The sequence below is a fragment of the Lentibacter sp. genome (assembly GCF_965657785.1).
GTDB lineage: Bacteria > Pseudomonadota > Alphaproteobacteria > Rhodobacterales > Rhodobacteraceae > Lentibacter.
Window position 1 is genome coordinate 1 of the sequence record NZ_CBFHPP010000015.1, and the last position, 53,824, is coordinate 53,824.

The 53,824-nt window shown below is 60.3% G+C and carries 53 protein-coding genes, 1 tRNA gene and 1 riboswitch; of the genes, 35 read left to right on the top strand and 19 right to left on the bottom strand.

What is annotated here, in order from left to right; all coding sequences use genetic code 11:
• From ACTF58_RS09710 to flgB, 4 genes are all read right to left on the bottom strand, one after another.
• Positions 1 to 336 (bottom strand): flagellar hook-basal body complex protein (locus tag ACTF58_RS09710; protein WP_438991778.1); only part of this gene is annotated, 336 nt, incomplete at its 3' end.
• A gap of 57 nt (positions 337 to 393) precedes the next feature.
• Positions 394 to 1,095, bottom strand: a complete 702-nt coding sequence (locus ACTF58_RS09715; RefSeq protein WP_438991779.1) for a flagellar hook assembly protein FlgD — start codon at positions 1,093 to 1,095, stop codon at positions 394 to 396.
• Between the two features lie 14 nt (positions 1,096 to 1,109).
• Positions 1,110 to 1,526 (bottom strand): flagellar basal body rod protein FlgC, encoded by a 417-nt coding sequence (gene flgC, locus ACTF58_RS09720; protein WP_282057605.1) that lies wholly within the window; start codon positions 1,524 to 1,526, stop codon positions 1,110 to 1,112.
• Positions 1,527 to 1,913 carry a flagellar basal body rod protein FlgB gene (flgB, locus tag ACTF58_RS09725; RefSeq protein WP_438991780.1) on the bottom strand — a complete coding sequence of 129 codons (387 nt, stop codon included), beginning with the start codon at positions 1,911 to 1,913 and terminating at the stop codon, positions 1,527 to 1,529. It abuts the gene before it with no gap.
• A 96-nt stretch (positions 1,914 to 2,009) separates the two neighbouring features.
• On the opposite strand from flgB, the gene ACTF58_RS09730 reads away from it, so the two are divergent.
• Both ACTF58_RS09730 and ACTF58_RS09735 read left to right on the top strand, forming a co-directional pair.
• The gene (locus ACTF58_RS09730; protein WP_438991781.1) at positions 2,010 to 2,660 is read left to right on the top strand and encodes a hypothetical protein; all 651 of its coding nucleotides are present in this window, start codon (positions 2,010 to 2,012) and stop codon (positions 2,658 to 2,660) included.
• Entirely contained in the window at positions 2,657 to 3,007 is a 351-nt protein-coding gene (locus ACTF58_RS09735; RefSeq protein WP_438991782.1) for a hypothetical protein, read from the top strand. The genes ACTF58_RS09730 and ACTF58_RS09735 overlap by 4 nt, the downstream gene beginning before the upstream one ends.
• A gap of 340 nt (positions 3,008 to 3,347) precedes the next feature.
• On the opposite strand, the gene ACTF58_RS09740 is transcribed toward ACTF58_RS09735, so the two are convergent.
• Entirely contained in the window at positions 3,348 to 3,767 is a 420-nt protein-coding gene (locus tag ACTF58_RS09740; protein ID WP_438991783.1) for a thioredoxin family protein, read from the bottom strand.
• 354 nt (positions 3,768 to 4,121) lie between these two features.
• Between ACTF58_RS09740 and ACTF58_RS09745 the strand changes: the two genes are divergently transcribed.
• On the top strand, positions 4,122 to 4,328 hold the full coding sequence (locus ACTF58_RS09745; RefSeq protein WP_089889551.1) for a cold-shock protein: 207 nt from the start codon (positions 4,122 to 4,124) through the stop codon (positions 4,326 to 4,328).
• 66 nt (positions 4,329 to 4,394) lie between these two features.
• Here the strand turns inward: ACTF58_RS09745 and ACTF58_RS09750 are convergent, their stop codons facing one another.
• Complete coding sequence (locus tag ACTF58_RS09750) at positions 4,395 to 4,640, bottom strand: hypothetical protein (RefSeq protein WP_438991784.1); 246 nt, start codon at positions 4,638 to 4,640, stop codon at positions 4,395 to 4,397.
• Positions 4,641 to 4,778: 138 nt separating this feature from the next.
• On the opposite strand from ACTF58_RS09750, the gene ACTF58_RS09755 reads away from it, so the two are divergent.
• Positions 4,779 to 5,126, top strand: a complete 348-nt coding sequence (locus tag ACTF58_RS09755) for a RidA family protein (RefSeq protein ID WP_438991785.1) — start codon at positions 4,779 to 4,781, stop codon at positions 5,124 to 5,126.
• A gap of 5 nt (positions 5,127 to 5,131) precedes the next feature.
• Here the strand turns inward: ACTF58_RS09755 and ACTF58_RS09760 are convergent, their stop codons facing one another.
• Positions 5,132 to 5,530, bottom strand: coding sequence for an acyl-CoA thioesterase (locus tag ACTF58_RS09760; RefSeq protein ID WP_438991786.1), 399 nt, complete (start codon positions 5,528 to 5,530; stop codon positions 5,132 to 5,134).
• 177 nt (positions 5,531 to 5,707) lie between these two features.
• Here ACTF58_RS09760 and ACTF58_RS09765 point away from each other — a divergent pair, with 177 nt between their 5' ends.
• Positions 5,708 to 5,911 carry a hypothetical protein gene (locus tag ACTF58_RS09765; RefSeq protein WP_438991787.1) on the top strand — a complete coding sequence of 68 codons (204 nt, stop codon included), beginning with the start codon at positions 5,708 to 5,710 and terminating at the stop codon, positions 5,909 to 5,911.
• Positions 5,912 to 5,917: 6 nt separating this feature from the next.
• Here ACTF58_RS09765 and ACTF58_RS09770 read toward each other — a convergent pair whose 3' ends face one another.
• A complete protein-coding gene (locus ACTF58_RS09770) occupies positions 5,918 to 6,610 on the bottom strand; it encodes an arylesterase (RefSeq protein WP_438991788.1) in 693 nt (230 codons plus the stop codon).
• Between ACTF58_RS09770 and ACTF58_RS09775 the strand changes: the two genes are divergently transcribed.
• On the top strand, positions 6,609 to 7,295 hold the full coding sequence (locus ACTF58_RS09775) for an ABC transporter ATP-binding protein (RefSeq protein ID WP_438991789.1): 687 nt from the start codon (positions 6,609 to 6,611) through the stop codon (positions 7,293 to 7,295). The genes ACTF58_RS09770 and ACTF58_RS09775 overlap by 2 nt on opposite strands.
• Positions 7,292 to 9,805: an ABC transporter permease gene (locus tag ACTF58_RS09780; RefSeq protein ID WP_438991790.1), complete on the top strand. Its 2,514-nt coding sequence runs from the start codon at positions 7,292 to 7,294 to the stop codon at positions 9,803 to 9,805. Before ACTF58_RS09775 ends, ACTF58_RS09780 begins: the two co-directional genes overlap by 4 nt.
• A 124-nt stretch (positions 9,806 to 9,929) precedes the next feature.
• On the opposite strand, the gene gcvP is transcribed toward ACTF58_RS09780, so the two are convergent.
• From gcvP to ACTF58_RS09800, 4 genes are all read right to left on the bottom strand, one after another.
• Positions 9,930 to 12,779, bottom strand: a complete 2,850-nt coding sequence (gcvP, locus tag ACTF58_RS09785; protein WP_438991791.1) for an aminomethyl-transferring glycine dehydrogenase — start codon at positions 12,777 to 12,779, stop codon at positions 9,930 to 9,932.
• Between the two features lie 78 nt (positions 12,780 to 12,857).
• Positions 12,858 to 13,217 (bottom strand): glycine cleavage system protein GcvH, encoded by a 360-nt coding sequence (gene gcvH / locus ACTF58_RS09790; RefSeq protein ID WP_438991792.1) that lies wholly within the window; start codon positions 13,215 to 13,217, stop codon positions 12,858 to 12,860.
• Positions 13,218 to 13,253: 36 nt separating this feature from the next.
• Positions 13,254 to 14,369, bottom strand: a complete 1,116-nt coding sequence (gcvT, locus tag ACTF58_RS09795; RefSeq protein WP_438991793.1) for a glycine cleavage system aminomethyltransferase GcvT — start codon at positions 14,367 to 14,369, stop codon at positions 13,254 to 13,256.
• A 150-nt stretch (positions 14,370 to 14,519) separates the two neighbouring features.
• A riboswitch (glycine riboswitch) is annotated at positions 14,520 to 14,606 on the bottom strand.
• Between the two features lie 51 nt (positions 14,607 to 14,657).
• Entirely contained in the window at positions 14,658 to 15,110 is a 453-nt protein-coding gene (locus ACTF58_RS09800) for an RrF2 family transcriptional regulator (protein WP_438991794.1), read from the bottom strand.
• 92 nt (positions 15,111 to 15,202) lie between these two features.
• Between ACTF58_RS09800 and ACTF58_RS09805 the strand changes: the two genes are divergently transcribed.
• On the top strand, positions 15,203 to 15,775 hold the full coding sequence (locus tag ACTF58_RS09805) for a gamma-glutamylcyclotransferase family protein (protein ID WP_438991795.1): 573 nt from the start codon (positions 15,203 to 15,205) through the stop codon (positions 15,773 to 15,775).
• 6 nt (positions 15,776 to 15,781) lie between these two features.
• Here ACTF58_RS09805 and gltX read toward each other — a convergent pair whose 3' ends face one another.
• A complete protein-coding gene (gltX, locus tag ACTF58_RS09810; protein ID WP_438991796.1) occupies positions 15,782 to 17,104 on the bottom strand; it encodes a glutamate--tRNA ligase in 1,323 nt (440 codons plus the stop codon).
• A 270-nt stretch (positions 17,105 to 17,374) separates the two neighbouring features.
• Here gltX and ACTF58_RS09815 point away from each other — a divergent pair, with 270 nt between their 5' ends.
• Positions 17,375 to 17,758, top strand: coding sequence for a thiol-disulfide oxidoreductase DCC family protein (locus ACTF58_RS09815; RefSeq protein WP_438991797.1), 384 nt, complete (start codon positions 17,375 to 17,377; stop codon positions 17,756 to 17,758).
• On the opposite strand, the gene ACTF58_RS09820 is transcribed toward ACTF58_RS09815, so the two are convergent.
• The gene (locus ACTF58_RS09820; RefSeq protein ID WP_438991798.1) at positions 17,755 to 19,413 is read right to left on the bottom strand and encodes an NAD+ synthase; all 1,659 of its coding nucleotides are present in this window, start codon (positions 19,411 to 19,413) and stop codon (positions 17,755 to 17,757) included. The two genes, ACTF58_RS09815 and ACTF58_RS09820, sit on opposite strands and share 4 nt — an antisense overlap.
• Positions 19,414 to 19,567: 154 nt before the next feature.
• Between ACTF58_RS09820 and ACTF58_RS09825 the strand changes: the two genes are divergently transcribed.
• Positions 19,568 to 20,968, top strand: a complete 1,401-nt coding sequence (locus ACTF58_RS09825; RefSeq protein WP_438991799.1) for an MORN repeat-containing protein — start codon at positions 19,568 to 19,570, stop codon at positions 20,966 to 20,968.
• 7 nt (positions 20,969 to 20,975) lie between these two features.
• Here the strand turns inward: ACTF58_RS09825 and ACTF58_RS09830 are convergent, their stop codons facing one another.
• A complete protein-coding gene (locus ACTF58_RS09830; protein WP_438991800.1) occupies positions 20,976 to 23,372 on the bottom strand; it encodes a heavy metal translocating P-type ATPase in 2,397 nt (798 codons plus the stop codon).
• Between the two features lie 306 nt (positions 23,373 to 23,678).
• On the opposite strand from ACTF58_RS09830, the gene ACTF58_RS09835 reads away from it, so the two are divergent.
• Complete coding sequence (locus tag ACTF58_RS09835) at positions 23,679 to 25,247, top strand: 2-isopropylmalate synthase (RefSeq protein WP_438991801.1); 1,569 nt, start codon at positions 23,679 to 23,681, stop codon at positions 25,245 to 25,247.
• A 156-nt stretch (positions 25,248 to 25,403) separates the two neighbouring features.
• Positions 25,404 to 26,072 (top strand): L,D-transpeptidase, encoded by a 669-nt coding sequence (locus ACTF58_RS09840; RefSeq protein WP_438991802.1) that lies wholly within the window; start codon positions 25,404 to 25,406, stop codon positions 26,070 to 26,072.
• Between the two features lie 7 nt (positions 26,073 to 26,079).
• Here ACTF58_RS09840 and ACTF58_RS09845 read toward each other — a convergent pair whose 3' ends face one another.
• The gene (locus tag ACTF58_RS09845) at positions 26,080 to 26,346 is read right to left on the bottom strand and encodes a hypothetical protein (RefSeq protein ID WP_438991803.1); all 267 of its coding nucleotides are present in this window, start codon (positions 26,344 to 26,346) and stop codon (positions 26,080 to 26,082) included.
• A 304-nt stretch (positions 26,347 to 26,650) separates the two neighbouring features.
• Between ACTF58_RS09845 and ACTF58_RS09850 the strand changes: the two genes are divergently transcribed.
• Genes ACTF58_RS09850 through ACTF58_RS09875 form a run of 6 tightly spaced genes read left to right on the top strand, consistent with a single transcriptional unit; the run spans position 26,651 to position 33,219 of the window.
• Entirely contained in the window at positions 26,651 to 27,697 is a 1,047-nt protein-coding gene (locus tag ACTF58_RS09850; protein ID WP_298806556.1) for a rod shape-determining protein, read from the top strand.
• A 35-nt stretch (positions 27,698 to 27,732) separates the two neighbouring features.
• Entirely contained in the window at positions 27,733 to 28,647 is a 915-nt protein-coding gene (gene mreC / locus ACTF58_RS09855; protein ID WP_438991804.1) for a rod shape-determining protein MreC, read from the top strand.
• Positions 28,640 to 29,179 (top strand): rod shape-determining protein MreD, encoded by a 540-nt coding sequence (locus ACTF58_RS09860; RefSeq protein ID WP_438991805.1) that lies wholly within the window; start codon positions 28,640 to 28,642, stop codon positions 29,177 to 29,179. The genes mreC and ACTF58_RS09860 overlap by 8 nt, the downstream gene beginning before the upstream one ends.
• Before the next feature lie 34 nt (positions 29,180 to 29,213).
• Positions 29,214 to 31,133 carry a penicillin-binding protein 2 gene (mrdA, locus tag ACTF58_RS09865; RefSeq protein ID WP_438991806.1) on the top strand — a complete coding sequence of 640 codons (1,920 nt, stop codon included), beginning with the start codon at positions 29,214 to 29,216 and terminating at the stop codon, positions 31,131 to 31,133.
• A complete protein-coding gene (rodA, locus tag ACTF58_RS09870; protein WP_438991807.1) occupies positions 31,130 to 32,269 on the top strand; it encodes a rod shape-determining protein RodA in 1,140 nt (379 codons plus the stop codon). The genes mrdA and rodA overlap by 4 nt, the downstream gene beginning before the upstream one ends.
• A gap of 17 nt (positions 32,270 to 32,286) precedes the next feature.
• The gene (locus ACTF58_RS09875; protein WP_438991808.1) at positions 32,287 to 33,219 is read left to right on the top strand and encodes a 2-hydroxyacid dehydrogenase; all 933 of its coding nucleotides are present in this window, start codon (positions 32,287 to 32,289) and stop codon (positions 33,217 to 33,219) included.
• 630 nt (positions 33,220 to 33,849) lie between these two features.
• Here ACTF58_RS09875 and ACTF58_RS09880 read toward each other — a convergent pair.
• Positions 33,850 to 34,440, bottom strand: a complete 591-nt coding sequence (locus tag ACTF58_RS09880; protein WP_438991809.1) for a TetR/AcrR family transcriptional regulator — start codon at positions 34,438 to 34,440, stop codon at positions 33,850 to 33,852.
• Between the two features lie 101 nt (positions 34,441 to 34,541).
• On the opposite strand from ACTF58_RS09880, the gene ACTF58_RS09885 reads away from it, so the two are divergent.
• The 14 genes from ACTF58_RS09885 (at position 34,542) to ptsP (ending at position 48,229) form a co-directional block, all read left to right on the top strand.
• On the top strand, positions 34,542 to 34,835 hold the full coding sequence (locus ACTF58_RS09885) for a hypothetical protein (RefSeq protein WP_438991810.1): 294 nt from the start codon (positions 34,542 to 34,544) through the stop codon (positions 34,833 to 34,835).
• A 95-nt stretch (positions 34,836 to 34,930) separates the two neighbouring features.
• Positions 34,931 to 36,325 carry a cytochrome ubiquinol oxidase subunit I gene (locus ACTF58_RS09890; RefSeq protein WP_438991811.1) on the top strand — a complete coding sequence of 465 codons (1,395 nt, stop codon included), beginning with the start codon at positions 34,931 to 34,933 and terminating at the stop codon, positions 36,323 to 36,325.
• Positions 36,322 to 37,332, top strand: a complete 1,011-nt coding sequence (locus ACTF58_RS09895; RefSeq protein WP_438991812.1) for a cytochrome d ubiquinol oxidase subunit II — start codon at positions 36,322 to 36,324, stop codon at positions 37,330 to 37,332. Before ACTF58_RS09890 ends, ACTF58_RS09895 begins: the two co-directional genes overlap by 4 nt.
• A gap of 99 nt (positions 37,333 to 37,431) precedes the next feature.
• Entirely contained in the window at positions 37,432 to 38,718 is a 1,287-nt protein-coding gene (locus ACTF58_RS09900) for a homoserine dehydrogenase (protein WP_438991813.1), read from the top strand.
• A 58-nt stretch (positions 38,719 to 38,776) separates the two neighbouring features.
• Positions 38,777 to 40,519, top strand: coding sequence for a single-stranded-DNA-specific exonuclease RecJ (recJ, locus tag ACTF58_RS09905; protein WP_438991814.1), 1,743 nt, complete (start codon positions 38,777 to 38,779; stop codon positions 40,517 to 40,519).
• A 101-nt stretch (positions 40,520 to 40,620) separates the two neighbouring features.
• Positions 40,621 to 40,695, top strand: a tRNA-Glu gene (locus ACTF58_RS09910).
• A gap of 181 nt (positions 40,696 to 40,876) precedes the next feature.
• Positions 40,877 to 41,323: a peptide-methionine (R)-S-oxide reductase MsrB gene (msrB, locus tag ACTF58_RS09915; RefSeq protein ID WP_438991815.1), complete on the top strand. Its 447-nt coding sequence runs from the start codon at positions 40,877 to 40,879 to the stop codon at positions 41,321 to 41,323.
• The gene (gene msrA, locus ACTF58_RS09920; protein ID WP_438991816.1) at positions 41,320 to 41,829 is read left to right on the top strand and encodes a peptide-methionine (S)-S-oxide reductase MsrA; all 510 of its coding nucleotides are present in this window, start codon (positions 41,320 to 41,322) and stop codon (positions 41,827 to 41,829) included. Before msrB ends, msrA begins: the two co-directional genes overlap by 4 nt.
• 164 nt (positions 41,830 to 41,993) lie before the next feature.
• Positions 41,994 to 42,791 (top strand): phytanoyl-CoA dioxygenase family protein, encoded by a 798-nt coding sequence (locus ACTF58_RS09925; RefSeq protein WP_438991817.1) that lies wholly within the window; start codon positions 41,994 to 41,996, stop codon positions 42,789 to 42,791.
• Between the two features lie 112 nt (positions 42,792 to 42,903).
• Complete coding sequence (locus ACTF58_RS09930) at positions 42,904 to 43,413, top strand: NUDIX hydrolase (RefSeq protein WP_438991818.1); 510 nt, start codon at positions 42,904 to 42,906, stop codon at positions 43,411 to 43,413.
• A gap of 56 nt (positions 43,414 to 43,469) precedes the next feature.
• Positions 43,470 to 43,922, top strand: coding sequence for a DUF1178 family protein (locus tag ACTF58_RS09935; protein WP_438991819.1), 453 nt, complete (start codon positions 43,470 to 43,472; stop codon positions 43,920 to 43,922).
• Complete coding sequence (locus ACTF58_RS09940) at positions 43,919 to 44,566, top strand: SDR family oxidoreductase (protein ID WP_438991820.1); 648 nt, start codon at positions 43,919 to 43,921, stop codon at positions 44,564 to 44,566. Before ACTF58_RS09935 ends, ACTF58_RS09940 begins: the two co-directional genes overlap by 4 nt.
• Before the next feature lie 131 nt (positions 44,567 to 44,697).
• Complete coding sequence (locus ACTF58_RS09945) at positions 44,698 to 45,936, top strand: aspartate kinase (protein ID WP_438991821.1); 1,239 nt, start codon at positions 44,698 to 44,700, stop codon at positions 45,934 to 45,936.
• Between the two features lie 40 nt (positions 45,937 to 45,976).
• Positions 45,977 to 48,229 (top strand): phosphoenolpyruvate--protein phosphotransferase, encoded by a 2,253-nt coding sequence (ptsP, locus tag ACTF58_RS09950; RefSeq protein WP_438991822.1) that lies wholly within the window; start codon positions 45,977 to 45,979, stop codon positions 48,227 to 48,229.
• A gap of 108 nt (positions 48,230 to 48,337) precedes the next feature.
• Here the strand turns inward: ptsP and ACTF58_RS09955 are convergent, their stop codons facing one another.
• Together ACTF58_RS09955 and ACTF58_RS09960 are read right to left on the bottom strand one after the other, a co-directional pair.
• Complete coding sequence (locus tag ACTF58_RS09955; protein ID WP_438991827.1) at positions 48,338 to 49,105, bottom strand: EcsC family protein; 768 nt, start codon at positions 49,103 to 49,105, stop codon at positions 48,338 to 48,340.
• Positions 49,106 to 49,136: 31 nt separating this feature from the next.
• Positions 49,137 to 49,637, bottom strand: a complete 501-nt coding sequence (locus tag ACTF58_RS09960) for a GNAT family N-acetyltransferase (RefSeq protein ID WP_438991823.1) — start codon at positions 49,635 to 49,637, stop codon at positions 49,137 to 49,139.
• 80 nt (positions 49,638 to 49,717) lie between these two features.
• On the opposite strand from ACTF58_RS09960, the gene ACTF58_RS09965 reads away from it, so the two are divergent.
• The 3 genes from ACTF58_RS09965 to metG all read left to right on the top strand — a co-directional run bounded on the left by ACTF58_RS09965 (position 49,718) and on the right by metG (position 53,634).
• The gene (locus tag ACTF58_RS09965; protein ID WP_438991824.1) at positions 49,718 to 50,323 is read left to right on the top strand and encodes a flavin reductase family protein; all 606 of its coding nucleotides are present in this window, start codon (positions 49,718 to 49,720) and stop codon (positions 50,321 to 50,323) included.
• A gap of 140 nt (positions 50,324 to 50,463) precedes the next feature.
• A complete protein-coding gene (locus ACTF58_RS09970) occupies positions 50,464 to 51,687 on the top strand; it encodes an MFS transporter (RefSeq protein WP_438991825.1) in 1,224 nt (407 codons plus the stop codon).
• 234 nt (positions 51,688 to 51,921) lie between these two features.
• Entirely contained in the window at positions 51,922 to 53,634 is a 1,713-nt protein-coding gene (metG, locus tag ACTF58_RS09975; RefSeq protein WP_438991826.1) for a methionine--tRNA ligase, read from the top strand.
• The last annotated feature ends 190 nt before the right edge of the window (positions 53,635 to 53,824 follow it).

Below are 53,824 nucleotides of genomic sequence, written 5' to 3' on the forward strand. Positions count from 1 at the left end.
ATCCACGTTAAACGAGCCGTTGCGGGTGTAGACCGTTTGAGTAGAGGTCAGAGACGGCTTCAAAGCAAAAAAGCCCTGCCCCGAAATGGCAAGGTCAAGCGCGTTGAGCGAGGAGGCAATATTGCCCTGCGTGAACTGTTGCTTGATCCCTTTGAGGATCGTGCCCGAACCGATTGAAGAGGAGGCATTCTGCAAAGGCGAGGTTGCGAAGATATCGCCAAATTCAGCGCGACTTCGCTTAAAGCCCGTTGTCCCAACGTTGGCAATGTTGTTGGATGTTGCCGAAATATCGGCCTGCGCGCCGTTAAGGCCAGTCAATGCTGTGTAAAATGACATATGTTACCCTCTCCTATCGTGTTTTGGGCATAACTCAGCCCTCAAGTATTTTGCGCCTTAGCGGATGCGGCTCACCGAACCTGCATCAATCGTGCCATAATCTTCGACATCCAGCATCGGGCTGTCAGAAACATCGCCATAGGACGAAGCTGAAAGCACCCGCGCGTAAATTGACGGACCCATTGTCTCCATGCCTTTGCCCGTATTGGCCGCAATATCGACTTTGATTTTCCGATTGCCCTCTCGCAGCTCGGTCGGGATATTTGTCCAACTGAACCCTGCAAGGCCTGTGCCCTGTGGCCCCAGATCTTCACTGTGAAGCAGCTCGCCAGTTGAGGCATCGCTAAATGACACGCGAGACGCACTTGCCGCCTGTGGCAGCTCGAAAACCCCGTGGATTTCACCATTGTCATCCGGCCGCGCGATCGCACCTGGCACAAGCACCGAGTGGCCCAGCAGTGTGGAGGCTGTCGCGATCCGCGTTTGTTGCATCTCGCCTGACAGCGCTTTCAGGTTTGTGTTGATTTCCTCAATCCCAGAAACCGTGGAGAACTGCGCCATCTGCGCAATAAAGTCACCGTTCTCCATCGGAGCGAACGGATCTTGATTTTGCAGCTGCGCGGTCATGAGTTGCAAAAAATCATCTTGGCCAAGCTTGTCGCCGCTTGCCCGTTCTGTCGCCGACTTCTGGGTGTTGATCCCCAATTTGTCAAAAATGGCTTGCTGCGCCGCTGCGCCCGTTGAGTCTACAGTTGACATGATTTTTCCTTTGCTTAGCGGCCCATGTTGACCGTGCGCATCATCAATGAGCGCAAGGTCGACACGACTTCCAGATTGTTTTGGTATTGGCGCGACGCTTCCAGCATCTCCACCATTTCTTCTTCCACATCGACAGCGGCGCCCCACACAAAGCCTTCCTCATCCGCCTTGGGGTGATCAGGTTGATAGATTTTGCTGGGCTCACGGTCAGCAGTCACGATACCGCGCACATTGACAGTCGATATTCCGTTTTCTTGCACTTTGTTGGCATATTCGGTTTCAAACAAAGGCTTGATGGCCTGATAGGCTTCTTCACGACTGCCCGCGACGCTGCGGGCGTTGGCAATATTACTTGCAACCGTGTTGAGCCTGGTCATCTGCGACGACATCGCCCGACTTGCGACGTCAAAAATGTTTTCAATACCTGACATTTATTCCCCCTTAATCGCAGACAAAAGCCCCGAAACCTTGCGGTTCAGGAAGGTGAGCGAGGTTTGGTATCGCACAACGTTTTCAGAAAACTGCATCTGCTCAACAGCAAGCTCGACGGTGTTCCCATCCAGAGATGGATTGACCGGATCCCGATATTGCAACCGATCCGCATTCAGGTTTGAGCTGCGAGACACATGGCGCGCGTTGGTTGTCGCGAGCGGGCCATCAGGCATGGCTTTTGCTAAGGTTGCTTCAAAATCAACATCACGGGCCTTAAAATGAGGCGTGGCCGCATTGGCAATGTTTGACGCTAATATATTATTACGCTTTGAACGAAGCGCCAGAGCATCGTCATGAATTCCAAAATGTTGTCTGATACCGTCCATCTGTATCTCGCTTCATTAAACTTTCTTGGTAAAATCACCAATCTTGGAGCGATATTTGCAAGTTGAATGCCAAACCAACCAACACGAGATAAAAAGATGTCAAAAAATTCGCAATCGCCTCACGTGTCGGGCTCAGGCCTCCCGGCCCTGTCCGCACAAATGAAGCGTCTCAGGCTGAAATTCTTAAAGTCGGTAAAGTCGGAAAGTCTCGATCAGGCTCTGGAAACGCTCCGCTCGAACTTGACAAACGAAAAAGACGAGACAGCGCGGCTCGGATCATTGGCGGCTCAAACCTGGCTTATCCGACAGCGCTTGTTGAGCCTTGGCTCTGATGCCGTTCCACAGGTGGCAGATTATCTTGAAACATTGGAGCCAGCACGCGCCAAACTTAACTTTGCGGCAAAAACAGCCCCAGAAGATCAAACAGACGCAAAAGATGTGGCCAATACCGCCGCAGATCAAGCTTGGGAGACCGTCAAGATATTAGAGGAAACAGTCGTCAACGGTATGCGTTTCTTTAAGGATTTCGTGGTTGAAGTAAATGCAGAGGACGCACAGAAACTGGTGAAGGCCAATAAAGCAGAGATCGTCACCAAAGGTGCGCCTGAAACCGAGAAAGAAACCAAGACCAAGAAGACATCAGCGGCTGAAAGCAAGACCAAAAAAGCCACTGCCGAAGACAATCAGGACACCAAAGAGGCCCCGCCTAAAGACGAGGCCGTCTCAGATAAGCAGGATAAAGAATGATTAAATGGGTATATGGAGCCATCGGCGCACTGGCGTTTGCCGGGCTCCTAACTTTTTTGGGGAGCGGCGCCTTCACACGGTTTGAGCACAAAACATTCCTGTGCTCAAATACGCTGATTGGCCCGTTTGAACTCATCATCAACAAAGCAAAAGTCGGCGCTGACATCCAACTGTCACAACCCATCGGCGACAGCAGGCTGCCCATCACCTCGGTCACAGGCAACGTCATCATAGCGGAAGCCGACACACTGCGCTTTGAAGTTGATATTGAGCACAGTTTGGTGAGGGTCCAGCAAATGGCCAACCTCAGCGCCTCAAAATGCGAAACAACAAATTTTTCAATGTAACCTGGGCCTGCTTTGATGTGTCGCGTGCCATGCGGGTCTGCCAGCTGATCCGCTCGCGTTTCATTTCATGAGAGGAAAAAGACAAAAGCTCCGCCTTGGGGCGGATGATCTGGAGCCTAAGAGGCTCAAACACAAAAAAATTCAGCCGCTAAGCGGCTGCGTTTTCTTGTTTGTAGCCAGCGCGAGGCAGGGTGTTTTAGTCACCAAACAGTTCGCTATTTGGTGAACAGTGCGAGACAGGGTGTATTGCTTGCAATCATCCGTTCGCGCCCCCTCTCGGCTTAAAGCACAACAGCAAGCGTAGGGTGGGTGCAAACCCACCATCCCCCAACGAGCAACCTCACCCTACCCAGCCCACAATCTCCCCTGCGCGCATCGCCCCGCTCTGCCGCTTGCGTTCCTTCCCGCCTTCAAAGCGCACCATCGTCGGGATACCGCGTATCCCATAGACCTGCCCCGCCTTCGGCTCGTCTTCCGTGTTGAGCTTCACAAGCCGCGCCTTGCCCGCGAGCACATCGGCCGCTTTGTTAAACTCGGGGCCCATCATTTTGCACGGCCCGCACCACGGCGCCCAGAAGTCCACAACAAGCGGAAGCTCGTCGTTCTTCGCCGCCTTTTGCAGCGTCTTAAAGTCAATCTCGACCGCCTTGGTCGACATGAGCTTCGCGCCGCAGGTGCCACATTTGGCCTCCATCATCCGCTCCTGAGGCACACGGTTCACCTGTGCGCAATCAAGGCAGGTCAGTTTCTTTCCAGCCATCTTGGCCTCCTTCATATTCTGATTTCAATATATAAAGAACCACTGCCCAAACAAGACCACCGCACGCTGCATTACCTAATTTTGTCTTAACAGAACATCGATTCAGCCGGTGCACGCCCGGTGCACGGGATGTGCACGCTTTTCACCCCCCCCGTTTTGGGCAGGGTTTTGCCCGTTAACCCGACCGCGCGCTGCCCCTCTTGTAACGAATCCCGATCAATGCCATATAGCGCTTGCTACGATCTTCTACTCGACCCCTGTTTTCCGACCAACGGCTCACAGTTCTAGACGACGACGACGTGATAAGCCGGGTTGCTGCACTTTCGCGGGCAACATTACTTAAGGAAAACACTGATGGCTACTGGCACAGTAAAATGGTTCAACTCAACCAAAGGCTTCGGCTTTATCGCTCCCGATGGCGGCTCAAAAGACGTGTTCGTTCACATCTCAGCCGTTGAGCGCGCAGGCCTCACAGGTCTCGCCGACAACCAAAAAGTTAGCTTCGACATCGAAGCAGGCCGCGACGGCCGCGAAGCAGCGTCAAACATCGAATTGATGTAAGCTGTTCTTATAGATCACATAAAGGCGCATCCCTCGGGGTGCGCCTTTTGCGTTTAAGGCCTTGAGTTACGCCGCTTCTTTGTCTTCACCGAGCTCCACCTCTGGCGCAGGTAGCGCCAAGCGTTCGTCTGGCATCTGCTCGGGCAGCTCCAGTTCAAGCGCCCCTGTCGCAGGGTCAAAGCTCAGCTTCGGCTTCACATCCAACTCCGCCAAAACAGCATTGATCTCGTCCAAGGCCCGCGCCACACACGCGCGCTGTGTCTCTGGCTTTCCGCCCGCTTTGCTTGCGATATTCTTCAGGAATTCAAACATATTACCCCCAGGTCCTCGTTACAACAGGCCCCAAGCCTAGCGCCTCATGTCTCAAATTTACAGGGGGAAAGCCCGCAGCCTCTTCCCATCTCACGCCGCCTCTTTTAGGGTCACCAAGTCATTGAAAAGGAACACCCTATGGCCGAAATCACCCGTCACCACAGCAACGCCCGCATGAGCCAGATCGTCACATATGGCGATATGATCTATCTCGCAGGCCAAGTCGGCAGCCCCGAGGCCGATGTCACCCAGCAAACCAAAGATTGCCTTGCCCAGATCGACAGCCTTCTGGCCGAAGTCGGCTCTGACAAAACCAAGATCCTGCAATGCACGATCTGGCTTGCCGATATGGCAGATTTCGCCGCCATGAACGCCATCTGGGATGCGTGGGTGCCTCAAGGCCATACGCCCGCGCGCGCCTGTGGCGAGGCCAAGCTGGCGACGCCCGACTACAAAGTCGAATTCCTTATTACGGCAGTAAAATAAACGCCTTAGCCCGTGGCCCTGCCTGTTTCAGGCACAGGCCGCGGGCGTCCTGTCTCGTCAATCGCGACATAGGTAAAAAGCCCCTCGGTGACTTTTTCGCGCAGCCCCTTGTGCCGCCGCAGCGCCCAAGCCTCAAGCCCGATCGCCATCGAGGTATTGCCCACACGCTCGATCCAGGCATAGACACAGAGCACATCCCCGACTTGCACAGGGCTGATAAACTTCATCGCATCCACAGCCACAGTCGTCACGCGCCCTGCCGCGCGCTCCGCCGCAACAATCCCGCTCGCAATATCCATCTGTGACAAAACCCAACCGCCGAAAATATCGCCGTTCACATTCACATCCGCAGGCATCGCCAGCGTGCGCAATGTCAGGTCGCCCTTGGGTTCAATTTTAGTCATTATACTGTCCCTTTCACGGCTTTAGAGCCCAAGCTTAACCGCTTGGTAATCATTGGGCCATAGTATCATTGGGGCAGAGTCTCCAAGGATCGTGCCTGCGCTTTTCCCAAGTGCCGCCACATTCTCGCCGCTTTGCCCCGTCAGAACCGCTTTTACGGTTAACACAAAGGTTACAAGATGCTCATCATCGCCCTCATCTGTGGAAGTTTCATCGGGCTGATCGCATCGCTCTTTGCATATTTCGCCCTCGGTCTCGGCGCTTTGACAGCGGTTTTGCTCTATTTGACCTGCGCCTTGGTTCCCACGCTGTTCACGGTTGCCCTGATCGCCCTTCAAGCGCTCAAGCATTTCGCGCTCCCAAGCCGTCTCAGCCTGCGCTAAGCGCCCTCACTCGCGAGGCGCGGCCGCCCCGGCAAGCTCAAGCACACGCGGCCCGAGCGCCTCGACAATTTTCAAAACCCCCGCTTCGTTGGGATGTATTGCGTCGCTCTGCATCCAGACCAAAGCCTCAGCAGGCGTCGCGCCCAAAGCGCCCAAAAACTGTGGCTCATAGAGCGTGCCATAGGCCTCTGCCAGCTCTGCATAAAGCCCCTCAAACTCTGCTTTATACTCCGCGCCATAGTTGCTTGGTGCTTGCATCCCGACCAAAAGTATAGGCAAATCAGCAGCTTGCACCGCCTCAATGATCTTCGCCAGATTTGCTTTGGCCTCGCTCGGGGCCAGCCCCCGCAGCATATCATTGCCCCCCAAGGTGACCATGACCGCCTTGATATCAGGGCTGAGGCTCCACGCGATCCGCGCCGCACCCCCTGCCGTTGTGTCCCCCGACACCCCGCCATTGACAACAGTCACCCCCGCGCTGCGCGCATCAAGCCAGCCCTGAAGCTGCGGCACAAACCCGTCAGCCTCCATAAGCCCGTAGCCCTGCGTGAGACTGTCTCCAAAGGCCAGAATGCGCAAAGACCCTGCAAAAGACGCATTCGCGCCCAGACAAATCAGCGCAAACGCCATTGCCGCCTTGCGCATCGCCCGCGCGGCCCCATATGAAAAAGGCAAGTCTCGCAACAGGTTATTTCTCATGACGTCTCCAATATTGCAGCTTTCCCAAGCTGGTCTTTCTCTTTCAGGCAACGCAGGCCCCGTCACCATTCTGTCGGGCATCAGCCTCGCCGTAAACCCGTCAGAGACACTCGCGCTCACGGGCCCGTCAGGCTCGGGCAAATCCTCGCTCCTGATGCTCATGGGCGGCCTTGAACGTGCCACAAGCGGTCAGGTTACGGCGCTCGGTGAAGACCTCGGCCAGATGGACGAAGACGCTTTGGCAAAGTTCCGTCTCGCTCATATGGGGATTGTCTTTCAGTCTTTCCACCTTATTCCAACTCTCACCGCGCTGGAAAATGTCGCCCTCCCGCTTGAGCTTGCTGGCGCATCTGACCCGCAGGGTCAGGCCCACGCGGGTCTCGCCGCGGTCGGGCTTGAGGCCCGCGCAGGTCACTTTCCCGCTCAGCTGTCGGGCGGTGAGCAACAGCGCGTCGCCCTTGCCCGCGCTCTGGCCCCCAAGCCCAAGCTCCTTCTGGCCGACGAACCCACAGGCAATCTGGACAGCGTCACAGGCGCTGCCGTGGCCGATCTTATCTTTGACCTCTGCGCCGCGGCTGGCACAACCCTGATCCTCGTCACCCATGATACCGCCTTGGCCGAGCGCTGCGCCCGCGTCATCCGCCTCTCTGGCGGCGCACTCATGGCCGAAGAGGCCGCCGCATGAACCTCTCCACATCGCTTCGCCTTGCCCGCGCCGAACTGCGCGGTGGCGCACGCGGCTTCTATGTTTTCCTGATTTGCCTCGCCCTCGGGGTTGCCGCCATTGCGGCCATAGGCACAATCCGCGAAGCGCTGGAGCGTGGCCTGTCCGAAAACGGGGCCGTGCTCTTGGGGGGCGATGCACAGGTCTCGCTGACCTACCGCTTCGCCAGCCCAACAGAGCGCGCCGCCCTTGAGGCTCGCGCCACACGGCTCTCCGAAATCGCCGATTTCCGCTCCCTCGCCGCTGTGGGCGATCTGCGCGTGCTCACTCAAGTCAAAGCCGTTGATAGCGCCTACCCTCTTGCTGGCGCTGTCACGCTCGCGCCCCCTATGCCCTTGGCCGAAGCCCTGAAGGCGCAAAATGGCATCTATGGCGCCGTCATGGACCCACAGCTCATCGCCCGCCTCGGTCTTGAGGTCGGGCAAAGCTTCTCGCTCGGCGAAGCCAGCTTTACGCTGCGTGCCGCCCTCACCCATGAGCCAGACAGCGTCGCCGCAGGCTTCGCCCTCGGCCCCCGCACGCTGCTCTACCGCAGCGCTCTTGAGGGCTCTGGCCTGCTCTCTTCAGGCACGCTCTTTGACAGCTCCTACCGGCTTGATCTCCCCGCAGGCACAGACCTTGACGCGGCGGAAGCCGACCTGCGCGCCGCCCTGCCCGACAGCGGCATCCGCTGGACAGATGCGCGCAACGCAGCCCCGCAAGCCTCCGCCTTTATCGAGCGGTTGGCCGCCTTTCTCGTGCTCGTCGGCTTTTCGGGCCTCGCCATGGGCGGCATTGGCGTCTCGATCGCCGTCGGCGCCTACCTCGCGCGCAAAACCCGCGTCATCGCCACCCTGCGCAGCATCGGGGCCTCGCGCACCACGATCCTGACAAGCTACGGCGTCCAAATCGCCGTAATGGCCCTGCTCGGCATCAGCCTTGGCCTCCTTCTTGGTGGGGTCGGCCCGCTCGTCCTCGGCCCATGGCTCAGCACGCTCTTGCCCGTGCCTGCCAGTTTCAGCTTTGCCCCGGAGCCGCTCGTCGAAGCCGCACTCTACGGCACGCTCACAGCCGCGATCTTTACGATATGGCCCCTAGCGCGCAGCGAAAACATACGCGCCGCCACATTGTTTCGGGACAGTGAAGCAAGCTCAGCTGGGCTGCCCCGCTGGCCCTACCTGATCACGCTGATCAGCCTCGCTCTCGCCCTCATCGGGGCCGCCGTCTGGTTTTCGGGCAGCGCCACGCTCACGCTCTACACAAGCTTCGGCCTCGCCGCCGCACTGGCCGTTTTGGGGCTGGCCGCTCATGGCCTGCGCGCCCTCGCCCGCCGCCTGCGTCCTCTGGCCAAACACCCGATGCGTCGGCTGGCGCTCGCCTCTATCGGCGGTGCCCGTTCGGATGCGCTCACAACCGTGCTCTCCCTCGGCCTCGGCCTCGCCGTGCTCTCCACCGTCGGCCAGATTGATGGCAACCTGCGCCGCGCCATCACAGGCGATCTCCCCGAAATCGCGCCGTCATTTTTCTTCATCGATGTCCAAAAAGACCAGATCGGCCCGTTTGAAGCCCAACTGCGCGACAACCCCGCCGTCAGCCGGATCGAAACCGCCCCCATGCTGCGCGGCATCCTCTCCAAAATTAATGGCATCCCCGCCACAGAGGTCGCCGCTGGGCACTGGGTCGTCGAGGGCGATCGCGGCATCACCTATTACGACGCGCTCCCCGAAAACTGGAGCATCATAGAGGGCACGCATTGGCCGCTCGGCGCAAATGGTCCGCCCCAAATCAGCTTTGCCGCCGAAGAAGCCGAAGAAATCGGCCTCAAGATCGGCGATGTGCTCACGCTCAATATCCTGGGCCGCCCCATTGAGGCCCCAATCACCAGCCTGCGCGATGTTGATTTCTCAACCGCAGGCATAGGCTTTGTCATGGCGCTTAACCCCGGCGCCGTCGCAGGCGCGCCGCACAGCTTTATCGCCACAGTCTATGCCGCGCCCGAGGCCGAAGCTGCGATCCTGCGCGATATGTCGCGCGCCTATCCCAATATCACAGGCGTGCCCGTGGGCGAGGCCATCGCACGCGTCTCGGAGGTGCTCGGCGCACTCGCGGGCGCGACACGCTGGGGGGCTGCGGCGGCCATCCTCGCAGGTTTTGTCGTCCTCATCGGAGCGGCAGGAACAGGCGCGCCCGCGCGCAGCCGCGAGGCGGCAATCCTCAAATCTCTCGGCGCAACCCGCGCCCAAATCCTGCGCTCTTTCCTGCTGCGCGCAGCCCTTCTCGGGGCCGCCGCAGCCGTCGTGGCGCTGGCCGCTGGCCTCGCGGGCGCCTGGGCGGTCAATCACTTCGTCTTTGACAGCGATTTCGCCGTGATATGGCCCTCGGCCCTCACAATCCTCGCCTGCGGCATCGCCGCCAACCTACTGGCCAATATCGGGTTTTCCCTACGCGCCCTAAGGGCAAAACCTGCCCAAATGCTGCGCGGCGAGGGCTAGGAACAGACCAAAAGGCGCTCAAAGACACCCGCCTTTTTCTTTCTAAAAATATCCTGGGGGAGCGCGAGGGGGCAAAGCCCCCTCGCCACCGCACTTTGGCAAAGCCAAAGCGCAATCTCGCCGTCTACTCCGCCGCTTCGGCATAGTCCTCAAGCGGTGGGCAGGTGCAAACAAGATGCCGGTCGCCATAGGCATTGTCGACACGGTTCACAGGTGGCCAGTATTTGTCGACCCGAAACGCCCCCTTCGGGAAGCACGCCTGCTCACGGGTGTAGGGTCTGTCCCACTCCCGCACGAGGTCTTCCATCGTATGTGGCGCGTTCTTGAGCGGGTTGTTGTCCGGGTCCATCTTGCCCTCTTCAATCTCGCGGATCTCCTCACGGATCGAGAGCATCGCATCACAAAAACGGTCAAGCTCGGCCTTGGTCTCGGACTCCGTCGGCTCGATCATCAGGGTGCCAGCCACAGGCCAAGACATTGTCGGCGCGTGAAAGCCGTTGTCCATCAAGCGCTTGGCAATATCGTCCACAGTGATGCCCGCGCTTTCCGCATAAGGGCGCGTGTCAATGATACATTCATGCGCCACCCGCCCCTGACGGCCCTTATAAAGCACATCAAACGCCCCTTCGAGCCGCTTGGCGATGTAATTCGCATTGAGGATCGCCACCCGCGTCGCCTGCGTCAGCCCCTCACCGCCCATCATGAGCACATAGGCCCATGAGATCGGCAAGATCGAGGGCGAGCCATAAGGCGCGCCGCTCACGGGCCCCGCGCTGCCGCCTGTCTCGGGATGCCCTGGAAGATGCGGCACAAGATGCGCCTTCACTCCGATCGGCCCCATTCCCGGGCCGCCGCCGCCATGTGGAATGCAGAAGGTCTTGTGCAAGTTGAGATGGCTCACATCGCCGCCAAGATCACCGGGCTTGGACAGCCCCACCATCGCGTTGAGGTTGGCCCCGTCAATATAGACCTGCCCGCCAAGGCTATGGGTGATCTCACAGACCTCCTGCACCGTCTCTTCAAACACCCCATGTGTGGAAGGGTAAGTGATCATGCAGCCCGCCAGATTGTCCTTATGCGCCTCGGCCTTGGCGCGGAAATCCTCAAGATCAATATCGCCGTTTTCGGCCGACTTGATCACAACAACTTTCCACCCCACCATCTGCGCGCTGGCAGGGTTCGTGCCATGTGCGCTCATCGGAATAAGGCACACATCGCGGTGCCCCTGCCCTTGGGCGGCGTGATATTGCGCAATCGTCAGAAGCCCCGCATATTCGCCCTGCGCGCCAGAGTTCGGTTGCATCGACATTCCGTCATAGCCTGTGATGTCACACAGCTTGGCGCTCAGATCGTCCAGCATTTCGGCATAGCCCAGCGCTTGATCCTTTGGCGCAAACGGATGGATCATCGAAAACTCGCGCCAGCTCACAGGCATCATTTCTGCCGCCGAATTGAGCTTCATGGTGCAAGACCCAAGCGGGATCATGGCGCGATCGAGCGCCAGATCGCGGTCCGACAAGCGCCGCATATATCGCATCATCTCGGTCTCGGCGCGGTTCATGTGAAAGATAGGGTGCTGCAAATATGCGCTTTCGCGGTGCATATCCTCAGGCACGCGGTATTCTGGCACAAACTCATTGTCCTTGCGCTCGATCCCGAAGGCGCGCCAGACCGCTTCAACGGTTTCAGGCCGCGTCGCCTCATCCAGCGCAATACCGACACGGCGCTCGCCGACCGCGCGCAGGTTCACGCCCTCGTCCACAGCCGATTTCATAACAGCCGCCTGAAGCGGCCCCACATCCACGGTGATGGTGTCAAAAAAGCTCGCAGGATCGACTTTAAAACCCGCCGCCTCAAGCCCCTTGGCAAGCCTCACAGTCTTGCGGTGAATACGCTGCGCAATCGCCTTCAGCCCCTCAGGGCCGTGGAAGACCGCATACATCGAGGCCATCACAGCCAGCAAAGCCTGCGCGGTGCAGACATTGCTCGTCGCCTTTTCGCGGCGGATGTGCTGCTCGCGGGTTTGCAGGCTCAGGCGATAGGCGCGGTTGCCATGACTGTCCACCGAGACGCCCACAATCCGCCCTGGCAAAGCCCTCTTATAGGCGTCCTTACAGGCCATATAGGCCGCGTGCGGCCCGCCATATCCCATCGGCACGCCAAATCGCTGCGTGTTGCCCACAGCAATATCGGCACCCATCGCGCCCGGCTCTTTCAGCAGGGTGAGCGACAGCGGATCCGCCGCCACAATACCAATCGCCTTATGCTCATGGAGCGCTGCAATATGGCCCGTGAAGTCGCGCACATGGCCATAAGTGCCCGGATATTGGAACAACGCACCAAAGACGGCACTGGCGTCCATCTTGTCAGGATTGCCAACAATCACTTCAATCCCGAGCGGCTCCGCGCGGGTCTTGACCACAGAAATGTTCTGCGGATGGCAGTCCCGATCAACAAAGAACGCCTTCGCCTTTGATTTCGCCACACGCTGCGCCATGGTCATCGCCTCAGCACAAGCGGTTGCTTCGTCCAGAAGCGAAGCATTGGCCACATCCAGCCCCGTAAGGTCCGTCACCATGGTCTGGAAGTTCAGAAGCGCCTCAAGACGGCCTTGGCTTATCTCGGGCTGATAGGGCGTATAGGCCGTATACCACGCAGGGTTTTCAAGGATGTTTCGCTGGATTGCAGGCGGCGTCACCGTGCCGTGATAGCCCTGCCCGATGAGCGAGCGCAGCACTTTGTTCTTGCCCGCCGTCAGGCGCATCCGGTAGAGCATTTCGCGCTCTGACAAGGGCTTGCCAAAGTCTAGCGGCTTGGCCTGCCGGATGCTCTTGGGCACCGTCTCGTCAATCAGCGCCTCAAGGCTCGCCACCCCCAGAACCCTGAACATATCGTCCATCTCGGCAGGGCTCGGCCCGATATGGCGGCGATTGGCAAAATCATACGGCAAATACTCGGTCGGGGTGAACGGCATAACATCCTCCAAGGGGCAAAGCCCTGCTTTTTCTTTCTACAAATATCCGCGCCGCAGGCTCCCCACGGCGCGACAGGCTCAGCCGACGAATTTTTTATAGGCGGCTTCGTCCATATAGTCCTCCATCGGGCCGAGATCAGACGGCTTCATCTTGAAGAACCACGCATCTCCCAGCGGGTCGTCGTTGACCTTGCTTGGCTCATCAATCAGCATGGAGTTCACTTCCACAATCTCGCCATCCAGCGGCGCAAGGATGTCAGAGGCAGCCTTAACACTCTCGATCACACAGATTTCCTCGTCTTTGGTCACTTCCGTGCCCTCTTCGGGCAGGTCGATAAAGACCACATCGCCGAGCTGCTCGCTGGCGTGCTCTGTGATGCCAACGACGATCAATCCGTCTTCTTCGCGCAGCCATTCGTGTTCTTCAGTAAATTTCATGTTTGTCTCCTTGTTCTATCTTCGCGTTGTTCTGTCTTAGCGTTTGAAATTTGCGGGGGTGAAAGGCAGCTTCGCCACCGTCACAGGCAGGCGCTTGCCACGCACCTCCCCAAATAGTTGCGTGCCAATCGCACTCAGCTCTGTTGGCACATAGCCCATCGCCATCGGCGCTTGCAGCGTCGGCCCAAAGGCCCCCGAGGTGACATGGCCAATCGCCGCGCCGCCCTCGGCGCTGGCAAAAATCTCGGTGCCCTCGCGCATCGGCGCCCGCCCGTCTGGCAAGAGGCCCACACGCTTCTGCGCAGCCCCCGCGGCCATCTGCCCAAGGATCACATCGGCTCCGGCAAAACCGCCAGCCCGCGCACCACCCGCGCGGCGCAGCTTCTGGATACCCCACGTCAGCGCCGCTTCCACGGGACTGGTGGCCGCGTCAATATCATGCCCATACAGGCAAAGACCCGCCTCAAGGCGCAGGCTGTCGCGCGCCCCAAGCCCGATCGGCGCAACCCGTTCATCCGCCAGCAAAACCCCCGCCAGATCAACGGCCGCCGCTTCGGGAACCGAAATCTCATAGCCGTCCTCGCCCGTATAGCCGGAGCGCGAAATCCAGCACTCGACCCCGTTCAAAGAGACCGTGCGCACATCCATAAAGCGCATATCCGCAACCTCGGGGGCAAGCGCCGCCAAGACGGCTTCTGCCGCTGGCCCTTGCAACGCGAGCAATGCGCGATCCTCAATATATTCGACCGTGACATCTGGCGTGAGCGCGCCGCGCAACCGCGCGACATCCGCCTCTTTGCAACCCGCATTGACCACAAGAAACAGATGATCACCGCGATTGGCAAACATCAGATCGTCTTCGATCCCGCCTGCCTCATTGGTGAAAAACCCGTAGCGCTGGCGGCCCTCCTCCAGCCCGATCACATCCTGCGGAATGAGCCCTTCCAGCCCCGCAGCCGCGCCAGCGCCACGCAGGATAACCTGCCCCATATGGCTCACATCAAAAAGCCCCGCCGCCGCGCGGCAGTGCAAATGCTCCTTCATCACACCGAGCGGATATTGCACAGGCATATCATAGCCCGCAAACGGGACCATCTTGGCCCCCAGCTCAAGGTGCATATCATAAAGCGGCGTTTGCCATAGTTCGGCCATAGGCTTTCCCTTCAAACCCGCCAAACTTGTGCAGTCGCAGGCATCATACCAGCGCGCCATCGCAGCGCGCCCTTGATGCCCCTCTCTGTCCTTTTGCCTGAGATCGCTATCCCTTCGGCGGACGCCTGCGCGCCTCTCTCCAGATTTTTGGTCAATCCCGCGGTCCTGTGGCCTGAGAGTTTCCGGGGCGGTTGCTCCTTCGGCACTGACTGACGTCAGTTCTCCCGTGGGGTTGTTTGCATACGATAGAATACAGCTTCATGTCTCGCAAGCGTGAAAATACGTCGCTTATGCAGCGTGCTCGCAGCGGAACGTGCCAAGGATGGCTTCAAGCGGCGCGTTGTCACACACAAGCGCATCCAGCGTGATCCCGTCAAGATGCCCGTAAAAGGCTTCTGCCGCGTCGCGAATGGCAAGTCGCAAACGGCACGCCTCCTTCAGCGGGCAGGAATTGTCCAGATCGGCAAAACACTCCGCCAGCGGCACTTCGCTTTCAAACTCGCGAAATACCTCCCCGATGACAATCTCTTCAGGCGCGCGCGCCAGCTTTAGGCCGCCGTTGCGGCCCCGCTGGGTGTGCAAAAAGCCGCGTTGCCCAAGGCGGTTGATCACTTGGGCCAAGTGGTTTTCCGAGGCGTTGCAAGGCCCCGCGATATCGGTTTTGGTGACAAGTCTGCCCGGATTGACAGCGCAAAACATGAGAATGCGGATGGCGATGTTGGTCCGTTTGGTGATGCGCATTTTGGCCCTCCAGAGGCTAAGCTATATCTGACTTACACCATCACCGCGCAAAACCATTTGACATAAATCAACAGGGCCATCATCCACGCGCCATGGAACACGCTTATTTTTTTGGCTACGGCTCGCTCGTCAACCGCGCCACCCATAGCTTCAAAGACGCCCACCCCTCAACCGCCCGCGGCTGGCGGCGCGCGTGGCGCAGCACAGCACTCAGGCCAATGTCGTTTCTCACGGCCGTTTCCGACCCGTCCTGCGAAATTCAGGGGTTGATTGCGCCTGTGCCCGATGACGACTGGGCCGCCCTTGATGCGCGCGAGCACGCCTATGCCCGCGTCGGCGCCGCCCACCAAATCAGCCATGGCCTGAAGGAAAGCCCCGCCTCAATCGCGATCTATGCCATAGAGGACGGTCAGCATTTTGACCCGAGCGTTGAGCATCCGATCCTGCTGAGCTATCTTGATGTGGTGCTTCAAGGCTATTTGACCGAGTTCGGCCCAGCGGGCGCAACGCAGTTTCTGGAGACAACCTCAGGCTGGGACGCCCCCCTGCTCAATGACCGCGCTGCGCCGCTTTATCCGCGCGCGCAAAGCCTGACAGCTGGCGAAACGGCCTTTGTCGATGAGGCCCTCGCGGGCCTCGGCGTGGTTGCAAAGGCAGGGAGCTAGACGCGCTCAACCGCGCGCCTTGATGACCTTCAAGAGCGGCAAAAGTGCTGCCATATCAGGGCCATGCGCCATCCCTGTGAGCGCCTTTCTGAGCGGCATGAAAAGCCCGCGGCCCTTGCGGCCCGTCGCCTCTTTTACAGCAGCGGTCCACGCCCCCCAGCTCTCGGCTGTGAGCGTGCCTTCTGGCAAAAGCGCCATCGCCTCGGCCACAAACCCGGCGTCTTCGGCCTCAATCACAGGCTCGGCGCCCTCGGTGATCAGTGACCACCAGCCCGCAAGGTCTTTGCGCACCTCGATATTTTCATGCACCACGGCCCAGAACGCCTCGGCCTGATCGGCAGGCACACCCACCGCCGCAATATCCTCGGCCACATCAGCAAAGGGCAAGCTGTGCAAATACTTGGCCGTCAGAGGGCCGAGATCCGCCACATCAAACTTGGTTGGCGCCGTGCCAAACTGGGCAACCTCAAAGCCTTCGATCAGCTCGGCCATCTCCTGACGCAGCTCCATCGGCTCGGAGGCGCCAAGCCGCGCCATCATGCTCAACAGCGCCATCGGCTCAACACCCTGCGCGCGCAAATCGCGCAGCGCCAATGTGCCAAGCCGCTTGGACAATGCCTCGCCCTGCGGGCCCGTCAAAAGCGAGTGATGCGCAAAGCTCGGAACCGTGCCACCCAGCGCCTGAATGATCTGGATTTGCGTCGCCGTGTTTGTGACATGGTCCGCCCCGCGCACCACATTTGTGACGCCCATCTCGGTGTCATCAACAACACTGGCCATTGTATAAAGCATCTGCCCGTCGGCGCGAATAAGCACAGGGTCCGACACAGAGGCCGCATCAATCGACACATCGCCAATGATCCCGTCAGTCCAGTCGATCCGTTCCTGATCAAGCTTGAAACGCCAGTAGCCGCCCCGCTCGGCGCGCAAGGCATCTTTCTCGGCCTCAGTCAGGGCAAGCCCCGCACGGTCATAAACCGGCGGTTTTCCCATGTTGAGTTGTTTCTTGCGCTTGAGGTCAAGCTCTGTCGGGGTTTCGAAAACTTCGTAAAGACGGCCCATATCGCGCAGCTTTTGCGCGGCCTCTTCATAGCGCTCAAGACGCAAGGACTGGCGCTCGACGCGGTCCCATGTCAGGCCGAGCCACTCAAGGTCTTCCTTGATCGCATCGACATAGTCTTCACGCGAGCGCTCGGGGTCGGTGTCATCAATCCTGAGGATAAACTCGCCCCCTGCCTTGCGCGCAATGAGAAAATTCATCAGCGCCGTGCGCAAGTTGCCAACATGGATATAACCAGTGGGGGACGGGGCGAAGCGGGTAACAGTCATGGAAGGCTCTCCGAAATGGGCTGGCGCGGGGTGTCCCATACCCTTAAGCCAATGTCCAGATGGGCCGTAAGGCGCGGCGGTCTTTTCGATTTGGGGGAAATGTCATCTGCAAGGCCCCCACGAGCGTATTCAAAACTATGAGATGTGTCGGGGTTTCGCTTTGCGAAAACCCGACCGACGCGGGGGACGCTGTCCCCCGCACCCCCTGGGATATTTTTGGAAAGAGGAAGCCAGAGGTGACGGGCTTATGAGCGAGAAAGGCAAAAGACCATGGACACCCACAGACAAGCGCCCGAACTGACGGTCTATTATGATGGCAACTGCCCGCTGTGCAGCCTTGAGATTGATCATTACAAGCGGCAGTCAGGGGCAGAGGCTCTTTGTTTTGTGGATGCCTCCTCTTTGACTGCCGATCTGGGCGGTGATCTCGGCCGTGACACGGCTCTCAGCCGCTTTCATGTGCGTAATGCCAAGGGCGAGTTGCTTTCAGGTGCGCGTGGTTTTGTGGCGATCTGGTCTGTTTTGCCGCGTTGGCGCTGGGCGGCAGGGTTTGCGCGCTGGCCAGCGGTCACGCCGCTCCTTGAGCTGGCCTATCGTGGCTTTCTGCCGCTGCGACCGTGGCTCGCCCGCATCCTTGCGCGGCGCAGGCCTTAGCTCGGATCGCGCCAACGGTTTGCAATCGGATAGCGCCGGTCGAGCCAGAAGGCGCTCGGGGTCAGCCGTGTTCCGGGGGCTGACTGGAAGCGCTTGTATTCACTGATATAAATCAGATGTTCGATCCGCTTCACAGTGTCCCGATCATGCCCCGCTGCGACGCAGTCCGCGACAGACTGGTCGTGATCAACCAGCCGCTCAAGAATGTCATCCAAGACATCATAAGGGGGCAGGCTGTCTTCGTCCTTCTGATCTGGGCGCAGCTCGGCCGAGGGCGGCTTATCAATAATGGCTGTCGGGATCACCTCGCCTGCGCGCCCCTGCATCCAGTCGCGGTGATTGGCGTTGCGCCAGCGGCACTGCTCGAACACGCGGGTTTTATAGAGGTCTTTGATCGGGTTATACCCGCCCGCCATATCGCCATAGATCGTGGCATAGCCAACCGCGACCTCGGATTTGTTGCCCGTGGTCAAAAGCATTTCGCCAAATTTATTGGACATCGCCATGAGCAGAACCCCACGCAGGCGTGACTGGATATTTTCTTCTGTCAGATCAGGCGCATAACCTTCAAACAAAGGCGCAAGCGTCTCGCTCACAGCGTCACGCCCCGCCTTGATCGGCACGATGTCATAGTGACAGCCAAGCCGCGTCGCGATGTCTTTGGCGTCTTTCAAAGACGCCTCTGAGGTATATTCCGAGGGCAGCATCACGCAGCGCACATTTTCAGCCCCCAGCGCATCTACAGCGATGGTCGCAACAATCGCGCTATCAATGCCGCCTGACAGGCCAAGCAAGACCTTCTTAAAGCCCGTCTTGCCCATATAGTCGCGCAAGGCCTCGACCATACAGCGGTAATCCTGCTCCCAAGCGTTCGGCAAAGCCGTCATCTCGCCTTTGACGATTTTCCAGCCCTCGCCCGTATCGGCCAGCTCCACGATGCGCATCTCTTCATCAAACACACTCATCTGATGCGCCAGCGCGCCATGGGCGTTCAGAGCAAAGGAGCCGCCATCAAAGACCTGATCATCCTGCCCCCCGACCATATTAAGATAGATCAACGGCAGCTCTGTCTCGACCACCCGACCAACCATATGGTTGAGCCGTGTCTCATGCTTGCCGCGATAATAAGGGCTGCCATTGGGCACAAGTAGGATCTCGGCGCCGCTTTCTTGCAGCGTCTCACAGACATCGGCGTGCCAGGCATCTTCACAAATCGGGCTGCCAATGCGCAGGCCCTTGACTGTATAAGGCCCGCTCATCGGCCCTGCGTCAAAAATACGGACCTCGTCAAAAACGGTTTCATTGGGCAAATGATGCTTGAGCACACGCGCGCTCACGCGGCCCTCTTGCAAGACATAGTAAGCGTTGTAAAAGCGCGCCCCATCCACGGCAGGCCCGCCAATTCCGAGCGCTGGCCCCTCTGCGCACTCCAGCGCCAGCGCCTCAATCGCCTCAATCGCCGCTTGGTGAAAAACAGGCTTCATAACAAGATCTTGCGCGTTATAGCCTGTGATAAACATCTCAGGCAGCGCCAGCATATCCACGCCCGCATCGCGCGCGGCCTGCCATGTTTCAAGCGCCTTGGCCTTATTGGCCGCGATGTCGCCAACAGTGGGGTTGAGCTGCCCCAGCATGATACGGAATGTCTTGGACATAGCGCCCTCCAAAGCAAAACTTGCCCGCTGATTTAGCACAAACTCAGCCAAGGGAAAGAAGAACCCGTTGCCCCCGCGGCCCTGCTCGCATAACTTTCCTCCAAACACTGGCATTTGCGCTCAAGAACAGGCCAGAGAACAGGACGGATAAACCATGACGTTTCGCACCAAAGCCCTCACCCTGACAGCCGCGCTCACGCTTGCGCTTTCCTCTGCGGCTCTGGCCCAAGACGGCCAGATCGCAACCAAGCAATATGATGACGGCGGCGTCTATGAAGGCACCTTCAAAGACGGCCTCCAGCACGGCACAGGCACCTACCGCCTGCCCAATGGCTATGAATACACCGGCGATTGGGTCGCAGGCGAGATCAAGGGCCGCGGCACAGCCCGCTTTCCAAACGGGTCGGTCTATGAGGGCGAGTTCGAAAAGGGCAAGCCTCAGGGCGTGGGCAAGATCGTCTTTGCCGATGGCGGAACCTATGAGGGCGGCTGGGAAGACGGCAAGATCAAGGGACAGGGTGTTGCCAATTACGCCAATGGCGTGCGCTATGAAGGCGCATTTCTCAATGCAAAGCACCACGGCAACGGCGTGATGACCTCGCAGAGCGGCTATATTTATGACGGCACATGGCTCAGCGGTGAAAAAGACGGCTCAGCCCGCATCACCTACCCTGACGGGGCGGTCTATGTCGGGCAAGTGGCGGCAGGCGAACGCGCAGGCCAAGGCAAGCTCACCATGCCCGACGGGCTGGTCTATGAAGGCACATGGGCCGCAGGCCAGATCGGCGGCACAGGCACGCTCACGCAGGCCAACGGCGATGTCTTTGAAGGCGAGCTGGTGCAAGGCCGCCGCGAAGGCAAAGGCCGTGTGATCTATGCCAATGGCGACACCTATGAAGGCGACTTCGCAGGCGACAAGCGCCAAGGTCAGGGCGTGTTCAAAGGCGCAGATGGCTATACCTATGAAGGCACATGGACCGACGGGCGCATCGAGGGCGAAGGCCGTGTTACCTATCCTGACGGCTCGGTCTATGTCGGCCAGTTCCGCGCCGACCAGCCTGATGGCCGCGGCACAATCACATACGCAGACGGCTCCGCCTTCGAAGGCGACTGGGTCGCTGGCGTCATTGAGGGCAACGGCAAAGCCACCTATGCCAACGGCGTGGTCTATGAAGGCGGCTTCAAAGGCGCGCAAAACGAAGGTTTCGGCATCATGACATATGCCGATGGCTACCGCTATGAAGGCAACTGGAGCGCCGGTCAGCGCGAAGGCCAGGGCCGCGCCACCTACCCTGACGGCACCGTCTATGAAGGCACATTCGCAAACGGCCAGCGCAGCGGCACAGGCAAAATCACAATGCCAGACGGGTTTGTCTATGAAGGGGGTTGGGTCAATGGCGAAATCTCGGGCCAAGGCCGCGCCACTTATGTCAATGGCGATGTCTACGAAGGCCTGTTTGAGCGCGGCAAGCGCCAAGGTCTTGGCACAATGACCTATGCCTCAGGCGAGGCCGAAACGGGCCAATGGGAAAACGGCCTTCTGGCGGGGGAGTAATCCCCCCTCAGACGCGCCTAAGCCTCAGCGCATTGCTGACCACAAAAACGGAGCTGAGCGCCATGGCCCCCGCCGCCAACATGGGCGAAAGCAGCCAGCCTGTCAGCGGATAGAAAAGCCCCGCCGCCACAGGTAGAAGCGCCGCATTATAGGCAAACGCCCAGAAAAGGTTCTGCCGGATATTGCCCATCACCCTGCGCGCAAGCCGCACCGCCACGAGCGCTTTTTCGGGCGCGCCCGTCATCAAGACAACCTCGGCGCTCTCGATCGCCACATCCGTTCCCGTGCCGATGGCAATCCCCACATCTGCCGCCGAAAGCGCGGGTGCGTCGTTGATCCCGTCGCCCACAAAGGCGACCGGCCCCGCCTTTTGCAGCGCGCGTATCGCCTCAAGCTTGCCCTCAGGCATCACCTCGGCAATCACCTCGTCAATCCCTGCCTGATCGGCGATATACCGCGCCGCCGCCGCGCTATCGCCCGTGATCATCACGGTTGTGAGGCCCATGTCGTGCAAGGCCTTCACTGTGGCAATGGCGTCAGGCTTCAACGCATCTGACACCGCCAGTAGCCCCGCGATCTGGCCGTCTATCGCGGCATAGGAGACAGACTTGCCCGCCGCCTCCAAAACGCGCGCATCGCCCTCAAGCGCAACGCCCCGCGCCTGCATCAGCCGTGCCGTTCCAATCAAAATCTCGCGCCCCTCCACCTGCGCCACAACACCCTGCCCCGCAATCGCTTCAACGCGCTCGGCCACAGGCAAAGCGCCCTCATGCGCGGCCACAATCGCGCGCGCCACAGGATGCTCGCTGGCTTGCTCCGCCGCCGCCACAAGCCGCAAGACCTCGCCCTGCTCAAAGCCGCCCAGCGCCTCAAAATCGGTGAGCACAGGCTTGCCCTCGGTCAAGGTTCCCGTCTTGTCAAAGGCCACAGTCTTGACAGTCGAGAGCCGCTGAAGCGCATCGCCCTTGCGAAAGAAAACGCCAAGCTCGGCCCCGCGCCCCGTGCCCACCATGATCGACATCGGCGTCGCCAGCCCCATGGCACAGGGGCAGGCAATAATCAGCACCGACACAGACGCCACCAAAGCAGTGGCAATACCGGCGCCAAAAGCCAGCCACCCGAACAGCGTCAGCACAGCAAGCCCCATGACCACAGGCACAAACCACATGGTCACGCGGTCCACCAACGCCTGTATCGGCAGCTTCGCTGCCTGCGCCTCTTCCACCGTGCGCACAATCCCTGCCAGAACGGTATCTGCCCCGACCTTCTCGGCAAGCATCTCAAGCGCCCCCGCGCCGTTCACAGTTCCCGCAATCAGCGCATCACCTTCAGATTTGTGCAGCGGCAAAGGCTCCCCCGTCAGCATACTCTCGTCAACATGGCTCTCCCCGCGCACGACACTCCCGTCCACAGGCACACGCGCTCCGGGGCGCAAGCGCAGCACATCGCCCACCACGACATCGCTGATATCGGCCTCCTCAAAGCCCTCACCCCGCTTCACTTCAACCCGCGTCGGCGCAAGCTCGACAAGCTTGGCAATCGCCTCACCCGCCCGCCCCTTGGCGCGGGCTTCCAGATAGCGCCCCAGCAAGATCAGCGTCACGATGACAGCAGCGGCTTCAAAATAAACCGCCCGCGCCCCGCTCGGCAGTAAGCTCGGCGCAAAAGTGGCGACGATTGAATAGAGATAAGCCGCCATTGTCCCCACCGCGACAAGCGCGTTCATATCGGGCGCCCCCTTGAGCAAGAGCGGCAAGCCGACCGTGTAAAACTTGCGCCCCGGCCCGATCAGCACAGCGCTTGTCAGCGCAAACTGAAATATCCACGAGGCTTGTGTGCCAACCGTGGCCATAATCCAGTGATGAAACGGCGGATAAAGATGCCCACCCATTTCCAGCAGAAACACGGGCATTGCCAGCACAAGCGCCACAAGAAAACTGCGCTTCAGCCCGTCGATCTCCTCGGCCCGCCGCGTCGCAGCACTCGGCCCCGCGCCCTTTTGTGTCGCACTGTAGCCTGCGCCCTTGATGGCTGCGATAATGTCGGCCTCGCTCACAATCCGCTCAAAGTAACGCAGGCGCAGCTCCCCCGCCGCAAAGCTCACATTGGCCTCGTTTACGCCGTCCAAAGCGCGCACCGCCGCCTCGACACGCCCCACGCAAGAGACACAGCTCATCCCCTCGATGACAAAAACAGCGCTCTCCACGCGCGCAGGATAGCCCGCCTTGGCCAAAGCCTGCGTGACCTCATCCAAACCCGCCTCGCCCAACTCGAGGCGCGCGCGCTTGGTCGCAAGGTTCACAGAGACATCCCGCGCCCCACTTACGCCCACAATTGCCGCCTCCGCGCGGCGCACACAGCCCGCACAGCTCAAGCCTTCGATGTCTAGCTCTATTTTGCTCATGTCTCACCTCTTTGCCACTTGCTAAGCCTTCCAGCCGCTGGAGGGTCAAGGCCTTCCCCGCGCACCAAGCGAAAAATCTCGCACTTTGGGGGTTTATCTCGCCAAATCTCGCTCCTATAACTTCTGATATGAACACGCAGACACATATCCCTTCCATGCCGCCCCGCGCCATTTGCGCGCCGCGCGCGCTGTCTGCCCTACTGCTTCTAAGCTGCCTCTGAGCGTGCCTCATGGTGCACGCGCTCAGAGGAGACGACGGCCCGCGCCCCCCAGCTTAGACATTCACAAACCAGACTGAGATTAGATATGACATCTGCATCCGCATCCGACCGCGTCTTTATTTTTGACACCACATTGCGTGACGGCGAGCAATCGCCCGGCGCAACCATGACCCATGAAGAAAAGCTCGAAATTGCCGAGTTGCTCGACGATATGGGCGTTGATATCATCGAAGCCGGCTTTCCTATCGCCTCCGAGGGCGATTTTAACGCCGTGTCCGAGATTGCCCGCCGCTCAAAGAACGCAGTGATCTGCGGCTTGGCCCGCGCCAACTTTAAAGACATCGACCGCGCCTATGAAGCCGTGAAACACGCCGCCCAGCCGCGCATTCACACCTTTATCGGAACATCCGAGCTGCACCGCGCCATTCCCAATCTCACCATGGACGAAATGGCCGAGCGCATCCACGACACAGTGACCCACGCGCGCAACCTCACAGACAATGTGCAATGGTCGCCGATGGACGCGACCCGCACAGAATGGGATTACCTCTGCCGCGTGATCGAAATTGCCATCAAAGCGGGCGCCACAACAATCAACGTGCCCGATACGGTCGGCTACACTGCCCCCATGGAAAGCGCCGATCTGATCAAGCGTCTGATCGAAACCGTGCCAGGCGCGGATGATATTATCTTCGCAACCCACTGCCACAATGATCTGGGCATGGCCACGGCCAACGCCCTCGCCGCCGTCGCAGGCGGCGCGCGCCAGATCGAATGCACCATCAACGGCCTCGGCGAGCGTGCTGGCAACACGGCGCTCGAAGAAGTCGTCATGGCGCTCAAAACGCGGCATGACATCATGCCCTATTCGACAGGCGTCGACACCACCAAGATCATGAATATCTCGCGCCGCGTCGCGGCTGTTTCGGGCTTTGCAGTTCAGTTCAACAAGGCGATTGTGGGCAAAAACGCCTTCGCCCACGAAAGCGGCATCCACCAAGACGGTATGCTCAAGAACCGCGAAAACTTCGAGATCATGCGCCCCGAAGATGTCGGCCTTGCAGGCACCTCTCTGCCCTTGGGCAAGCACTCGGGCCGCGCCGCTCTGCGCGACAAGCTCGAGCACCTCGGGTATGAGGTCGGTGACAACCAGCTCAAAGACGTGTTTGTGCGCTTCAAAGACTTGGCAGACCGCAAAAAAGAAGTGTTTGATGACGATATCATCGCCCTGATGCGCATCGGCGAAACCGCCGAAAACGACCGCCTCAAGCTCGTGACCCTGCGTGTCGTCTGCGGCACAGGCGGCCCGGCGGATGCCACTCTGGTGATGAGCGTCGATGGCGAAGAAAAAACCGCAATCGAAAAAGGCGACGGCCCGGTGGATGCCGCCTTCAAAGCGATCCGCAAGCTCTATCCAAACACCGCCCACCTTGAGCTCTATCAGGTCAACGCCGTGACAGAAGGCACAGACGCGCAAGCGACCGTTTCGGTGCGCCTTGAGGAAGACGGCAACATCGCCACAGGCCAGTCCGCGGATACAGATACAGTGGTGGCCTCCGCCAAAGCCTATATCCACGCGCTCAACCGCCTTCTGACGCGGCGCGGCAAAACAGGCGAAGACCAAAAAGAAATCAGCTATAAAGACCACGGCTGATCGTTATACAAACAAGGGGCAGGCCCGCACCAAGGCCCGCCCCCTCCACGCTCTTTCAGTCGCATCTAACAGCCACGTGATTGGTCATTTGCCTTTTTCTGGTGCATGAGGTTACCCTGAAAGCCTGTGCTGCTGACGATTTCGGAGATATTTGCCATGCTCACCAGACGCCACTTTATCGCCACAGGCGCGGCCCTGTTCTCACAGCCACTCGTGAGTGGCGCGGCCTCCGCTCAGCCCAAATCTCCGCCCTCGATGTGGGATACATGGGACGCCCAAATCACCCCCGCCAATTTTGATCCCGCCACAACAAATATCTGGGGCTTTCACCCGCGCTTTCTGCCCCAGATGGTAGAGGCCAACGCAGGCCTGACCGTGGGCGATATTCATGTCGATGCCGTGGCGCGCTATCTCTATCATATCCGCGAGGGCGGCATGGCGATGCGCTATGGCGTCGCCATTGCCAAAGGCAATCTCTACGAGCCGGGCCGCTACACAATCAAACTCAAGAGAAAGTGGCCGACATGGACACCCACCCCCGCCATGATCGAGCGGGAGCCTGACAAATACGCCCAATACGAAGACGGCATGGACGCTGGCCCCAACAATCCGCTCGGCTCACGGGCGCTCTATCTCTTTGAGGGCAACCGCGACACCTACCTGCGCATTCACGGCTCTCCCAGCCCGCGCAGCATTGGCGGGCGCGCAAGCTCGGGCTGCGTGCGCATGGTCATGGCCCATATCAATGGCCTCTATGATGAAGTGTCGCTCGGCTCCATGGCCCATCTGCACCCGACAGAAGACAACCTGACCGCCAGCACATAAAGGCGCCTCAAGCGGGCGCCGCAGTGCAAATCGGGCGGCCTTCGGTGCTGCGAAGCGGCAAAAATGTCGTCTCCACTGGACCGATGTGACGATACTCAAAACAGCCGTCATCAGGGTTGATCCGCACAGCGCCAAGGTGCTGCCTCTTGTCTGCAATCTCCAGCACCTCCTCAGGCACTTTCGCCAGAACCCCGTCCGCAGTGGTCCCCTCCAGCGCCATACACCCCGAAAGCGCCAGAAAAACCAGACCCAACCCCAACACAGTCTTCAGCATCACAACTCTCTCCTTAAAACACTCAGGCTCACCCCGTTGCACCAAGGTTGAGCGATTTTGCAGGTGTTTGCCAGAAAAATTGCACAGCCGCACAAGCTATGCGCCGATTTTGACGGCGCGCAAAATGCCTTGCCCCAGCGCAAGCGAAACCCCGCCAGCGCCCTCACATACAAACGCGGCACACAGGAATGCGCCCGCGCAACCGCGTTTCCCTCTTTCGTCAAGAGGCGCAGGGGCTTATACACACGCAGCGCCGCGCGACTCGTCGCACCGTCTTAAATGTCAAACTGAGGTTCACCCGCATATGTCGATCTTTGATAAACTGCCCGGTCTTTTCGCATCTGACATGGCAATCGACCTCGGAACAGCCAATACCCTCGTCTACGTCAAGGGCAAAGGCGTGATCCTCAATGAGCCTTCTGTGGTGGCCTATCATGTCAAAGACGGGATCAAAAAAGTCCTCGCTGTCGGCGAAGACGCCAAGCTCATGCTCGGGCGCACCCCCGGCACAATCGAGGCAATCCGCCCGATGCGCGAAGGTGTGATCGCCGATTTTGATGTCGCCGAAGAAATGATCAAACATTTCATCCGCAAAGTGCACAAACGCTCGACCTTTTCAAAACCCAAAGTGATTGTCTGCGTGCCCCACGGCGCAACACCCGTTGAAAAGCGCGCCATTCGCCAGTCCGTTCTGGGCGCAGGCGCGCGCCGCTGCGGCCTGATTGCCGAGCCGATCGCCGCCGCCATTGGCGCGGGGATGCCGATCACCGATCCGACCGGCAATATGGTCGTTGATATCGGCGGCGGGACAACAGAAGTCGCCGTTCTGTCGCTCGGCGATATTGTCTATGCCCGCTCCGTGCGCGTCGGCGGTGACCGCATGGACGAAGCCATCATCAGCTACCTGCGCCGCCAGCAAAACCTGCTCGTCGGCGAAAGCACCGCCGAACGGATCAAAACAACCATCGGCACCGCGCGGATGCCCGACGATGGCCGCGGCACCTCTATTCAGGTGCGAGGTCGCGACCTTCTGACAGGTGTGCCCAAAGAAACCGAAATCAGCCAGGCCCAGATCGCCGAGGCCCTCTCCGAGCCGGTCCAGCAGATTTGCGAAGCCGTGATGACCGCGCTGGAAGCCACGCCGCCCGATCTGGCCGCCGATATCGTAGACCGTGGCGTCATGCTCACAGGCGGCGGCGCGCTTCTGGGCGATCTTGACCTCGCCCTGCGCGAGCAAACAGGCCTCGCCGTCTCTATCGCAGATGAAAGCCTCAACTGCGTGGCGCTCGGCACAGGCAAAGCACTCGAGTTTGAAAAGCAACTGGCCCACGCAATCGACTACGACAGCTGACGCGACAGGCCGCACCGTGCTGAGAAAGGCCCCCTTTGGCACAAGAACCGCTCAGATCCGACGCTTTTTCAGGCCCGCTCAAGCGGCTGTTCATGGTCGTTCTGATGCTGCTTCTGATCGGGGTCTTTATCCTCTGGCGCATTGACAGCCCGCGCGTTGAGCGCTTTCGCATGGCCGTGATCGACCGCGTTGTGCCCAATCTGGACTGGGCCTTTGCGCCCGTCGCAGGCGCGATCAACCTGCTCACCGACTTTCAAAGCTATCTCAAAATATATGAACAAAACCAAGAGCTTCGCCGCGAACTTCAGCGCATGGAAAGCTGGAAAGAAGCCGCCCTGCAACTGGAGCAGGAAAACGCCCGCCTCTTGGATTTGAACAATGTCCGCCTTGATCCGCGCCTGACCTCGATCTCGGGAACGGTTCTCACAGACAGCGGCTCGCCCTATCGCCAGTCCGTGCTGATCAACGTCGGCGCGCGCGATGGTATTCTGGATGGCTGGGCCGCCATGGACGGGATCGGCCTCGTCGGGCGTGTGTCAGGCGTCGGCGAGCGCTCCTCGCGGGTGCTCTTGCTCACAGATGCAAGCTCGCGCGTGCCGGTGACGATCCAGCCCTCTGGCCAGCGCGGCCTGATCATTGGCGACAATACCCTCGCGCCGCCGATCGACTTTGTCGAAAACCGCGATCTGATCCGCCCGGGCGACCGCGTGGTCAGCTCTGGCGATGGCGATGTCTTCCCCTCTGGCGTTCTCATTGGCCATATTGCCGTTGATACAGGCGGGCGGATGCGCGTGCGCCTCGCCGCCGATTACGAGCGCCTCGAATTCCTGCGCATCCTGCGCAATTACGGCACCGAGCGGATCTCGGGCACAGGCAGCATGATCCTCCCCGAAACGCCCCCAGCCCCCCTGTCTGACGCCAGCACAGCCGAGAGCGGCGCCAATGACTGAGAACACGCTCAACCGCCTCTGGTTTATGCGCCTGATGTTCGCCTTGCTCAGCTTTGGGGTGATGTTCCTCCATCTTCTGCCGCTCAACACCCTGCCCAGCAGCCTTGGGTCGCCCGATATCATTCTGGCTCTGGCCTTTTGTTGGGCCTTGCGCCGTCCAGAGTTTGTGCCTGTCGGGCTTCTGGCCTTTGTCATGCTCTTTGCCGATCTGATGATGAGCCGCCCCCCCGGCCTCTATGCGGCCATCGCGCTTCTAGCGGTCGAAATGCTCAAAGCCCGCGCCAGCCAGCTGCGCGATATGCCGTTTTCCGTCGAATGGATCAGCGCCTCCATTGCGATCATAGGGGTGATCCTCGGCCATCGGCTTGTTCTGCTCGTCTTATTGGTCGAATCCTTCGCCCTGCAAACCGCTTTGGTCCAAATTCTGCTCACGATTTTGATCTACCCTGTTGTCATCGGTATTTCTTGGCTATTCTTTGGCCTCACAAAGCCAACGCTTGGCGAGGTCAACGCGCTCGGCCAAAGGTTATAATCCGCCGCTCGTGAGCGGCTCGCAGGTATGGGTCATGCGTAAAAGTAACAATGAAAAGCAGACAAGTCAGGCGCTCGTGAGCCGCCGCACCCTCTTGGTCGGGGGTGTTCAGGCTGGGCTTGTCGGCATTCTTGGGGCGCGGATGCACTACCTTCAGGTTCAGGAATCAGATCAGTTCCGCTTTCTCGCCGAAGAAAACCGCATCAAAATCAGCCTGATTCCCCCCGCCCGTGGTCAGGTGTTTGACAGAGACGGTCGCCCGCTGGCGCAAAATGTGCAGAGCTACCGCGTCACAATCACCCGCGAAGACACCGACGACATCGACGAAACCATCGCCCGCCTTGGCCAGCTGATCACACTTGACCCCAAGCTTGTCGCAGAGGCCCGCGTCGAGCTGAAAAAGCGCCGTGGCGACACACAGGTCACGATTGCCGAGAAAGTCACATGGGAGGAGCTGGCCCGCGTCGCCGCCAATGCCCCCGCCCTGCCCGGAATCGAGCCGCAGGTCGCCCTGTCGCGCCATTACCCGCTCGGCGCAGACTTTACCCATGTGATCGGCTATGTCGGCCCTGTGTCTGATTATGATCTTTCACGGATCGAAAACCCCGATCCCCTGCTCAATCTGCCCCGCTTCCAGATCGGCAAAACTGGGCTAGAAGCGCGTCAGGAATCCGCCCTGCGCGGCAAAGCAGGGACCATGCGCCTTGAGGTCAATGCCTCGGGCCGCGAAGTCCGCGAGCTGGGCCGTCAGGAAGGCACACCGGGCGCCGACATCCAGCTCACCATTGACCATATGTTGCAAAACTATGTGCAGGCGCGCCTCGGCTCCGAAAGCGCCGCCGCCGTGGTGATTGATTGCGAAAGCGGCGATCTCTTGGCCGTCGGCTCCTCGCCCGCCTTTGATCCTAATCTTTTTGTAAACGGCATTTCCGTCAATGATTACAACGGGCTGATCGAAGATGACCACCGCCCGCTTGTCTCCAAATCCGTGCAGGGAACATACCCTCCCGGCTCGACTTTCAAGATGGTCACAGCCCTCGCCGCGCTCGAAGCGGGCATCGTCACCTCCGAAGACACCTACCGCTGCAAAGGCCATCTTGAGGTGTATTCCCAGAAATTCGGCTGTTGGAAACGCTCAGGCCACGGCAATGTCGATCTGGTGCGTTCGCTGCGCGAAAGCTGTGATGTCTACTTCTATGAACTCGCTCTGGAAACAGGCATCGAGCGGATTTCCGAAATGGCCCGCCGCCTCGGCATAGGCGAGCGCCACGATATCCCGATGTCGGCTGTGGCCGAGGGCCTTGCCCCCACCAAAGACTGGAAAAGCCGCGTCAAAGGCGAAGACTGGGTGATTGGCGACAGCGTCAACGCCTCGATCGGTCAGGGCTTTGTGCTGGCCAGCCCGCTCCAGCTCGCCGTGATGACAGCCCGCCTTGCCACGGGGCGCGCTGTGACACCGCGCCTGATCAAAACGATTGATGGCGTCGAGCAGCCCAGCGGCGCAGGCGCGCCCATGGGCCTCAATGAAAACCACCTGCGCCAGATCCGCCGCGGAATGTATGAAGTCGTCAATCACAGCAGCGGCACCGCCCGCAGCAGCCGCATTCTCTCCAAAGACCACCAGATGGCCGGCAAAACAGGCACCTCCCAAGTGATCTCCCAGCGCGTCAAATGTGACGAGGTGCCATGGCGCCAACGCGACCACGCGCTGTTTGTGAACTATGCCCCCTATGACAATCCGCGCATCGCAGTCTCTGTGGTGGTCGAGCATGGCTGCGGCGGCTCCACAACAGCCGCCCCCATCGCGCGCGACATCACCTTGCAGGCGCTTTATGGCGAAGATCCGCCGCTCTCCGAATACCCGACGCGCGATCAGGGCCGCATCTCGGCCCAGCAAAAGCGTCTGCGCGAAATGCGCCCACCCGCCCAAGGCGAGGAGCCTGAGCGCGCATGAGCTATCTTGAGTATAACGTCAAATATGTGCCCACAGGGCCGCGCAAGTTTCTCTATCTCAACTGGCCCTTGGCCCTGCTTCTGATCGCGGTGGCAAGCATCGGCTTTCTCATGCTCTACTCCGTGGCGGGCGGCAATATAGAGCGCTGGGCCGCGCCCCAGATGAAGCGCTTTGGCGCAGGGTTCTTCGCCATGATCGTGGTTGCTATGGTCCCGATCTGGTTCTGGCGCAATATGTCAGCGGTGGCCTATACCGTCTCGCTGATCCTGCTCTTGGCGGTCGAACTTGTCGGCGAAGTCGGCATGGGCGCACAACGCTGGATCAACCTCGGCTTCATGCGCCTCCAGCCCTCGGAGCTGATGAAAATCACGCTGGTGATGCTGCTCGCCGCTTACTACGACTGGCTGCCGCTCAAGAAAATATCACACCCCCTCTGGGTCGCCATTCCCGTCGGCCTTATCATGCTGCCCACAGCCCTCGTGCTCAACCAGCCAGACCTCGGAACCTCAATCCTGCTGGTCGCAGGCGGGGGCACATTGATGTTTATGGCAGGGGTGCATTGGGCCTATTTTGCCGCCGTGATCGCGGCAGGCCTCTCACTCATCACAGCGGTGTTCCAGTCGCGCGGCACAGCGTGGCAGCTCCTCAAAGACTACCAATACCGCCGCATTGATACCTTCCTTGATCCCGCCGCCGATCCGCTGGATGCAGGCTATCACATCACCCAATCCAAGATCGCTCTCGGCTCTGGCGGCTGGACGGGGCGCGGCTTCATGCAAGGCACGCAAAGCCGCCTCAATTTCCTGCCCGAAAAGCACACCGACTTTATCTTTACGACCCTGTCTGAAGAGTTCGGCTTTGTCGGCGCAGCCGCCCTTCTCATGCTCTATGCGCTGATCATCATCTTCTGCATCATCTCGGCCATGAACAATGCCAACCGCTACGGCGCCCTGCTCACACTTGGCGTCGCCATGACGTTCTTTTTGTTCTTCTCGGTCAATATGGCGATGGTCATGGGCCTCATTCCCGTCGTCGGCGTGCCACTTCCGCTTGTGTCTTACGGCGGCTCTGCCATGCTCGTGCTCATGGTCGCCTTCGGCCTCGTGCAAAGCGCGCACGTTCACAAACCCCGCTAGACAATAAGGCCGCCACAATGACACTTAACGCCCTCTTCGCCGCGCACCCCGAGCGCTGGGACCAGTATAAAGATGTGCTGCCCGCTGCCTTCAAAGCCGCAGGGCTTGATGTGCATCTGGCCCTCGATATCGCTCCCGAAGAGGTCGATTATATCGTTTATGCGCCCAATTCGGAGGTGAAGGACTTTACCCCCTTCACCCGCCTCAAAGCCGTGCTCAATCTCTGGGCAGGTGTCGAGGCCATCACAGGCAACGAAACGCTCAAAGTGCCGCTGACCCGTATGGTCGATTTCGGCCTCCAGCAGGGCATGAAAGAGTGGGTCGTCGGCCACACCCTGCGCCATCATCTCGGCATGGACGCCCAGATCGTAAACCCGACCTACGCATGGGCGCCCGCCATCCCGCCGCTCAGCCGCGACCGTCGCGTGACTGTGCTCGGCATTGGCGCGCTCGGCCTCGCCTGCGCAGACGCGCTCGTTGCGCTTGGGTTCAATGTTGCGGGCTGGTCGCGCAGCCCCAAGACGCATGACAAAATCACCTGCTATTCAGGCGAAGACGGCCTCAAAGCCGCGCTCGCCCATGGCGAGATTTGCATTCTGCTGCTGCCCTCAACGGCGGCCACACAAAATATTCTCAATGCCAAAAGCCTCGCGCTCATGCCCCGTGGCAGCTTTATCATCAACCCGGGCCGTGGTCCGCTGATTGACGACGAGGCGCTGCTTGCCGCGCTCGACAGCGGCCAGATCGCCCACGCCACACTCGATGTCTTCCGCGTCGAACCGCTGCCGCAAGAGCACCCTTTCTGGGCGCACCCGAAGGTGACAGTCACCCCCCACATGGCCGCCGAAACCCGCGCCGAAACCTGCGCCGAAGTCGTCGCAGAAAACATCCGCCGCTTTGAAGCTGGCGCGCCGCTCCTGCATCTGGTTGATCGCAGAGCGGGGTATTGAGTCCGCGAAAATATTTGCTAGGCTTTCAAGACATATATTCTGTTTATGAGTGCCGTTCTTGCCAATCAAATATCATCCCAAACGCGGCACCATTCTCTGTGCCAACTTTGATCAAGGTTTCAAAAAGCCAGAAATGGTGAAACGTCGGCTCTGTGTCGTCATTTCGCCCCCATAGAAGCTCGCTTTGGTTTGTGCACTATTGTTCCGCTCAGCACGCTGGAACCCGAAAAACAACAATCCTATCACTACAAACTGGATATCCCTTTTCAGCTTCCAAAACCTTGGGGCAACGTATCACGCTGGGCAAAATGTGATATGATTTGTGCGGTCGGCTTTCACAGGCTTGATCTGCTGCGCCTACCAAAGGATCGCCACGGAAAACGCAACTACCAGCTCAACACCCTTTCAAGCCTTCATTTAGATAAAATTAGCAATGCTGTGCTAGCCAGTTTGGGGTTGGCCACTTTGACATAAGACATCCAGCCACCTATATTGGGGTTGTGGCGGCTCTATTTCGGTATCCGCATTAAGACCCTAACAAGGGCCACTGGCCAAAAGAGCGAAAGCAAGCTTTGGGTCAGTGCTGAGAGGCTCCTTGGTTTACGCTAAGGAGCCTTTGCTATTCTGGCCTCACGCCCCGACAGCGCGGCGCACCATGTTCCAGTAAATATCCTCAACCTCCTCAAGGCTGAGCCGCCCGCCCTTGCGGTACCATGTGTTCACCCCCGTGAGCATGGCAATCACAGCCAGCGTGGTGATCTTGGCGTCCTCAAACACAAAAAGGCCCGCCTCTGCCCCGCGCTTCAAAATGCCCTCAAGCTCGTCTTCATAGCGCCGCCGCAAGCCTTCAATCGCAGCAAAATTCTCAGCCTCAAGCGCGCGCAGCTCCATATAGGCGATGAAAACCTCGTCTGGCCGCTCGATGTGAAAGCCGATGTGAAAGCGCACAAACCCCGCCAGCGCCTCAAGCGGCGCTTGTGCCTGTGAGTGCACTTGCGCCCGCGCGGCGAGCAGATCGTCCATATGCTCGCGCATCAGCTCCGCAAGCAGGCTCTGCTTGTCGGCGGTATAATTATACAAAGCCCCCGCCTGAAGCCCGACTTCGCTGGCAATCTGGCGCATCGACACGGCCGCATAGCCATGACGCGCAAACAACACCCGCGCCGCCGCGCGAATGCGCGGGCCGGTGATGTCAGAATGTGAGCCTTGCGTGCGTGCCATGGCGTAGGTTTATCTGAACACCCGTTCAAATCAAACCCTTTGCTTGCGCTTTCCCCGCCCCTGAGGCATCACCTTAGCCAATCGCCCCCTCGGAGCCTCCTATGCGCGCGCTTTTTGTCTTCATCCTCACCCTTTCTCTCGCCGCCTGCGCCGAGTTCCCGGAGCTTGACGCCAAGATGAGCGCCGAGATGAAGGCCGCAGGCTACCCAAGCCTCGCTCCCACCTCGGAGCTGGAAGCGCTCACCACCCCGCCGCAAGCCACAGACACAACCGCCGCCGCTCTCACCGCCCGCGCCGCCGCCCTGCGCGCCCGCGCCGCCCGCCTCTCGGGCAGCGTGGTGAGCCGCGCCGACAAAGCCCGCCTGCGCTCGGATCTGCGCCTGCCCAAGAGCTAAGCCAAACGGCACCGATTGTCGCAGTGCCTTTTGCGCCGCCCAAATCATCATAGATACATCTCAGAAACACTTTTGATGAAAAGGGCCGCCTTCAAATGGACACGCTCCTGCTGTCTCGCATTCAATTTGGTGCAAATATATCGTTTCACATCCTGTTCCCGACCATCACAATCGCCTTGGGCTGGATGCTCTTGTTTTTCAAACTCCGCTTCAGCCTGACAGGCGACCAAAAGTGGATGCAGGCCTATATGTTCTGGGTCAAGGTCTTCGCCCTCTCCTTTGCCATGGGCGTTGTTTCGGGCATCACTATGTCCTTCCAGTTCGGCACAAACTGGCCCGGCTTCATGGAAAAAGTCGGCAATATCGCAGGCCCCCTGCTGGCCTATGAGATCATGACAGCCTTCTTCCTTGAGGCGGTCTTCCTCGGGATCATGCTGTTTGGCGCCTCACGGGTCAAATCATGGGTGCACACGCTCGCCACCTTCCTTGTCGCCTTTGGAACCACCATGTCGACCTTCTGGATCATCGTGCTCAATTCATGGATGCACACCCCGCAGGGCTTTGAAATGATCGACGGCGTGGCCCATGCCACAAACTGGTTCGAGATTGTCTTCAACCCCTCCATGCCCTACCGCTTTGTGCATATGATGCTCGCCTCGGGCCTCACCGTGGCCTTTCTCATAGCTGGCGTCTCGGCGTTGCGGATGCTCTGGGGGGATCGCGGCGAAGATGTCAAAACCGCGCTGCGCGTCGGCGTCATCACAGCCGCAAGCCTGATCCCGCTGCAAATTCTCGCAGGCGATTTTCATGGCCTCAACACGCTAGAGCACCAGCCCGCAAAAGTCGCAGCCATGGAAGCCAATTGGGACACAGGCCCCAATGTGCCGCTCGTGCTCTTTGCCTTGCCCGATGAAAAGACCCGCGAAAACCGCTTTGAAATCGCGGTGCCAAACGGCGCCTCGCTCATTCTCACCCATAGCCTTGACGGCGTTGTTCCGGGCCTAAACGACTTTGTCGATGATCAGGGCCAAGCCCTGCACCCGCCTGTTGCGCCTGTGTTCTTCAGCTTTCGCATCATGGTCGGCGTCGGCATGGCCATGCTCCTGCTCTCCTGGAGCGGGCTCTATCTTCTGCGCCGCCACGGCGCGGGCGGCGTCCCGAGGCTTGCGCTGCTCGCCTTCAGCGCTATGAGTTTCAGCGGCTGGATCGCCACTCTGGCAGGCTGGTATACCACAGAGATCGGCCGCCAGCCGTGGCTGGTCCACGGCGTCATGACAACACAAGAGGCCGTCGCAGATGTGCCCGCAGGCATGGTTCTGGGCACATTGATCGGCTATTTACTGGTCTATGCGCTCCTCATTCTGGCCTATATCAGCGTGGTGACCTATCTGGCCCGCAAAGCCAGCCGCGGCGAGCCCTATTCCGCCCGCAGCTACCCGCGCCGTGGCGAAACCGGCCTGCGCGCACAGGCCACAGGAGAGGCGCTATGACATATTTCGGAGATCCCGCCGTCTGGCTGCCATGGACCTTTGCCGCGCTCATGGGCCTCTCGATCCTGATCTATGTTGTGCTCGACGGGTTCGACCTCGGCGTCGGCCTGCTGATGCCCTTGGCCGAAGAGGCCGAAAAAGACAGGCTCGTCGCCTCGATCGGCCCCTTCTGGGACGCCAATGAAACATGGCTCGTGCTCGCCGTGGGCATCTTGCTTGTGGCCTTCCCGCCAGCCCATGGCGTGATCCTCACAGCGCTCTACCTGCCGGTCTTTGTCATGCTGGTCGGGCTGATTCTGCGCGGCGTCTCCTTTGAGATGCGCGCCAAAGCCCCGCTCGCTCAAAAGCCGCTCTGGAACGCGGCCTTCTTTGCAGGCTCGCTCATGGCCGCGCTCAGTCAGGGCTTCATGCTCGGCCTCTATATCATGGGCCTCACATGGACTTTGCCCAATGTCGCCTTCGCCGCGCTGACGGCGGTGTTTCTCACCGTCGGCTATGGCTTTATCGGCGCAGCATGGCTGATCTGGAAGACCGAGGGCGCGCTCCAGACCCGCGCCATCAGCTGGGCCAAACGCGGTCTCTGGGGCCTCGCCGCAGGGATCATGGCGATCTCCGCCGCCACGCCCTTTGTGAGCGAACGGATCTTTGACAGATGGTTCAGCTTCCCCTCGATTGCCTATCTCTGGGTGCTGCCGCTTGTCTCGGCCCTGCTCGTGGGGTTTGTCTGGAGACAGCTGGGCCGCCTGCCCCGCGCCCATGATCGCGCCGCATGGAGGCCGTTTGCCGCCGCCGCCGCGCTCTTTACACTGGCCTTTGGCGGCTTGGCCTATTCATTTTACCCCTATGTCGTGCCCGAAAAAATCACGATCTATGAGGCCGCTGCCGCGCCTGAAAGCCTGTTTATCATCCTGATCGGAACAGTTTTTGTGCTGCCAACCATCATAGGCTACACGATTTTGTCCTATTATATCTTTCGCGGCAAAGCGACGGCCCTCAAATACGACTGAGCCTGCGCCACAAGATCGGACAAGCAACATTGCAAGCCCCCGCGGAAGCGGCTAAATCGCTAGGCAACACATCAGACACAGGCAAAAGGCAGCAATCTCATGACACACCCCCTCCGTTTGGGCATCGCAGGCCTCGGAACCGTTGGCGCAGGTGTCGTCAAAATCGTGCGCCAGAAGTCCGAGCTGCTCGCCGCCCGCGCTGGCCGCCCGATCGAGATTGTGGCGGTCTCTGCCCGTTCGCGCAACAAGGATCGCGGCGTAAACCTGTCTGACTACGCTTGGGAAGACGATCCCGTCGCCCTCGCCAAACGCGATGATGTGGATGTCTTTGTCGAGCTGATGGGCGGCTCGGACGGCCCCGCCAAAGCCGCGACAGAAGCCGCGCTCGCCCTTGGCAAAGATGTGGTCACCGCCAACAAGGCGCTTCTGGCCCATCACGGTCAGGCCCTCGCCCTCGCCGCCGAAGACAAAGGCGCCGTGATCCGCTTTGAGGCCGCCGTCGCAGGCGGTATCCCCGTGATCAAAACACTCCTTGAAGGCCTTGCAGGCAATGAAATGACCCGCGTCATGGGCGTGATGAACGGCACCTGCAACTATATCCTGACACGGATGCAAAGCGCAGGCCTCAGCTATGCCGAGGTCTTTGAGGAGGCCAACCAGCTCGGCTATCTGGAAGCCGATCCCAATCTTGACGTCGGCGGGATTGATGCGGGCCACAAGCTCGCGCTCCTGTCCTCCATTGCCTTTGGCACGCAAGTGAACTTTGACGGCGTGCAGCTTCAGGGCATCGGCGAGATCACAATCGAAGATATCACCCAAGCTGCCGACATGGGCTATCGCATCAAGCTGCTTGGCGTGGCGCGCATGACAGCCCGTGGCCTTGAGCAGCGCATGACGCCCTGCCTTGTCCCCGACACCTCCCCCCTCGGCCAGCTCGAAGGCGGAACCAATATGGTCGTGCTCGAAGGCGATCAGGTCGAGCAGGTCGTTCTGCGCGGCCCCGGTGCGGGCGAAGGCCCCACCGCCAGCGCCGTGATGGGCGATGTGATGGACATCGCCCGTGGCATCCGCCCCGCAATCTTTGGCCGCCCCGCGCGCGCGCTGGTCGCCGCCACGGTCGCCGCCGCCTCGGCCCCCGCGCCCTATTACCTGCGCTTTTCGCTGCTGGATAAGCCGGGCGCGCTTGCCAAAGTCACCACAGCTCTGGGCAATGCGGGCGTCTCGATCGACCGTATGCGCCAATACGGCCACGCCGACACATCCGCTCCCGTGCTGATTGTCACGCATAAATCAGCCCACACAGAGCTTCAGGCCGCGCTCACAGCCATGGACGCGCTTGATGTGGTCGTCGGCAAGCCTGTCGCCCTGCGCATAGAAGACGTCTGATTGTGCAAAAGCCCGCTTTGCGCCACACTGGGCACAAGCGACAAAAGGCAGGCAGAGCATGGCATATTTAGGCGTAGACACCTCCCTCACAGGGCGCAAATGGCTCGGACCAACCGTCGAGCTTGAGCGCGCCGCCGAACAGATCGTCCAAGACACAGACCTGCCCCGCGCGCTGGCGCAGGTGCTTGCGCGCCGTGGCGTCTCCCCCCAAGAGGCGGCAAGCTTCCTCGCGCCCCAGCTGCGCGAGCTGATGCCAGACCCGCGCTCCCTGAAAGATATGGAAACAGCCTCCGCCCGTATCGTCGCTGCCCTACAGGCCCGCGAACGCGTGGCTGTCTTTGCCGATTACGATGTCGACGGCGCAACCTCTGCCACGCTTCTGCTCGACTGGTTCCGCGCTTTGGGCCATGACGCGACGCTCTATGTCCCTGATCGGATTGATGAAGGCTACGGCCCCAACGCCCCCGCGATGGAGAGGCTGGCGCGCGACCATTCGCTCATCATCTGTGTCGATTGCGGCACGCTCAGCCACGAGGCCCTCGCCGCCGCGACTGGCACAGATATCATTGTGCTCGATCACCACCTCGGCGGCGAAACGCTCCCGCCCGCCTTGGCCGTGGTCAATCCGAACCGCCAAGACGAAACAGGCGACCTCGCCCATCTCTGCGCCGCCGCCGTGGTCTTTCTCACACTGGTCGATGCCGGCCGCGTGCTGCGCGAAGCGGGCCGCAAAACCCCCGACCTCATTGCCATGCTCGATCTCGTCGCCCTTGGCACAGTGGCCGATGTCGCTCCGCTGATTGGCGTCAACCGCGCCTTTGTGGTGCAGGGCCTCAAGATCATGGCCCGCCGCGCGCGCATTGGCCTTGTCGCGCTCTCGGATGTGGGCCGCCTTGATACCGCGCCCAAAGCCTATCACCTCGGCTTCGTCCTCGGCCCGCGGATCAACGCAGGCGGGCGGATCGGCCAGGCCGATCTGGGCGCGCGCCTGCTCTCCTGCCGCGACCCGCATGAAGCCAGCGCGCTCGCGGAAAAGCTTGATATGCTCAACTCCGAGCGCCGCGCAATCGAAGAAGAGGTGCGTGCCGCCGCCCTCGCCCAAGCCGAAGAGCGCGGCTTTGACGCCCCCCTCGTCTGGGCCGCGGGCGAAGGCTGGCACGCGGGCGTTGTCGGCATTGTCGCCTCCCGCCTCAAAGAGGCCACAGGCCGCCCCGCTGTCGTGATCGGCTTTGACGGCGACGAGGGCAAAGGCTCTGGCCGCTCGGTCTCGGGCATTGACCTTGGCGCAAGCATCCAGCGCCTCGCCATGGACGGCATGATCGAAAAAGGCGGCGGACATAAAATGGCCGCTGGCCTCTCGCTCAGCCGCGCCCAGCTTGAGCCGGCCATGGCCCGCCTCTCGGAGCTGCTCGACAAACAAGGCGCAGGCGCGCTCGGCCCGTCCGATCTCAAACTTGACGGCGCGCTGATGCCGGGTGCGGCCAGTCAGGAGCTCGTTGAGCAGCTTGACGACGCAGGGCCCTATGGGGCCTCCGCCGCTGGCCCGCGCTTTGCCTTTCCCGACTGCATGATCCACTTCGCCAAAGAGATCGGCACGGGGCACCTCAAGCTCACCTTCTCCGACGGCACAGGCCCCCGCCTTGAGGCCATCGCCTTTGGCGCCTTTGATACGGCCCTCGGCCCTGCCCTGCAGAATCACGGCGGCGCACGGTTTCACCTTGCGGGGCGGCTCGAGCTGAACACATGGCAAGGGCGCACCAGCGTCCAGCTACGCCTTGACGATGCCGCACCCGCCCACTGAAGGCCAAGTTTTACACCGCACAAAAAAAATTGAAAAAGAGCGCAAATTTCTGCTTGCGAAGCGAAGCCACATTCCATATTACCCGCCTCACGGCTGGTTATGCCCCGTTCGTCTATCGGTTAGGACGTCAGGTTTTCAACCTGAAAAGAGGGGTTCGACTCCCCTACGGGGTACCACAGCTTTCTTTCGGGAAAGCAGTTACGGCATACCAGCAATCGCCGAGATGGGAAAAAGAATAGAAAGCGCTTCCGCTTTCCCAAGCCCTCTCTGCCCGCGATCACAATCACGTTCCCCCCTTGGCAAAGCCCGCAATCAGGCCCACATTCCCCCAAGACGCGACAGCAGGGAAATACAGCCATGAGCTATCACAAATCTCCAGAGGCCCTCGCCGCCCTCACCGACGAAGAGCGCTTCGTCACCCAAGAGAGCGGCACAGAGCGGCCCTTTACAGGCAAGTATAACAACCACTTCGAGGCTGGGCTTTATGTGGATATCGTTTCGGGCGAGCCGCTCTTTGCCTCGGCCCAAAAGTTCGAATCAGGCTGCGGCTGGCCAAGCTTTGCCAAGCCCGTCGAGCCTGCCAATATCGAGGAGCTGCGCGATGTGACCCACGGTATGATCCGCACAGAAGTGCGCTCGGCCCATGGCGACAGCCACCTCGGCCATGTGTTCCCAGATGGCCCCCGCGAGATGGGCGGGCTGCGCTATTGCATCAATTCTGCCAGCTTGCGCTTTGTTCCAAAAGACGAAATGGAAGCCGAAGGCTATGGCGCCTATCTCACCCAAGTGGAGGACGTAACATGAAAACCGAAACCGCAACACTCGCCGGCGGCTGCTTTTGGGGGATGCAAGACCTGATCCGCAAAATGGACGGCGTGATCAGCACCCGCGTGGGCTATACAGGCGGCGATGTGGAGAATGCCACCTACAAAAACCACGGCACCCACGCCGAGGGAATCGAGGTTGTGTATAACCCCGAAAAGCTCAGCTATCGCAGGCTCTTGGAGTTCTTCTTTCAGATCCATGATCCGACCACAGAAAACCGCCAAGGCAATGACCGTGGGATGTCCTACCGCTCCGCGATCTACTACGCTGATGAGGCCCAAAAAGCCGTTGCCCTTGACACAATCGCTGACGTCAACGCCTCTGGCCTCTGGCCTGATCGCGTCGTCACCGAGCTTGAACCCGTGAGCGCCTTCTGGGAGGCCGAACCCGAGCACCAAGACTATCTGGAACGGATTCCAAACGGTTACACCTGCCACTTCATCCGCCCCGACTGGGTCTTGCCCAAGCGCGCGGCAGCGGAATAGGCGTTAACCTCTCGGTCATAAATCTTCGCGCAGAGGTTGATTAATTTGCGCCACCTATCTGATATAAAATGACTTTATGCCTCTTTGATGGTGCCTTTTTTGCTTGATTGACAACCGCCCCAGCGCAATCAAAGCTGGGGCAACCCACTGCACAGGAGCCGTCCATGCCGCATCCGCTTCTCACCCAAGAGATGATCGACACCTACCAGCGCGACGGGGTCATCGTCATTCGCGGTCTCTTCAAGGACCACGTCGACACCCTGCGCAAAGGCGTTGAACGCAATATGGCCGAGCCGGGGCCATTCGCCTCCGAAAACAAGAAAGACGGCGAAACAGGCCGCTTCTTTGATGATTATTGTAACTGGCAGCGGATTCCCGAGTTTGCCGAGGTAATCAAAGCCTCCCCCGCCGCCGAAGTCGCCGCCGACCTCATGGGCAGCCAGAGCACACAGGTGTTTCACGACCACGTTCTCGTCAAAGAACCGGGCACCTCCATGGCCACGCCTTGGCACACCGACGGGCCGTATTACTTTGTGGACGGCGCGCAAAACGTCAGCTTCTGGTCGCCGCTTGACCCTGTCAAAGACGCCGCCCTACGCTGCGTTGCAGGCAGCCATGCTTGGGAAAAGCCAGTGATGCCAATGCGTTGGGTCGCAAACGAAAGCTATTTTCCCAACAAGGACGATTATATGCCCGTCCCCGACCCCGAGGCCGAGGGCATGGACATCCGCGAATGGGAAATGGCGCCCGGCGATGCCGTCGCCTTCAACTACGCGATTCTGCACGGCGCCCGCGGCAACACAAGCCAGACCCGCCGCCGCGCCTTTTCGCTGCGTCTTCTCGGCGATGATGCGCGCTATGTGCAGCGCCCCGGCCCGACCTCGCCGCCCTTCCCCGAGCATGGCATGAGCCAAGGCGAGCGCCTGCGCGAAGACTGGTTCCCCGTGATCTATCGCCGCTAAAGAACAGGCACGGGGCGGGGGGCAAACGCCGTCCGCCCAAGGCAACACAAAACGAAACACTGGCTATCCTGCGCAAATTGATTCACACTTTCCTCAAAACGGAAACACCGAATTGACCGAGACAGACAGGCAAAGGATCAGGCCCATAAGCGTTCAAGGCCCCAAACAGCTCCCCATCGCTCTCAAAGGCGCACATAAGACCGATGTGCGCAGCCAGTTTGCCGCGCTTTGCTACCGCATCCGCAAAGGCGAGCCCGAAGTCCTCCTGATCACCTCGCGTGGCTCCCAGCGCTGGATCATCCCCAAGGGCTGGCCCATGCACGCCAAAAAGCCCGCCGATGCCGCCCTGCAAGAAGCCTGGGAAGAGGCAGGCGTCAAGGGCAAGGCCTATGACCGCTGCTTGGGGCTGTTTTCTTACAAAAAAGACATCGGCCAGAGCCAGCCTATGCCCTGTATTGCCCTCGTCTACCCTGTCCATGTGAGCAGGCTGGAAACAGATTTCCCCGAAAAAGGCGAACGCCGGCGCAAATGGTTCCGCCTCAAAAAGGCCGCAGGCAAGGTCGCCGAACCCGAACTCAAGAAAATCCTGAAGACATTTGATCCCCGCCTGCTCTCGCCCTAAGCTTGCACGCGCCACAGGATGGCTTATCTAAAGACTTGGAATATCAAAGGACCGCGATGATCAGTTTCTCGCTCAAATGCGCCGATGGCCACAGCTTTGACAGCTGGTTTCAGTCCTCTGAAGCCTTTGAAAAGCTGCAGGCCACAGGCATGGTCTCTTGCGCGGTCTGCGGCAGTTCCAATGTGCAAAAGTCGCTCATGGCCCCGCGCGTCAGCACGGGGATCTCGCGGGCAGACACGGGCACAGGCACAGACAAGAACAGCAAAGGCGCGCTCTCACAGCCCGCCCACCCCGCCGAGCAGGCCTTGGCCGAGATGCGCAAGAAAGTTGAGGCCAACTCCGAATATGTCGGCCCCAAATTTGCCGCCGAGGCCCGCAAAATGCACTTGGGCGACGCGCCCGAGCGCGCCATCTACGGCGAAGCCAAAATGGAAGACGCCAAAAAACTGATCGAAGACGGCGTGCCCGTCCTGCCCCTGCCCTTCAAGCCGAACCGGAGAACAAATTGAGCCATATCCTCATCACAGGTGCCAATCGCGGCATTGGCGCGCGCCTCGCCGAGCTTTACACCGTCACAGGCGACACCGTCACCGCCACCGCCCGCAGCGGCGATGGCTACGCCGCCCTTGATGTGACAAACCCAGCCAGCGTTAAAGCCCTCGCCAGCGCCATGTCTGATGACACCGTTGATCTCCTGATCTGCAACGCAGGCGTCTACCCCGACAAAGGCCAGACGCTGGAAGACGGCTACCCAAGCGATATGTGGGCCGAGACCTTCGCCACCAATGTCACAGGCGTGTTTCTCACGGTGCAGGCCTTCCTGCCCCATCTGATGCGCGCCGAGGCCCCCAAAATCGCGATCCTCTCCAGCCAAATGGGCAGCGATACAAAGGCCCCCGGCGGCAGCTATATCTACCGAAGCTCAAAGGCCGCCGCGCTCAACCTCGCGCGCAATCTGGCCGCTGATCTCGCCCCCGAAGGCGTCGCCGTCGGCGCCTATCACCCGGGCTGGGTGCGCACCGATATGGGCGGCACGGGCGGCGATATTGATGTGGCCCAAAGCGCCGAAGGGCTGATCCGCGAGTTTGACGCGCTCAGCCTTGCGACAACAGGCTGCTTTCGCACATGGGATGGCCGCGACCACCCCTATTGAGCCACCCCAAATTTCGCCCCCGAAATTTGCAGCGAAATTCCAATTTTCGCCCCACCCCTGCGACCATCACACCCTTGCGTGTGCACGCCCAAGCGATTAAACCGCGCCGAACGCAACTCGTGAGGCCTCCTATGCCCGTTCTGGTGATGAAATTCGGCGGCACATCTGTCGCCAACCTTGACCGCATCCGCCGCGCCGCCAAGCGCGTGGGCGTCGAAGTGGCCAAAGGCTATGATGTGATCGTGATTGTCTCGGCCATGTCAGGCAAGACAAACGAACTGGTCGGCTGGGTCAACGAGACCTCCCCGCTCTATGACGCGCGCGAATATGACGCCGTGGTCAGCTCGGGCGAAAACGTCACAGCAGGCCTCATGGCCCTCACATTGCAAGAAATGGACATTCCCGCCCGCTCTTGGCAGGGCTGGCAAGTGCCGGTGCAAACCACATCGGCCCATGCCTCTGCGCGGATTGAAGACATCCCCCCCGCCAATATCGAGGCGAAGTTCGCTGAGGGTATGCGCGTGGCCGTGGTCGCAGGCTTCCAAGGCGTCAGCCCCGAGGGCCGCATCACAACGCTGGGCCGTGGCGGCTCTGATACCACAGCCGTCGCCTTCGCCGCCGCCTTCGGGGCCGAGCGCTGCGATATTTATACAGACGTTGATGGCGTCTACACGACAGATCCCCGCATCTCGTCCAAGGCGCGCAAGCTTGACAAAATCGCCTTTGAAGAAATGCTCGAGCTGGCCTCCCTTGGGGCCAAAGTGCTGCAAACCCGCTCTGTCGAGCTGGCTATGCGCTTTAAGGTTAAGCTCAGGGTTCTGAGTTCATTTGAAGAACAATCCGACGAAGCGGGCACGCTCGTTTGCGATGAGGAGGAAGTTATGGAAAACCGTCCCGTATCAGGTATCGCCTATTCCCGCGATGAAGCCAAAATGACATTGCTCTCGGTGGCTGACCGCCCGGGCATTGCCGCCGCCATTTTTGGCCCGCTGTCCGAGGCGGGCATCAACGTCGATATGATCATTCAGAACATAGCCGAAGACGGGCGCACCGATATGACCTTCTCCTGCCCCACCGAGCAGGTGGCGCGCGCCGAAAAGGCGATGGAAGAGGCCAAAACAAGCGGCGCAATCAACTATCACAACCTTGTTGCCGACACAGATGTGGCCAAAGTTTCGGCTGTTGGCATCGGGATGCGCAGCCAGTCAGGCGTCGCCGCGACCATGTTCAAAACACTGTCCGATGAAGGCATCAACATTAAAGTTATTGCGACATCTGAAATTAAGATTTCCGTGTTGATTGACAGGAAATACATGGAACTCGCTGTTCAGGCGCTGCATGATGCGTTTGAGCTTGAGAAAGCGGCCTGAGATTCTGCCTTGGGCCAGATAAGACAAGGCCCGTTTTGATATGACTGATGCACAAGACCTGATCAAAACAGACAGCCGGCAGATGCTGGGCCGTTTGCGCGGGGTTATGGCAGAAGACAGCGCGGGTCAGGCGCGGCTGGACACGATCACCAAGCTGATCGCCGAAGAAATGCACTCCGAGGTCTGCTCGGTCTATCTGTTTCGCGATGAAGACACGCTCGAGCTTTGTGCCACAGAGGGGCTGAAGCCTGAGTCGGTGCACCAGACCCGCCTGAAAATCGGCGAGGGCCTTGTCGGCCTCGTGGCGCGCAAAGGCCAGCGAATCAACACGCCCGACGCCCCCTCAGAGCGCGGCTTTCGGTTTATGCCGGAGACCGGCGAAGAGATTTACTCAAGCTTCCTCGGCGTTCCGATCCAGCGCCTTGGCGAAAAGCTCGGGGTGCTTGTGGTCCAGACCAAAGACGCCCGCGAATTTGCCGGTGAAGAGGTCGACGCGCTCGAAGTTGTCGCCATGGTTCTGGCCGAAATGGCCGAGCTTGGCGCTTTTGTTGGCGAAGGCGCGGCGCTCTCGGCGCGCCACACCCAGCCTGTGCTGGTGCGCGGCGCGACTGGTCAGGAAGGCGCGGCTGAGGGCCACGTCTGGCTGCATGAGCCCCGCGTTGTGGTGACAAACCCGATCGCCGAAGACCCGCACCGCGAATTCGAGCGCCTCAGAGAGGCCGTCGAAGAGCTGCGTGTCGGGGTTGATAAAATGCTCGCAGGCGCGCGCGGCGGCGGCAAGGAGCAGCTCGATGTGCTCGAAGCCTACCGTATGTTTGCCAACTCCAAAGGCTGGATGAGCCGCATGGAGCAAGACATCGGCCGCGGTCTTTCGGCGGAAGCCGCCGTTGAGAAAGAGCAGTCCACCGCCCGCGCCCGTATGCAGCAGGTCACCGACGCCTACCTGCGCGAGCGCCTGCATGATCTGGATGATCTGTCCAACCGCCTCCTGCGCATCCTGACAGGCCAAGGCCTTGAAACAGGGGCAGAAATGCCGCCTGATCCAGTCTTGATCGCGCGCAACATTGGGCCTGCCGAACTGCTAGATTATGGCCGTTCACTAAAGGCCATCGTGCTCGAAGAAGGCTCCGTCGGCAGCCACGCAGCCATTGTTGCCCGCGCGCTGGCGATCCCGCTGATCATTCATGCCAGCCGCATCACCACCGAGGCGCTCAACGGCGATCATATCATGGTCGACGGCGACCAAGGTGTGGCGCACTTGCGGCCCGATGATACGGTCGTGGCGGCCTTCCGCGACAAGATCGCCATGCAGGCCCAAGCCCAGGAGCGCTATACTTCCATCAGGGAAAAACCCGCCACAAGCCTTGACGGGCAGACTATCGCCCTCACGATGAACGCTGGCCTGATGGCCGATCTGCCTTCGCTTGACAGCTCTGGCGCCCAAGGCGTCGGCCTGTTTCGCACCGAGCTTCAGTTCCTCGTGCGCAACCAGATGCCGCGCCGCTCCGAGCTTTCGGCGCTCTACGCCCGCGTTCTAGACGCCGCCCAAGGCAAGCGCGTGGTGTTTCGCACGCTTGATATCGGCTCGGACAAAGTCCTGCCCTATATGAAGCCCAACGACGAGCCAAACCCGGCGCTTGGCTGGCGCGCAATCCGCGTGGGGCTGGACAAGCCCGGCATTATGCGGATGCAGTTGCAAGCGCTCCTGCGCGCTGCCAATGGCAGGCCCTTAACTGTTATGTTCCCTTTCGTGGCACAGTTTGAGGAATACCGCGCCGCACGCGTTGAGATGGACAAGGCCTTGGCGCGCGAGCGCGCGCTCGGCCACGCCCTGCCCGCAACGCTCGAAATCGGCGCCATGCTCGAAACACCCTCGCTTGCTTTCGCGCCTGACAAGTTCTTTGACGAGGTCGATTTCCTCTCTATCGGTGGCAATGATCTCAAGCAGTTTTTCTTTGCAGCCGACCGCGAAAACGAACGCGTCCGCCGCCGCTATGACACGCTCAATGTGAGCTTTCTCACTTTCCTTGAAGGCATCGTAAAGCGCTGCAACGCCTCGGGCACAGCCCTGAGCTTTTGTGGCGAAGACGCGGGCCGCCCGCTGGAGGCGGTTTGCCTCGCCGCCATCGGGCTGCGCAGCCTTTCCATGCGCCCCGCCTCCATCGGCCCTGTCAAAAGCCTTTTGCGCCGTGTTGATCTCGGGGCCATAAAAGCGCTCATCGAAGCCGCCGCCGAAGACGGCCAGCAGTCTGTGCGCCCCGCCGTTGTCGAATATCTGCGCCGTCTGAATTGAGGCTTTGCGCCGTGCTTCGCACGTCGCCCGGGGCCGCCCTACGGGCGGCCAGGATTTATGCCTTCGGCGAGGATATTTTTAGAAAGAAAAAGACAGGCAGCCTGAGGCTCAGCCCTGTTTGAGAGCCGCCCGAAAGCGCGCCAGCATCTCGTCATGAGAGATATCGGCCCTGATCGCCAGACGGCGCAGCCCGAAATGCACATGGGCGATATCCTGATAGTAGCTTGTGTAAGCGTAATTCGTCGCCGCCCCCGCCGCCGCGCCTAAGACAGGCACAGTCTGGGCCGCAAGTTTCTGCCCCAAAACCACCGAGAGCCGCGGCGCAATCCGCGCAATCAGCCCGCTCACCGCCGCACCAGTCACCATAAGTCGCGTCGAGATAAACGCCAGATCGGCCCCGTCATCCGCCTCCAGCGGCCCTGCCACGGCAAAGACGGTGATACAGTCGTATTTGACGGCAGCCTCGCGGGTGTCAAAGCCATGCGCCTCGGCAATGGTCTGGATGGCGCGCAACAGAACCGTTGTGGTGACAGGCAGCTCGGCCAAGGCCGAGGGCAGCCCGCCAAAGCCGCCCGCCGCGCCCATCGCCGTTGTGAGCGCGCGTGTCATCCAGCTCGGCTCACCCGCCACAGCTTGTCGCGAGCGGCTGGCGGCCGCAAGCGCAAGTTCCAGCGCGCGCTTTGTCTGCGCCTCAAGCCCGTTACGCACAGGCGTTGGCAGCCGCTCCAGCAGCCCGTCGGCTTGCCCGCCGACCTGATTGAGCAAATCAATCACCAGCCCGCCTGCGCCCCTATAGCGGCGCGCCAAAGCGCTCAGCTCGGCCTCGACTTCAGCCTCAGGCAGCGGCGCGCCCAGAATTTCAATACCATAGCTCATAGATAAGAGATCGGGCACGGGGGCGGCTTTTTCAAGCGTCCTTCTCTACTTTCCCGCCTATGCCCTGCCAAGCCCCCGCCACAAGCTCATAACCCAAGACCCTTGCAGGGTTGGTTGGCGGCGGCATTTCCACCCCCGCAAGCGGCGTAAAGCCAAAGCGCGCATAATAGGGCGCATCGCCCACCAGCATGACCCGCGCCCAGCCGGTCTCGCCCGCCTTGGCAAGGCTCTGGCGAATGAGCAGCCCGCCCACGCCCTCGCCCTGACGGGTCGGGTGCACTGCCACAGGGCCAAGGAGCAGGGCCGACAGGCGCGGCGCGCCCACGGTCTTGACACGCACAGGCCAATAGCGGATCGCCCCCGCCAGCTCGCCAAACTCGTCGCGCGCCACATGGCTCAACCCCGCCACAGGCGCCACACCCTCGCGCAAGCGATAGGACGACAAGCCCTCACGCCCCGGCGCAAAGCACAGGTCATAAAGTGTTTCCACTTCCCAGCCTTCCTCGGGCGTCTCTGGGCGTAGCGTGATCACGCGGTGCAATCTCCTTTGCGCTGGAAACGCCCCTAACACGCCGCTATGCACGGGGCAAATACTGCAAAGGAGCACGCGCAATGTTTTTCCGCCCAGAAGATGGCCACGGCCTGCCGCACAATCCGTTTAACGCCCTGATTGTTCCCCGTCCGATCGCCTGGATCTCGACGCGCGGCAGCGCTGGCGTCGACAATCTTGCGCCCTATTCTTTCTTTTCGGGCGCGGCCTATGAGCCGCCACAGGTTATGTTTGCCTCCACAGGCGTGAAGGAAGACCGCGACGGCACAAAAGACACGCTCGCCAACATCCGCGAAAGCGGCGTCTTTTGTGTCAACCTCGTGGAAGAGGCCGCAACCGATGCGATGAACGCCAGCTCGCAGACTTTGGCCGCAGGTGTGTCGGAGTTTGATCACGCAGGTCTGACACGTGCTGACTGTGAAACGATTGCCTGCGCCCGCCTTGACGGCGCGCCGGCCTCCATGGAGTGCAAGCTTGTCGACATTCACAAAAGCCGTGGCGCCGCCAATTATGTGGTGATTGGCGAAGTCACAGGCATCCATCTGCGCGATGACTGCATGGTCGATGGCAAGTTTGACGCGACCCGTTTTACCCCGCTCGCCCGCATGGGCTATCGCGAGTATACACAGGTGCGCACGGTCTTTGAGCTTTCGCGCCCTGACGATTGAAGCAAAACGCCCGACAGACCAAGACTGACACAAACTGACCCCGACAGACCAAGACGATCTGAGCCAAGCAGGCAAATACGACACGCTTTGGTCGAAAACCTGCTTGCGCTCCAGCCTGCCCCTGCAATGGTAAAGCCAATATGCGCCTTCTTGTCTCCTTCGCCGCCCTGTTTTTGTCAGTGGCGCTTTTGCAGCTCTCCACGGGCGGTGTTGGCCCGCTGGACGCGCTCTCCGGGATCGCGCTCGGCTTTTCACGCGCCGAGATCGGCTTGCTCGGCTCGGCGCATTTTCTGGGGTTCTTTATCGGCTGCTGGTGGGCGCCCCGCCTTATGGGCACAGTCGGCCACAGCCGCGCCTTTGCGGCGTTTACAGCCCTCGGTGCGATTGCGCTTCTGGCGCATTATATTGTCATAGGCCCCTATGCTTGGGCGCTGATGCGCGTGGCCTCGGGCCTCTGCGTGGCGGGCTGCTATACTGTGATCGAGGCCTGGCTGCAGGCCAAAGTCACCAATGAAACCCGCGGCCGCACCATGGGCGTCTACCGCATCGTCGATATGAGCGGCTCCCTCTTCAGCCAGCTCCTGATCGGCTTTCTCGCCCCGGCGCATTATATGTCTTACTCGATCTTGGCCATTCTCTGCTGCGCCGCGCTGCTGCCGCTCACCCTCACAACAGCCACCCAGCCCGAAACACCAGATGCACCGCGCCTGCGCCCGATGCTGGCGGTGAGCCGCTCGCCCCTCGCGGCGGTCGGCGTGGTCGTCGCCGCGCTCAGCTCGGCCTCGTTTCGCATGGTCGGTCCGGTCTATGGCCAAGACGTCGGCCTCGAAGTCACCCAGATCGCAACCTTTCTGGCCGCCTTCGTGCTTGGCGGCGCGCTCGCGCAATACCCCGTCGGCTGGCTGGCGGATAAATACGACCGCCGCTGGGTGCTGATCTGGCTCTCCCTCGCCGCCATCCTCAGCTGCGCCTCAACCGCCCTGCTACAAGGCCTCACCACAACAGGCATCCTCATAAACGCAGCCTTCTTCGGCCTCACAACCTTCCCGATCTACTCGGTCGCCGCCGCCCACGCCCATGACTTCGCAACTTCCGAAGAGCGCGTCGAGCTCTCCGCCGCCCTGATGTTCTGGTTCGCCACAGGAGCCATAGCCGCCCCCCTCGCGGCCTCCTACCTGATGGACGCCTTCGGCCCTCCCGCCCTGTTCATCATGATCGCCCTCGGCCACGCCGGCCTCGCCGCCTTCGGCCTCGCCCGAATGCGCTCCCGCTCAAGCCCGACAGACCGCACCCCCTATATCTACGCCCCGCGCACCTCCTTCACCATCGGCCGCCTCCTCGGGCGCAGCCGCGACAAATCCTGACCCTTCCTCTTTCCAAAAATATCCCAGGGGGTGCGGGGGACAGCGTCCCCCGCTCAATCCTGTGGTGCGGGGACTGCTCTCCCGCCTGTCTCGTGGTGCGGGGGACCAGCCCTCGCTAAAGCCCCCCACTTCCCCCCTCGGTCGGATTTTCGCCAAGCGAAAATTCGAAACCTGTAGAACCCCGCGCCGCCTTGAGCTAAACACCGCCCAAAGCGCAAAACAAAGGCTCCCCAGATGGCACGTCACCTCATCACCTCGGCAATCCCCTACATCAACGGGATCAAACATCTGGGCAACCTTGTCGGCTCCCAACTCCCCGCCGATCTCTACGCCCGCTACTTGCGCCAGCGCGGCCATGAGGTGCTCTTCCTCTGCGCCACAGACGAACACGGAACCCCAGCCGAACTCGCCGCCGCCAAGGCTGGCAAGCCCGTCGCAGACTATTGCGCCGAGATGCATGATGTCCAAGCCAGGATCGCCGAGGGCTTCGGCCTCAGCTTTGATCACTTCGGCCGCTCCTCCAGCGCCCAAAACCACGCGCTCACCCAGCACTTCGCAGGCGCGCTCGCCCGCCAAGGCCTGATCAAGGAAGTCAGCGAAACCCAAATCTATTCCCAAGCCGATGGCCGCTTCCTGCCCGATCGCTACATCGAAGGCACCTGCCCCAATTGCGGCTTTGAAGATGCGCGCGGCGACCAATGCGACAATTGCACAAAACAGCTCGACCCAACCGACCTGATCAATCCGCGCTCCTCCGTCTCTGGCGCGACCGATCTGGAAGAGCGCGAAACCAAACACCTCTACCTCAAGCAATCCAACCTGCGCGACGATCTGCAAGCCTGGATCAACTCCAAGTCCGACTGGCCCGTCCTCACAACCTCGATTGCCAACAAATGGCTCAATGACGGCGACGGCCTGCAAGACCGCGGCATCACCCGCGATCTCAGCTGGGGCATCCCCGTCAAAAACGGCGAGAACGACTGGCCCGGCATGGAGGGCAAGGTCTTCTACGTCTGGTTTGATGCGCCAATCGAATATATCGCCTGCGCCCAAGAATGGGTCGATGCTGGCAAAGGCTCTGATTGGGAGCGCTGGTGGCGGACCGACAAAGGCGCTGATGATGTGACCTACACCCAGTTCATGGGCAAGGACAATGTCCCCTTCCACACGCTCTCTTTCCCCGCGACAATCTTGGGCTCGGGCGAGCCGTGGAAGCTTGTGGACTACATCAAAAGCTTCAACTACCTCAATTACGAAGGCGGCCAGTTCTCCACATCCCGTGGCCGTGGCGTCTTCATGGACCAAGCGCTGGAAATCCTGCCCGCTGACGTCTGGCGCTGGTGGCTGTTGTCCCACGCCCCCGAAAGCTCGGACGCCGAGTTCACATGGGAAAACTTCCAAGCCGCCGTCAACAAAGACCTCTCTGATGTCTTGGGCAATTTCGTCTCGCGCGTCACCAAATTCTGCCGCAGCAAGTTTGACGAGAGCGTGCCCAGCGCAGGCGCCTATGGCCCCGCCGAAGACGCCCTCATTGCCGATCTGACCAGCCGCATCCGCGCCTATGAGGGCCATATGGAAGCGATGGATGTGCGCAAATCCGCAGCCGAGCTGCGCGCCATCTGGGCCGCTGGCAACGAATATCTGCAAGAGGCCGCCCCGTGGTCGGTCTTCAAAGAAGACCCTGATCGCGCCGCCGCGCAAATCCGCCTCGCGCTCAACCTGATCCGCCTCTATGCGGTGCTCTCCGCGCCCTTTATCCCGACCACCTCCGCCAAGCTTTTTGTCGCGATGAACACGCTGGACACAAGCTGGCCCGAAGATGTGGCCGCCGCTCTGGGAAGCCTTGAGGCAGGTCATGGCTTCACAGTGCCAGACAATCTCTTCGCCAAGATCACAGATGAAGAGCGCGAAGACTGGGCCGCCAAATTCTCGGGCCGCCGCAGCTGACCCCCTTGACGCGGCCCGATCCTATCGCTTGATGCTGTGACAGAGGATCTCTGGCGCGCCCTCTCTTGTGCACAACCTCTGGCGTGCGGCCCCGCCAGTCCCAAGCCAGCCCAAAGCGCGCCCCGCCCCTGCGTCCCTCTTCCCCGCCACTCCCCTGCGCCTCCCCCCTTCCACCCTCCCCCCAAAAAAA

Coding starts and splice junctions, on each gene's coding strand:
- ACTF58_RS09715 (WP_438991779.1), bottom strand. CDS start 1,095: ATGTCAACTGTAGACTCAACGGGCGCAGCGGCGCAGCAAGCCATTTTT.
- flgC (WP_282057605.1), bottom strand. CDS start 1,526: ATGTCAGGTATTGAAAACATTTTTGACGTCGCAAGTCGGGCGATGTCG.
- flgB (WP_438991780.1), bottom strand. CDS start 1,913: ATGGACGGTATCAGACAACATTTTGGAATTCATGACGATGCTCTGGCG.
- ACTF58_RS09730 (WP_438991781.1), top strand. CDS start 2,010: ATGTCAAAAAATTCGCAATCGCCTCACGTGTCGGGCTCAGGCCTCCCG.
- ACTF58_RS09735 (WP_438991782.1), top strand. CDS start 2,657: ATGATTAAATGGGTATATGGAGCCATCGGCGCACTGGCGTTTGCCGGG.
- ACTF58_RS09740 (WP_438991783.1), bottom strand. CDS start 3,767: ATGGCTGGAAAGAAACTGACCTGCCTTGATTGCGCACAGGTGAACCGT.
- ACTF58_RS09745 (WP_089889551.1), top strand. CDS start 4,122: ATGGCTACTGGCACAGTAAAATGGTTCAACTCAACCAAAGGCTTCGGC.
- ACTF58_RS09750 (WP_438991784.1), bottom strand. CDS start 4,640: ATGTTTGAATTCCTGAAGAATATCGCAAGCAAAGCGGGCGGAAAGCCA.
- ACTF58_RS09755 (WP_438991785.1), top strand. CDS start 4,779: ATGGCCGAAATCACCCGTCACCACAGCAACGCCCGCATGAGCCAGATC.
- ACTF58_RS09760 (WP_438991786.1), bottom strand. CDS start 5,530: ATGACTAAAATTGAACCCAAGGGCGACCTGACATTGCGCACGCTGGCG.
- ACTF58_RS09765 (WP_438991787.1), top strand. CDS start 5,708: ATGCTCATCATCGCCCTCATCTGTGGAAGTTTCATCGGGCTGATCGCA.
- ACTF58_RS09775 (WP_438991789.1), top strand. CDS start 6,609: ATGACGTCTCCAATATTGCAGCTTTCCCAAGCTGGTCTTTCTCTTTCA.
- ACTF58_RS09770 (WP_438991788.1), bottom strand. CDS start 6,610: ATGAGAAATAACCTGTTGCGAGACTTGCCTTTTTCATATGGGGCCGCG.
- ACTF58_RS09780 (WP_438991790.1), top strand. CDS start 7,292: ATGAACCTCTCCACATCGCTTCGCCTTGCCCGCGCCGAACTGCGCGGT.
- gcvP (WP_438991791.1), bottom strand. CDS start 12,779: ATGCCGTTCACCCCGACCGAGTATTTGCCGTATGATTTTGCCAATCGC.
- gcvH (WP_438991792.1), bottom strand. CDS start 13,217: ATGAAATTTACTGAAGAACACGAATGGCTGCGCGAAGAAGACGGATTG.
- gcvT (WP_438991793.1), bottom strand. CDS start 14,369: ATGGCCGAACTATGGCAAACGCCGCTTTATGATATGCACCTTGAGCTG.
- ACTF58_RS09800 (WP_438991794.1), bottom strand. CDS start 15,110: ATGCGCATCACCAAACGGACCAACATCGCCATCCGCATTCTCATGTTT.
- ACTF58_RS09805 (WP_438991795.1), top strand. CDS start 15,203: ATGGAACACGCTTATTTTTTTGGCTACGGCTCGCTCGTCAACCGCGCC.
- gltX (WP_438991796.1), bottom strand. CDS start 17,104: ATGACTGTTACCCGCTTCGCCCCGTCCCCCACTGGTTATATCCATGTT.
- ACTF58_RS09815 (WP_438991797.1), top strand. CDS start 17,375: ATGGACACCCACAGACAAGCGCCCGAACTGACGGTCTATTATGATGGC.
- ACTF58_RS09820 (WP_438991798.1), bottom strand. CDS start 19,413: ATGTCCAAGACATTCCGTATCATGCTGGGGCAGCTCAACCCCACTGTT.
- ACTF58_RS09825 (WP_438991799.1), top strand. CDS start 19,568: ATGACGTTTCGCACCAAAGCCCTCACCCTGACAGCCGCGCTCACGCTT.
- ACTF58_RS09830 (WP_438991800.1), bottom strand. CDS start 23,372: ATGAGCAAAATAGAGCTAGACATCGAAGGCTTGAGCTGTGCGGGCTGT.
- ACTF58_RS09835 (WP_438991801.1), top strand. CDS start 23,679: ATGACATCTGCATCCGCATCCGACCGCGTCTTTATTTTTGACACCACA.
- ACTF58_RS09840 (WP_438991802.1), top strand. CDS start 25,404: ATGCTCACCAGACGCCACTTTATCGCCACAGGCGCGGCCCTGTTCTCA.
- ACTF58_RS09845 (WP_438991803.1), bottom strand. CDS start 26,346: ATGCTGAAGACTGTGTTGGGGTTGGGTCTGGTTTTTCTGGCGCTTTCG.
- ACTF58_RS09850 (WP_298806556.1), top strand. CDS start 26,651: ATGTCGATCTTTGATAAACTGCCCGGTCTTTTCGCATCTGACATGGCA.
- ACTF58_RS09860 (WP_438991805.1), top strand. CDS start 28,640: ATGACTGAGAACACGCTCAACCGCCTCTGGTTTATGCGCCTGATGTTC.
- mrdA (WP_438991806.1), top strand. CDS start 29,214: ATGCGTAAAAGTAACAATGAAAAGCAGACAAGTCAGGCGCTCGTGAGC.
- rodA (WP_438991807.1), top strand. CDS start 31,130: ATGAGCTATCTTGAGTATAACGTCAAATATGTGCCCACAGGGCCGCGC.
- ACTF58_RS09875 (WP_438991808.1), top strand. CDS start 32,287: ATGACACTTAACGCCCTCTTCGCCGCGCACCCCGAGCGCTGGGACCAG.
- ACTF58_RS09880 (WP_438991809.1), bottom strand. CDS start 34,440: ATGGCACGCACGCAAGGCTCACATTCTGACATCACCGGCCCGCGCATT.
- ACTF58_RS09885 (WP_438991810.1), top strand. CDS start 34,542: ATGCGCGCGCTTTTTGTCTTCATCCTCACCCTTTCTCTCGCCGCCTGC.
- ACTF58_RS09890 (WP_438991811.1), top strand. CDS start 34,931: ATGGACACGCTCCTGCTGTCTCGCATTCAATTTGGTGCAAATATATCG.
- ACTF58_RS09895 (WP_438991812.1), top strand. CDS start 36,322: ATGACATATTTCGGAGATCCCGCCGTCTGGCTGCCATGGACCTTTGCC.
- ACTF58_RS09900 (WP_438991813.1), top strand. CDS start 37,432: ATGACACACCCCCTCCGTTTGGGCATCGCAGGCCTCGGAACCGTTGGC.
- recJ (WP_438991814.1), top strand. CDS start 38,777: ATGGCATATTTAGGCGTAGACACCTCCCTCACAGGGCGCAAATGGCTC.
- msrB (WP_438991815.1), top strand. CDS start 40,877: ATGAGCTATCACAAATCTCCAGAGGCCCTCGCCGCCCTCACCGACGAA.
- msrA (WP_438991816.1), top strand. CDS start 41,320: ATGAAAACCGAAACCGCAACACTCGCCGGCGGCTGCTTTTGGGGGATG.
- ACTF58_RS09925 (WP_438991817.1), top strand. CDS start 41,994: ATGCCGCATCCGCTTCTCACCCAAGAGATGATCGACACCTACCAGCGC.
- ACTF58_RS09935 (WP_438991819.1), top strand. CDS start 43,470: ATGATCAGTTTCTCGCTCAAATGCGCCGATGGCCACAGCTTTGACAGC.
- ACTF58_RS09945 (WP_438991821.1), top strand. CDS start 44,698: ATGCCCGTTCTGGTGATGAAATTCGGCGGCACATCTGTCGCCAACCTT.
- ptsP (WP_438991822.1), top strand. CDS start 45,977: ATGACTGATGCACAAGACCTGATCAAAACAGACAGCCGGCAGATGCTG.
- ACTF58_RS09955 (WP_438991827.1), bottom strand. CDS start 49,105: ATGAGCTATGGTATTGAAATTCTGGGCGCGCCGCTGCCTGAGGCTGAA.
- ACTF58_RS09965 (WP_438991824.1), top strand. CDS start 49,718: ATGTTTTTCCGCCCAGAAGATGGCCACGGCCTGCCGCACAATCCGTTT.
- ACTF58_RS09970 (WP_438991825.1), top strand. CDS start 50,464: ATGCGCCTTCTTGTCTCCTTCGCCGCCCTGTTTTTGTCAGTGGCGCTT.
- metG (WP_438991826.1), top strand. CDS start 51,922: ATGGCACGTCACCTCATCACCTCGGCAATCCCCTACATCAACGGGATC.